Here is a 46,679-nt window from a genome sequence, read left to right as displayed (position 1 = left end):
CCACCTCTGCGCTCCACCCTCGTTCCCTCCCCACGCTGTGCCCGCGCTGCACCCCCCCTGCCCGCGTCCGGCCCCGTAGCGCGTCGCTGGGGGGGTCCCCCCGCCGGGCGAGCTTAGCGCGCCGGGCTGCTCTGCCGCGCCGACGTCGGCTGCGCCGCGAGGAGCTCCGCCCGAGCCGCCGCTAAGGCCGGCGAAAGCGCCGCTCGGCGCGGAGCGGCCGAGCACGTCGGGCAGCAGCTCGTCGAATCCGCGCTCCGGATACTGATGGAGCGTATTGAGCAGGTCCATGAAGTCGCGCACGACTTCGCGGGTCGTCAGCAGCGCGTCGGCGCCCATCCGGCCCAGCTCGGATTCCATAAAACGCATCAGCTGGCGCTGATCCAGCGCCGCTTCGTAGCCGTAATGCGAAGCGTGCAGATCGCGCAGCTTCTCCAGCAGCACGAGAATCTCCGCGTGCGACAGCATTTCGAGCCGGAGAATCGGACCCGCATAATGCAGCATGCCCGCGCCTTCGCCGAAACGCCCCGCGACCAGACGCGAACGCAGCGCGTCGTAGCTGAACAGCCCCCGGCGCTGGTCTTCCACGAACTGCGGCGTGCCGCCGAGGAAGATGCCGAGATGCTGCGCTTTGCCCTGCATCGTGTCGTTGAAGATCGTCAGCAGCTTCTCGTAGTTGCTCTGCCGCGATACGGTATTCGTGATCTTGTACAGATTCACGCCTTCGTCGATAAAGAGCAGCAGCCCTTTATAACCGATCCGCGACATGAATTCCGCCCACAGCTTCATATAATCGTACCAGTTGTCGTCGTCGATGATGACCCCGACGCCCAGCTCGCGGCGCGCTTCCGTCTTGGTCGGGAACTCGCCCCGCAGCCAGCGCAGCGCGTTCTGCTTCTGCTCGTCGTCGGACGACTTATAGCCGTTCCAATACGCCGACAGCACCCGCGCGAAATCGAAGCCGTGCACCATATGTTCCATGTTGCCCGTCACTTCGAAGATCCGCCGCTCCACTTCGACCTGAAGCTGCTCGTCGTCGGGACGCAGTCCCAACTCCGCCATCGCCTGCTGCTGAAGCGAAGCGAACCACTTTTGCAGCAGCGCTTCCAGCGCTCCGCCGTCCGGACGCGTGCGCGTGGACAGATGGGTCATCAGCTCGCGGTACGTCGCGAGGCCCTGCCCTTTCGTGCCGACCAGCCGCCGCTCCGGCGACAGATCCGCGTCGGCCACGACGAAGTCGCGATCCATCGCGTAGTTGCGCAGAATCTGGATCAGGAAGCTTTTGCCGCTGCCGTACCGGCCCGTAATCAGCTTGAACGCCGCGCCGCCTTCGGCCACGTTGCCCAGCTCCCGCAGCACCGATTCGATCTCCGGTTTGCGTCCGACCGCTATATATTCAAGCCCGATCCGCGGCACCACGCCCGCACTCAGCGAGTTTACCAACGCCGAAGAGATCCGCTTGGGAATTTTCGTTTGATTCACGTTCAGTCACCTCCGAATGTTGCTTGCCTTCTCCTGCTGCCCGATTCCCTGCTGCCTTTTCTTCATTTACTTCGCGATTGCCGCCACGCAGCCGAACCTCCCTTTCTTTTGCCCGGGAAAAGGTACGGAAGACGCTTCGGCGATACGGGCGCGGAGCGAACGAAGAGTTCTGCCGCCTCGTTGCGATGCGGCGGAGGGAAACGGGGACGACCGGAAAATACCGGAAGATAAAAGGCAGGACCGCCGCTTCTGCGAACCGTCCCGCCCACACTATACCACAGACTGCCGATCTCGGGCTGCGGTCCGTTCTTATTTTTCGCGCGGCAAACCGCTTCGCGAACATCGCTCTCGCCGTCCGAATCAGACACCGGCTCTGCGACGTCCGATCGCGATCGGCTTTCGAGCAAACGGATCGGCTTGCTTCCCGTTTATCGGCCGTTTTTCGATTTTTTTAATGTCCCGTTCCCGTTAAGCGAAAATTCGGACTCGGCAAATTTTCTTCTTGCTTCGGGCCGCCGGTAAATGTTTAGCTCTCGCTCACATTTTTCGAACAATCACCTTTTTTCGCTGAAAATGCTGACGTTTCGTCCACTTTTTCTGCTCAATCCAGCGATTTCGGCACTTTAGCGATCAAAATGTTGACGTTTTGCTCGCTTTTTTCGATTAATTGCCGTTTTTCGCTCAAAATGCTGACTTTTGGTCAACATTTTAAGCGGCCGGGTTCGCTTAGCCTGAACAGACGGAAAGTTCGAGCAAGAACTCAAAGTTCCGGCTTGAAGTGATCTTCCGTTCAGAGCGAAGGAGGAATACAGCGTTCCAACTCAGGCACGTATTCGTCCAACACTTCGCCGCCGTCGATCAGCAGGTCGCCGATCGTCTCCATCGCGATCTCGTTGATCCGATCGATCATCGTCTCCGGCAGTTCGCCGATTGATGCAGCGATCCTCATCTGCTCGGCACCGCTCGACCGGAGCAGCACCGCACGGATCATGCCGCGATCGGCCGGTCCGAGCCGCCGAACCAGTTCCCGCCAGTCTTCGTCCAGCTCCGACGTATCCCACTCGTCTCCGGCAGGAGCGGCCGATGTCTCGAGCACAGACGTCTCCGCTGTTTCGGCGGTTTCGCTCGAAGCGGATTGATGCTGCTTCGATTCCGTTCCGTTCGAGCTTGCAACGGCGTCATCCCGCCGAAGTTCCGCTTCGCGGCTTCCGTCGGCCGCTTCCGGTTCGAACGACAGCGCGCCCGGCACGATCTCGCCCGGCCAGCCGTCTTCCGGATCTGGCGGAAGCTCCATCGTCTCGAAGCCGTCGTATTCGGCGGCCGCTTCTTCGGTTCCGGCGGCCGTCCGCCCAGCTCCCGAAGCGTTCCCGGCGGAAGTATCCGCTCGGTGCGGCGGCGAGGCCGACTGTCCGTCGCCTTGCGGCGGACGATCGGTCTCTCGCTCCTCGTCTGCCGTCCGATCCGCTTCGGCAGCCGCTTCGTTATTCGAGCCGGACGCCTCGCCCGACGTCTCTGCCGAAGCTTGACCCGCCGTCCTATCTGCGGATCGCTTATCCGTGTCCGTGTCCGAGCGTTCTCCTGCTCCGTCCGAAGAAATTCCCCACGTCCCGCTGGTCATCAGCTCGGCGGTCAGCATCCGCATGACCTCTTCCGAATCGCGGCGCAGCTTTTCCAACTCTTCGAGATCGAACTTGACCTCCGGCGGCTTCGGCGGTTCGGGCAGCACTCGCTGTTCCGGCGGGACGAATTCCCGCTCTACGGCGGCCGCGATCACTTCCGCGATCTCCGCGTCCAAGCGAATGCCGCGCAGCCGTCCGCCGAACTTGAACCGGGCGCGCAGTTCGTTCTCCGTCTGCCGCGTCAGCTGCGTCATAAAATCGCGCAGCGGCGCATGCAGACCCAGCTTCGGCGCGCGGACGAGGAACGTCCGGCCGTAAGCTTCCGGATCGTAGACCGCGCTGCGGAACAAATACCGTTCCGTGATCCGGTCGTCCGCCTGACGGAACAAGCCGAGCAGCCGGATTCCGCGAGCGCGGGTCAGATGCTCGTCGATCGACGCGACGATATGAGGCAGCACGCGCAGCATCGCCTTTTTGCCCGCGTCTTTGTAGAAACGGCTTGTCGTCATATCGTAATCGGACAGCCGCGCGATCAATTCCGAAGTCAGGTCGGCAGGCTGCCGTTCGAAACGCCGGGCCAGTTCCAGATCGAGCAGTTCGCCTTTGAGCTGGCCGGCCGTCTGCTCCAGCGCGGGCGAGTCCGGCAGATCGAGCGCGTTGACCATCGCGAACTCGCGCACCCAATCGGCCATATAGCCGTCAAGACGGCGGAAGCGGGCGCGGTAGCTTTCCCAGACCGCGATCATCGCCGCCAGTCCTTCGCCCGGATGTTCCCAGCCTACGCCGTTGATCAGCTCGTACACATAGATGAACAGATACGACAGATCCGTCTCGATTTTCTCTCCTGCCCGGAACCGGCTTCTCCAATAGAAATACCAGCGTTCCTGTTCGGGCTTCATCGCCGCATACGTCGGCCAATAGCTGGAGAACGGAACGAACGGCACTTCCGGTTCGGTCCGCTCCGCATTCGCCCGCGCGGCGGCCACGAATTCTTTCTCCGCCGACTGCTGCTGCACGGGACGCACCGGCCGGGCTTCGCTGCCGTACGTCGGCGGCCGGCGCTTGGCCGGAAGCTCCGATTCGGCGCGCCGCTCCGGCTGCGGCTTCGCGATCTGCGTATCTCGGGGGTCGGGCGTCGGCCATCCTCCGTTCGCCTTGTTCGCCGAAGCTCCGTTACCCAAGCGCGAGTCCGATCCGCCGGCGCGCGGCGGAATCGCCATGCCTCCGCGGATCGGAGCTTGCGGCTGCGGAACGGCTTCGTCGACGAACAGTTCGGCCATGCCGCCTTCTTTGCGCCAAGAAGGCAGCGGCATCGGAGCCGGAAGATCGCGCAGCGGCGGCCGCGCGCCCACGGACGAAGTCCCCCGGGCCGGGTCCAGCAGCAGAAAGCTGCGCGTCAGCGAATCGTACAGCTTCAGCAGCCGAATCTGCACGGCGCGCACGCGCGCGTCGTTCATATGGCCTTCGTCCGAATAAACGGCGATCCGCACCCGGGCATCCGCTCCGTCCAGCTTGCTGAACAATCTCGTTTCGTCCGAACGGACCGAAGCGTCGGGTTCGAGCAGCAGCAGAATATCCGCCTGAAGCCGATCTTCGAAATCCGCGCGCTGAAGCAGCGATACCGGAACGAGAATCAAACCGCCTTCCGACTCGCTTGAGCCGGTCGAGCGGGTCGGCTGTTCGACCGAAGCGTTTGCCGGCGGATCATTCCGCAAACGCTCGGGCGCTTCTCCCCTGAATCCGGCCGACGGATTGTTCTGCAAACCTTCGGAGGTTTCGAACTCGTATCGTGCCGAAGGATTCTTCCGTTCGCTTTCCGAGGCGTCGGCCCCGCTGATCGCGCTTGCGGGCGCGCCCAGACCGGACGCTTCCGCCAGCGCGATCAGCAGTTCGCGCCGGCCGACGACAAGCAGCCGGCAATCCGGCGAAGCGTCGATCGTCTCCGCCGCCCAAGCGGCAATCTCGTCCAGCCGAGATTCGGCTCCGCCGTGCAGGCCGCCGTTCATGCCCCATCCGGCCAGATAGCGCAGATGCGCGAGCGCCGGCCGTTCTTCGCCGGCCTCCGCGGGCCGCGGTCCTTCGAGTTCGAGCGGCAGCTCGCCCGCTACCGATTCTCCCGGCAGCCCGATGCGCTGCCGGTAAGAGAAGCCGGCCGAGATCAGGCCGGCGGACCCTCCGCCCGCGCCGTGCTCGCGCAGGCTTCGGGCGAACGCCGGCGCCTCGAGGTCGATCCATCCGTCCTCGAGGCGCAGATATCGACGCCCCTGCGTCCAGGCGTCGGTCAGCTCGGCGGCCGTGAAGCGCCGCCCGCCAGCGGTCAAGACCGGCTCGGCGCGCACGACGCCCGCGCCGCGCTCGAGAACCGGGCCTCCGCGGAGCGACCAGCTCCAATCGGCCGCGTCGTAGAGCCGGTGCAGATCGCGGAACTTCGCCGCGCCTTCCCCTGTTATCAGAGCGCCCCATTCGCGCTCGGCCAAACGCGCGAACTCCGCCAGCGCTTCGCCGCGCACCGTTCCGCCTTCGGCAGCGCCCAGCAGCCGCGAGGCCGCTTCGGCGTCGATCGCCGGTCGCATGAAGAACGCCGCTTCTTCCGCTCCCGGCGAAGCCGCTTCGGGAAGTCCGGATACAAGCCGTACCTCTTCGGACGCTGCCGCGAAGTCTTCCGGCGATCTTTCGTTCATGCCGACAATTTCGGCGGCCCGTGCAGCGTCGCCGTCGCGGACCGAAGCTCCGACCGGCTGGATCACATAGCCTTCCAGCCCTTCCAGCCGCAGCGCGGACTCGCCCGCCGATACGCGCACGCTCGCGTAATCTTCGCCGCAATCCGCGATCTCGATCCGGCCCGCGGGCTTCGGCGAATATTCGATCTCGCTGCGAACCGATAAGCCGCGTTCGCGCATCGCCGGAATCGCGGCGGTCAGCAGTTCTTCCCATTCGTCCGCGCCGATTCGTCGACCGATCCAATCCAGATCGTCTTCTTCGAAGCCCGGAAGATCGATCAGTTCGTAACCGGCGTCGCCGAAACGTCCCAACCATCCCGGCTCGAGATAATTCGCCTGATCCGGCAGCCTGCCGATCAACGAAGAGCGTTCTCCGTCGAGGAAGAACGTCAATTCGATCCCTTCCGGATCGGCCGACATCGCCAGTTCCACTTCGTCTCCCATATGCAGGTGCAGCCCGGGCGCGTCGCCCCGTTCGATCGCTTTGAGCAGCGTATCGCGCACGACAAGCAGCCGCGAAGCGCGCACCGGCGTCTCTTCCCGGTTAAGCCGATATTCCGGCAGCATATAGCGCGGCAGCGGCGTCAGGGCGTCGCGCAGCAGCACGGGACCTTCGCCGTCCGTCGCGCTGAGCCAGAACTTGCCGCTGCCGTCCGCACTCAAATAGAGGTGATACGAATAAGTCGCGGATCTTGCAAAAAAGTCGCCCATGTTCGCCTCTAACGCCCCTTTTCCGACAGACGGCCCGATCCTGCGCGCGAGGCCTGCCTGACTTTTCGATTCGTTCATTATACCATCGTTTGCGTGCCAATAAACCTTCTTTGCAGGTAAAAGGGGAACCTGTTTTCGCTTTTCGGGACCGGCAAGCAAGGAAAGCGGCCCCGCAAAACCGCTCCCGGAAATCGCCCGATGCCTGACCGAAGCGGCTCCGCTAACGGAACGTAGATCCCTTAGAGCCGCCAAATAACCCGGTTCGAAATTCTAACGGATCGTCGATTCCTTAGCCGTCCGATTCGACGCTTTTCAGGCCGAAAATCTGCCTTTTTTCATTCTAAGCGTCACCTCGTTCCGTTAGAATTTCAGAACCGCTCCGAATGCCCGCTAAGCGTCACCTCGATCCGTTAGAGACTGCATTGTACTTGCTCGACGCCAAAAAGATCCGATCCCCTTATTCGGAGATCGGATCTTCGCATTCCGGTCTAAGCCGTTCGGCCCAGGCAGCTTATTTCGCTTCCAGTTTTACTTTCACCGCATCGCCCGCTTTGCCGCCGAATACGATCATGCCGCCTTCCGGCAGTTCTGCCGCATTCGTTCGCATCGCCGTCGAGAGGTGGACCGGCGCGCCGTTCTTGTCGTAGACGGCGAAGCCTGCGCCCTGCGGAAGTTCGGCGGTCAGCTTCTTGCCGGACGCTTGGGCCGGAATCTTGAACCAGCGCACGCTTCCGGAAGCCGGGATCGTCACGACCGCCGATTTTCCGGCATAGATCGGGCTGATCGCGTCTTCGGAGACGTAAGTCCGGCCGTCGGCTTGCAGATATTCGGCGCCGTTTTGACGGGAGAACGTCAGATCGAACGCGTCGCGGCCGTTCATGACCGGAATCTCGGCGACGTTGACCGCATGATCGGCATCGACGATCCGGGTGCCGTTGGCGTATTGGCCTTCGGCGTCCAGCGCGATCTTCTTCATCAATACGGCAGGCGCGATGTAGAAGAACGAATTGATCTTCTCGTCCAGCGCGTAATACGTTTTGCCTGCGCGCTGTTTCCATGCGGACGCCGTCGAAGCCGTCAGCGGATTGGCGTCCAGCTTCTGCACTTCGTAGAACGCCATATGCGCGCTGCCGATGCCCGGAAGCTCCATATCGCTGCGAACGCGCATGTACGTGTGTCCGTTGGTCTGTTCGTCGAAGCCCAATACGCTGCGTCCGTCCGCGCTCGTGAATTCGTTGTTGCCCGTATACACGTAAGTTTGAGCCGGAATCAAGGCGCTCATCAGCGCGGGCATTTCGATCTCGCCGTTCTCGATCTTGACTTCCCACGTCTCGCCGACCGTTCCGTACAGCCCCGCGTATTTCTTCAACGTCTCCGGCATGGTTTGTTTGACCGGTTTCGCATGCGTCGCTTCCGGCAGAATGTTCGTGATCTTCCCGGTCTGTTTCAGATATTCCAGCAAAACGTTCGTCGCCGCGGTCGTGTTGAACACCGACGATCCGCCGGCGGTCACGAACGCGATCGACAGATCGTCGTCCGGCAGCGTGATCAACGCGGAATGGTACATGATCGTGTCGCCGCCTTTGGTCGCCGCGCGGATGTTATAATCGCCGAACGGTTCCAGATCGACCGAATCCCAACCGAGCCCGTAGCCGAACGCATTTTTCGTATCCGGTACCCAGACGCCTTTGCGGTATTCCTTCTCGAGCATCGCGTCGACCGACTTCTTCGACAGCAGATCCGGATGTTTGCCGCTCAACACTTCCGAGAAAGACGTCAGTTCTTCGGCCGTCGAATAGACGCCGCCGGTCCCGAGGATATTCGCGTTTTCCGGCGGCAGCGCCTGCGGAATGCCCGGCAGACGGACCGGTTCGAGTCTTGTTCGGTCGAACTCGTCGAGCGGCGTCTTGGTCGAGGTCAGCTTCAGCGGATCTTCGAAACGTTGAGCCAGAAACTCGCTGTATTCCGTCCCGCTTACGCGTTCGACCAGCAGCTCCAGCAGTTGGAACCCGTCGTTGGCGTACACGGAATATTCGCCGGGATCGGACTTCAGAGGTTCTTTGCTCATATTGTCCAGCAGGCTGTCGATATTCTGCGTATCGTTGTCGTTCATCAGGATCGTATTCTTGTAATGGGAGCCGTAGAGGCCGGCCGAATGGTTCATCAGCATGCGTACGGTAATCTTCTTGTAACGCTCGTCGGCCATTTTGAAATCGGGCAGATAAGTCGTCAGCGGCTGATCGAGTTCGACTTTTCCGTCGTCCACCAGCGCCATCGCCGCGGCGGTCACGTACATTTTGCTGACCGAACCGATTCCGAACATGCTGTTTGCGCTGATCGGCTGCTTCTTGCCTTGATCGTCGAGCGTCATGCCCCCCGACAGCACGATCTTGCCTTTGTCGCGAATCGCGTACTGCGCGCCGGTCACGCCGTAATTCGCCATCAGCGCTTCGACCATCTCCTGCGCCGTCAGCTTGGCTTGATCTTTAACGGATGCTTCGGGAGCTTTCGCCGCAGCCGAAGCGTTCGACGTTTCCGCCGCAGACGCGCTGCCTTGATCCGCCAACGCCGGGAATGCCAGCATCATGGCCGCCAAAGCGGCCGCGCTCGTTTTTTTCCAACTTTTTGTCGTGGGTGTCATCTCTGTCCCCGTCCTCTCCGAATCGTAATGACGGCTTTCTTTTTCATGTCCTCAGCATAATCCGTTCCGCCGCCCTAAAACGCGAAACGTCCCGAAACGCAAAAAAAGACCCCCGAACGGCAAATTCGGAGGGCCAAGTCTATTGAGGAAAAGGCAGCATGACCAGATTGTCGAAAGACGTGCCTTCGGTCTCGATCGCCATATGCCCGCCGTATTTGTCGCAAATCCGCTCGATATTGGTCAATCCGAAGCCGTGATTGCCGGGGTCGGATTTGCGGCTGCGCAGGTCGGTCACTTCGCGGTCGGTTCGATTGCGCACCCGAACGAACAGCGCGGCTTCGCTCGAACGGATCTGGATGCGGATATGCCGGTCTTCGGCGATTTTGACCGCTTTGGACGCTTCGACGGCGTTGTCCAGCATATTGCCGAGCACGACGCACAGATCGTACCGTTCGATCGGCAGTTCCGGCTCTCGCAGACGCAGCTCGGTATCCATGCGGATGCCGCTGGCGTGTCCTACGTTCAGCGCGTTCGTGACCAGCGCGTCGACCACCAGATTGCCGGTATTCACCCGACGATACGCGTGATCGATCTCGCTTAACGTCGTGCGGATATGTTCGCGCGCGTCTTCGCTCCGTCCCCGCTCGATATATTCCGCCACCAGCAGAAGCTGCTTGTTCGTGTCGTGAATGATGCGTTTGATCTCTTTGAAACTGTGCACCGTCTTCTCGTAATTGGCGTCCTGATAGTCCATCTGGCTCTGAAGCCGTTCGTTCTGAAGCGTCAGTTGAAACCTTGCGCTCATCGCGTCCAGCACGTAGACGACCAGCACGTTCAGCACGATGAATCCGAATACGGACAAGAAATAGTGAATGTTCTTCTCGCTGTACAACGTAAACACGTTCACCAGATAGATGCTGATGATCGGCACGCACAGAAAAGCGAGCGCATAACGGGACTCGAGCGGGAATCGCCGTCTTTTGACGACCAAACGAATGACTTGAATGACCGCGAACATCGCCATGCACCCGACCAGCAGCGTAATCGCCATCATCGCGCGCTCGGGTACCGTTCCGCTTTCTTGGCTCGCCGAATAGAGAGCCGGATTCAGCAGATACACCATGATCAGGTTCACCAAGGTCAGCAGCACGGTATACAATATAGCGAACATCACCTTCAACTTCTGCGGCACGCCGTATCCTTGAGCGAAGACGAGCATGATCGTCAGCGCGAGCACCGAAGACCATACATCCGTGAAATCGAACGTCAGGTACGCGAAAGTCAGCAGCACGAAAACCGCGATCCAATAAGGCTTGCCCGGCCTGCTTTTGCCTTGTCCGAATACGGAATTGAAATAAAAGTTGGCCTGAACGGCCATGACCGACGTGACGCCCAGATTAAGCAAAGACAGCCGCAGCCATTCGCTCATGCGTCTTCCCTCGTTACCATGAAGCGCGTGCAGGCGTCTTTGACTTCTTTGACTTTCGAGCGTCCGATCGGCAGTTCCATCCCGTTGGACATCACCACCCGATTGCCCGCGAAACGATGCACATGCGGCAGATTGATCAGGATCGAGCGATGGATTTGCAGGAACCGGCCTTCTTTGAGCGCTTCGGCGTAGCTCGAGATCAAGCCTCTGGCTTCATGCACGTCCCGTTCGGTCGTAATCTTCAGTTTGTTTTTCACCGTAAGGCTCTTGGCGGCTTCGATCGCGATAATCTCGTCTTGATGCAGCACCAACTCGCCTTCCGGCGACTTCACGATCAGAATCTCCCGTTCTTTCTCCTCGAAGTACCGACAGACCTTAAGCACCTTCTCTTCGAAAACGTCCGGGCCGACCGGCTTGAGCAGGTACTGGAACGTGATGACGTCGAAGCTCTCCAGCATATATTCCGCGTAACTCGTCAGGAACAAGATCTGTTCGCTCAGACGCTTCTTTTCCCGAAGGCGGCGGGCCGTCTCGATTCCGGTCAACCCGTCCATCTCGATATCCAGCACCCAGATATGAAAAGGCTCTCCGCCGCGCTCGTAATGAGCCAGCAGTTCTTCGCCCGAAGCGAATAAAGTCGTCTCGAAATCGATGCCCGATTTGACCGACAGATCGATCAGCATGCGGCGAACTTCTTCGCGGCGCGGCGGCTCGTCGTCGCAAACGGCGATACGGTACATAACGGCGGTCCTCCTCTGCTTTTTTCTTCCTATTATAAACGGAAGAACGCTCGGAGAACACGAAGCCGATTCGATCTAAATCTTGAACTGACGGATCATGCGGTTCAGACGGTCGGCGCTGTCATTCGTTTTCTGCGCTTCTTCGGCGATTCCGCTTGCTTTGTTCACCACGGTAACCGCCTTGTCCGCGATCTCTTCCGTGCCTTCCGCCGACTCGTTGTTGGAGACCGAAATCTCTTGAATCGCTTCGGCCAAATTCTTGACGGATGCCCGAAGCTGTTCGCTGGTCGAGCTGAAGTCCGCGACCATTCGGTCCATATAAGTCGCGTCTTGCAGATAAGATTCGCTCGTTCGGTCCATCATCTCGTAATCCGGCAGGACGCTGACCGTGATCAGATCCATCAACTGTTGGGTGAGCTCCTGCAAACGGCCGACGGAATCGGTTACGCTGCCGGTGATCGTCTGAATCTCGCCGGCCGCATTCTTGGACGCGTCCGCCAATTTGCGGATTTCGTCCGCGACGACGGCGAAACCTCGGCCCGCTTCTCCCGCTCTGGCGGCTTCGATCGAAGCATTCAGCGCGAGCAGATTCGTCTGCTGCGTGATTTGCAGAATGGATTCGCTGAGCGCTTGAATCGCATCGACGGATTTGGAGTTCTCCAGAGCCGTTTCCAAGCCGGATTGAATATCTCCGTAGACGGTCTTGGTCTGCGTGACGGAGCGCTGCAGAGCCGTTTTCAATTCGCCCGCGCGCCGGCTGATGACCGCCGCTTCCGCCGAACCGTCTTCCGCGCCTTTGGCGATCGATTCGATCGCTTTCTCGAATTCGTTCGTCGATGCGTTGATCTGCTGCGTGGACGCCGCCGTTTCTTCCAAGCCCGCGGACATGTTCTGCGTCGTCGCGGAGACGTCTTGCAGCTCCCGGTCCATTTCTCGGAACATCGTATGGACGATGCCCGACACTTCTTTGAGATCGACGACTTCGTGATCGACGGCCTGAATGACCTGCTTCATATTTTCCTGCATCTGAATCATCGAACGGATCAATACGCCGGTTTCGCCTTTATGATTCGCGTGCTTTTCCGAAAGGGTCTGCGAAAAATCGTATTCGGACATCAGCGCCAATTGACCGGATGCCAGTTGAATCGGCCGAACGATGCCCCGCACGATAAAGAACAGTACCGCGATCGCCAGCAGCAGAGCGGCAACCGTGATTCCCGCCATCGTCAGCAAGATGCCGTACAATCCGTTCATATAACTGCTTACCGGCTGGTAAGTGATCACGTTCATCTTGAGCACGTCGTCTTTGACGAACGCCGCCAGATAACGGGAACCGTCAAGGGTGACGTAGCCGTTTCCGCTGTTCGAGACGGCGAGCTGTTTCATACCTTTTTCGTTATTCAGCTTGGAAAAGTCCACTTTCAGCACTTGATCGGCATTTTGCGAAGCGATCACTTGTCCTTTTTCGTCCGTGACCACCGTTACGATCGTTTGATCGCCCGTCTGTTGGGTGATCTGCTTCAACAGGACATTAACATTGATCGGCAGCGCAAACACGCTGAGCACCTTGCCGGACGACGGATCCAAGACCGGAGCAGCCACGGCTATGGCCGGCAGTCCGGTAACGGGCGACAGCTGAAGATCGCCTACCAGAGATTTGCCGCTGTCCAGCACGGGCTTATACCACGGCGAAGTCGAGAGCATGTCCGTTCCTTGCGATACGCCGTTCAAGCCGTCGACGTACACTTTGTCCCGATACGTGAAGAAGATATTTTCATAAAGACCGCCGGACTGTTCGAGCTTGGCTTTGAGACTCTGCTGAAGCCGAGCGAAGTCCGCGGGCGCGGATTGTCCGGTTTTGTTCAATTTCTCGAAATAATCGACGTTAAACAATTCGTCGGCGATCTGGTCCGTAATCTTCTGCTGCGAAGCGATCGTCATTTCCAATCCTTTCGTTTTCTCTTCGGCTGCCTGCGTCAGCAGTTCCCGATGCACGTTTTCGTAAGAACTCATCATCATATAGCCGACCGTTATCATCGAAACAACCATGCACAACACGATGCATAAAGCCGTAATAGAGAGAATTCGGGCAAACAAACTCTCGGTTAAACGTCGAAAGACTTTCATGGGGCAACCGTCTCCTCTGAACTCGATTTTCCGTTTTGCTTTTGGCAGGCCGTCGCCTTTCCGTTTTTTTCGGTTTTTCGACCTTGAGTTTGTAGGTTTTTGTCGTTAAAAAAAGAAAACCCCGCAGCGAGTGCGGAGTTTTCGTCAAACGGCCGAAGCCGGTTTTTAATATACTTTTTGTACGCTGTATTGGCTGGCGTCTTTGACGAACGAGATCGATTTGCCGGCTTGTTTGTAAGCAGCGTCAACCGTCGTATCGACGATCGACCATTTGCCGTCCAGATAGATTTCGTTCCAAGCGTGATATTCTTTGACGTAAGTCGTATTTCCCATGACCAGTTTGGTCGGGATGCCTTGGCTTCTGAGCATGACGCCCATCAGGGAAGCGTAATCGTAGCAGATGCCTTTTTTGGAAACCAGCGTGGCGTCTGCCGAAGGCAGGTACACCGTGCCGACCGTTTTCGCCAGATCGAAATCGTATTTCACGTTCGATACGACATAGTTATAGATCGCTTGCGCTTTTTCTTTATCGGTCTTTTTGCCTGCCGTCAGTTTGGCTGCCAGCGCGGTGGCGTTTTTAGCGTCTTTCCAGTTCACGTTTTGTACCGAGTTCAGGAAGACGTTGTTCTCGCTGCCGCTGTCCAGTTCGACGGAACCGGAACCGATTTTTTTGTAGCTGGTACCGCTTGTATTTTCGAGCAGCGTCACTTCGTACGAACCGGCGCCGGATTGCAGCGGGAAGGTCTCGCTTTTCTTCGAAGTGTTCAAGTCGTAGGTGTATACGGTGCTTGCTTTGGCGATCATGACTTTGACGCGTTTCGTCGTGTTCGCGCTGTAGCTGACGGCGATCGCGCCTTGGGACAAGTAAGAAGTATCCAACCACGCAGCGTCTGCGGAAGCGGCGGAAGCCGGTGCGGCGACCGTAGGAAGAAGTCCGGCAGTCAAACTCATGGCGAGGGTTAATTTGAGAATCCATTTGCGCATGGATAAAACTCCTTTCGGCGGCTGGCTGCCAACCCTTGCGGGTAAGGCCCTGTAGCTTTGCGTCCCTGTCTTTCGAGCAGGTTTGCCATTTATCGTTTTAGTCTTATCGGTCTTACTGTTGTTATCGGCGTATTGGGCAAAAAATGGACATAAGAAAAAAGCCCTATCTTTCGGCAGCTGGCTGCCAACCCTCGACGGGTAAGGCCCTATAGCTTTGCGTCCCTGTCTTTCGAGCAGGTTTGCCGTTTATCGCGAAAAGCTTTTACTAGTTATATAGTATCACCAAAATCCGATTTAACAAGACGTTTTTTGCCTATTTAATAAAATTCGGTTCTTAAGTCCGCTTTCTATTTCAAAAGACAGGTTCTGAGCCGTGTAACTTGTTTCTTCTATTATATAGGCCGAATCGGCGTCTCGATCAAACGGAATGTTGCGAGAATCCATCATTTCGAAGGATAAATGCGTTTCGACTGCGGAAATATTGCGAGAATCCATCATTTTTCGAATGAACGCTTCATTTGGCTGGCATAGAGCTGAAAATGATGGATGATTGCAACAATTCGAAGTTTGAGCGCTGATTTCGGCAAAAATGCTGGATTTCTACAACATTTCGTGAAGGCAGGACCTATTCGTCGCACAAAACGAGCCAATCGTAAAAAAAGCACGCGCCCGTCTAAAACCCGGCCGGGGGCGTGCTTGGCATACCGTTCTTTTTCTTTGGATACAAGGAGTTTCCGAGCGGCTACGAGTAGCGAGGGCCGTATTCGTTCCGAGCGTTATTGGCGTGCCGCGCGTCTGAGCAATCCTGCGCCGAGCGCGATCACGGCCATGCCCAGCATGTAGATCGGCGTCCGGGATTCTTCGCCGGTCTTCGGAAGAAGTCCGTTCGACGGCGTCTCGTCTTCCGGAACTTCGATCGACGGATTGCCGCAAAAAAATAAGCCGCCGAGAAAGCCCGGCAGCTTGAACGCTTTATTCGATCAGCTTTTTAGAACGGCATGCACGATCAGACGATGCGTCGGGTTAATGATCGGATCGCAAGTGATCAGCGTCAAAGCCGTCATCCCTTCGGTCGGATTCAGCACCCAAACGTCGGTCGGTTCCACGACATGGATCTTGTCCACTTCGTATTCGTAAGTCTTGCCGCCCTGCTCGACTTGGATCGAGTCGCCGACGGCGGCCTCTCCCAAACGGTTGAACAAACGTCCCGTTTTGTGCGCCCGATGGGCCGCCACCGCCATATTGCCGTTTTCCATGCCGGCAAGCTGGGTTCCGGTCACATGGACCGCGGCGCTTTTCATGTTCTGCTTGGTCGCTCCTTCGACGATCGGAAGCTCGATATCCAACTTGGCATACCGGATGATCCCCAGCAGCTGCCCGTCCTTTAACGCGTCGGCATCCAGCGGGGTCTCTTCCTCGGTTTCGTCGTCTCCTTCGTCCAGCAGATTCGAGATCTTCTGGTAGTCCGGCACAGCGGCAGTCTCGGCTACCCGCTTCAAGTCGAGCGGTTTTTGGCTTTCGACTTCGGCTTCTTTGAGAAGTTGAGCTTGCGCGCGATCGTCAAGCCAATTATTCACGGAAGGATAGAGAATGATGCATAGGCCGACCAGCATGATCAGATAAGACCACTTCTTCAAGGCCGTTCCTCCTTTGTTACGTAAGATCGCAAGAACTTGCGGACGAAACGAATTTTATAAGTTGTTCAAAGTATGGCACAAAGCGCGAACGGCGTTCAAGTCCCGATTGAACGCTCCTGCTTATTTCAACCGCATTCGGGATCGAACGCACAAAAAAACGCCGCGAATATCGCTATTCGCGGCGGTCGGAACGTATCGGCGAGGGCTCGCCGCAGAATCCGGACTTCGCGCTTCCGGTTTCGGGCCGGTTCGCGTTTCGGGAGGATAACAATCCGATCTGTTGAGGAGATACGGGGGAAAGACGCTCCGAACAAGAATGGAGCCCATGAACGCAAAAAACCGCCGCATGCTGCATGCGGCGGTCGGACGGTCATGACGAGCGGGTGCTCGTTGTAGACTCCGGACTTTGCGTCCCAGCCTTTCGACTGGTTTGCGTTTCTCATTGGGTCGGTTATTTGGTTAAGGCGAGTATAGTTTATTTGCCGTTTTTTTGTCAATATTTTTTTGTTCGATAGGTTGGATTTACTTGACGATCCGTTCGAAAGCTTGGTCGGCCGTCATCGTTTCTTTGTCCGACGCGGATCTGGATTTGAACTCGACCCGACCTTCGCCCGCTTCGCGGCCGACTACGATCCGATAAGGCAGACCCAGCAGATCGGCGTCTTTGAACTTGACGCCGGCCCGTTCGTCGCGATCGTCCAGCAGCGCTTCGATGCCCGCCGCGCGGAAACGTTCGTACAGCTCGACGGCCAGCTTCATCTGCGCTTCGTCTTTGGCGGAAGCCGGGATGATGTGCACGGCCGCAGGCGCGATCTCTTCCGGCCATACGATGCCGTTCTCGTCGTAATGCTGCTCGACGACGGCGGAGAGAATCCGGGAGATGCCGATGCCGTAACAGCCCATGATCGCCGTGCGGCGGCGTCCTTCTTCGTCCAGATAATCCGCTCCGAGCTTCTCGCTGTATTTGGTGCCAAGCTTGAACACGTGCCCGACTTCGATGCCCCGATAGAATTTCAGCGCCCCGCTGCCGTCCGGACTGAGATCGCCTTCCGCCGCATTGCGGTAATCGCCGACGAGGTCCGCTTCGAAATCGCGGCCCGGCTTCGCGTTCTCGACATGGAAGTCCGTCTCGTTCGCTCCGGCGATCGCCGATTCCATCGCTTGCACTTCGCGGTCGATCAGCAGCTTCGCGCCGTTCAGGCCGGCCGGTCCGGCGAAGCCGACCGCGGCGCCGGTCAGACGTTCGACGTCGGCTCCGTCCGCAAGCTCGATGATTTCGCCGCCGAGCGCGTTCAGCACCTTCGTCTCGTTGACTTCGCGATCTCCCCGAACGGCGACCGCCACCGCTTGGCCGTCGACCCGGTACAAGATCGTTTTGACGAAGACGGAAGCTTCGCAACCGAAGAATTCGCAGAGCTGCTCGATCGTATGCGCGCCCGGCGTGTGAACCCGGGTCATCGCCGGAATTTCCGCGTTCGAAACCGCCGGCCGCTCCCAGAACATCTCCGCTTTTTCCAGATTGGCGGCGTATGTCCCGTTCTCGCTGACTACGATCGTATCTTCCCCGATGTCCGCAAGCGCCATGAATTCATGCGTTTCGCCTTCGCCGCCGATCGCTCCGGCGTCCGCCTGCACCGCTCGGAAATTCAAGCCGACGCGGGTAAAGATGCGCGTGTACGCCTCGTACATCGCCCGATACGTCTCGTCGAGTTCTTCCCAGCTCCGCCCGAACGAATAGGCGTCTTTCATCAGGAACTCGCGGCCGCGCAGGAGCCCGAAACGCGGACGGCGTTCGTCGCGGTATTTGGTCTGAATCTGATATAACGTCATCGGAAGCTGCCGGTAAGAGTTGACCTCGCCCGCGACCAAAGACGTGATGACTTCTTCGTGGGTCGGACCGAGCGCGAATTCGCGGTCATGGCGATCCTTCAGCCGGATCAATTCCGGTCCGTATACGTCGTAACGGCCGGATTCGCGCCACAGCTCGGCAGGCTGCATCGCCGGCATCAACAGCTCCTGCGCGCCGGCGCGATCCATCTCTTCGCGCACGATCTCTTGGACTTTCTTGAGCACGCGGAAGCCGAACGGCAGATACGTATACACGCCGGAGGCCAGCTGCCGGATCAATCCGGCGCGCAGCATGAGTTTGTGGCTGACCGCTTCGGCATCCGCCGGCGCTTCGCGCAGCGTCGGAATCAAGAGTTGACTTTGTTTCATGGAAATCTCTCCTTCAAAATTAGGGGATAAGCGAACGATCCGAGTACGGGACATGAACCGGGCCGATGCGGCAAACGCAAAAAAGCCTCATTCGTATAGGGACGAATGAGGCTCGCGGTACCACCCTGGTTCCCTTCTCGCATGCGGAGGCCGAAGCCGAAAAAAGCCGCGCGAAAAGGCTCGAAGTCCGGTAACGAGGACGACCGGCGGCGTATGGAGCGCCGCAGCTCGCGGGGAAGGACTTTCGCGTTTCTGCCGGGAATCCTCGCAGCACCAGTACCCTTTCAGGGACTGGGGATTCTTCTCTGACGGCAGTCTGACCCGCCGCATAAACGGCGGCGTTCGCGAAGCATGATCCCGGTCGTTGCTGTTCAAGTTCGAATGATCGAAAGATTCGAAATGAGTATGAGAACGTTTTAACATTCCGTCCGTCTTGTCGTCAAGCGAATTCGCGAATTCGATGAAGATCGAACGCGGCTGCCGGCGAACGATCGCAAGCCGGACGCCGTTACGGGTTAGGCACGACCGTTCCCGGAACGCTCGGCGATTCCGGCTCAGGGTCCACGGTTCCCGGAACGACCGGCTCCTCGCCGGGCTGCGGATCGACCGTTCCCGGAACCGCCGGTTCGTTCGTCGGAACCGGCGGTTCGGCAGGCTTGTTGACCGGGGTCGTCGGCACGGCCGGAACGGTCGGCTTCGCCGTTACGATCGCCGGACTCTTGACGGAGACCGCCCCGCTCTCCGCCTGCACGGTCAGAGACGCTCCCGTCGCTTGACTGATCAACCGAACCGGAACGTAGAGCGCGCCTTCGTACAGGCGCGGAGCCGCGGTCAACGCGATCGGCTTGCCGTCGGCCGAAGCTTCTTTCTTACCCAGCGCGAATTGCAGCGTTCCGCGCGCGCCGGTCGCCGTAACCGATTTGGTCGCCGCATCCCAGACCGGCACGTAACCCAATCCGGTCAGCAGCGGCTTGTAGGCCGCGTAAGTGGTGCCGTCTTCGTTGAAAGCGGCCGGAGCGCCTTCGATCCGCCTGCCGTCGAGGAACAGCGAGACCGGTTTGACCGTCGTTTTGTGCTTCGCGGCCCAAAGGGCGTACCCTTCCTGCGCGATCCACAAGCCGATCTTCTTGTTGCGGCGCCATTCTTCCGAGAATGCCGACACCGACAGATTTGTTTCCCCGTTCTTGATCCCGATCTCCGGCGTGAACGCCGGACGGCCGAGCTTCTGGATAAACCAGTCGGTATACCCGCCTCCGCCGTTGGAGTTATAGCTCGGACTGACGAGGCTGTAACCGGTGAACGAACGGAAGATATCCGCCAAGCGCTTATCGCGCTTGTAGTTAACGGCCGGCGTACGGAAATTCCAATACAGAATGCGCCCCGCCGAATGATACGACACCGCGATCTCCGGGTCGATCTCGTACGTGAACGCGATCATCGCTTTGTTTTCCTTCGCCGTCATCGGAGCCGTACCTTTATGGCCCATCCAATGCGGATACGCGTAATTGTTCAGCAGTTCTTTCCAGTTCGCGTCGTATTGCCGGTTCGGATCGACGCCCTGCGCGTTCGCTTTCCAACGTTTGAAGTTGCGGCTGCCGTCGTTCATGGCGATCAGCGCTTTGTGCACGCTGGCCGGAAACGACTGCAATCCCGTCTGCTGAAGCGTCACGCCGTCCGGATTGACCATCGGGACGAACCAGATTTTCGTTTTGCCCAGAATATCGTGCACGTCGTATCCTTCGAACTTCCGTCCTTCCGAATACGCTTTGGCGTACTGTTCGATCATGTACATATTGAGCGTCGTCGTCAGCCATTCGCGCGCGTGGTGCGAGCCGTTGAAGAATACCGTCGCGCTGCCGCTGCCCAAGCCGACCGCCCAGATGTCGCGCCCGTACAGCGTCTTGCCGATCGACTTGTATTCGATCAGATCCGGATACTTGGCGGCCAATTCCCGGATGTCCTGCGTCAATACTCCGTATGTATACGTAACCGACGGATCGACGATGTTCGCCTCCGCCGCACGCGATTGTCCCGCGGGCGCCAGCGTAAGCACCGCGAGAACCAGCGCCATCAGCGCCAAAAACAACTTTTTCATTACAACCCCCTGTTTGTTTCGATCATGATCCGTTTCGAAGCTCCGGCATGCTTGTTCGGCCTCTTCCTTCGCTTCCGGCCCGGTCGGCCGTTTCTCTGCCTTTACCTTTTTCGCCTCGCCTTCTGCCGATTCCTGCATTTTTCCCTTTTTGACGTCAAACTTGACACAATAACTAGCCTAGATTTACGATACATAGTAATTCTATGTATCAAACGAAGGAGGAATTCCGGCCATGAAAGTAAGCAAAGAACTGCTCAAAGGATCGACCGGAACGCTGGTGCTGACCGTGCTGTCGCAGCGAAGCATGTACGGGTACGAGCTGATCAAAGAACTGGACGGACGCTCCGGCGGCGTGTTCGCGCTCAAAGAAGGGACGCTGTATCCGATCTTGCACGCGATGGAAGCGGAACGTTGGGTACGGTCGCATTGGGAAGAAAGCGGCGGAAGAAAACGCAAATATTATACGGTGACCGAAGACGGAATCAAGCAGCTTAAGCTCAAGACCGAAGAATGGCGGATCTTCAGCGGCGCGGTCGACGCGGTGCTCGGGGAGGGACGGGCATGAACAAGGCGACTTCGGAAAAAGAACCGGCGCGCCGCGAAGCGGACCGGATGATCGAGGCTTATCTGGACCGCATGTGCGCGAAAATAAAAGCCAAAGAACTCCACCCCGAACTGCGGGAAGAGATGCGCGGACATATCGAGGAATTAATCGCGGATCGGGAAGAGGAAGAACGCTCCCCGCAACAAGCCGCGGCTTGGGCGTTGGAGCAAATGGGAGACGCGGACGAGGTGGGCAGCACGCTCGGACGTGTACATAAGCCGAAGTTCGATTGGCGGCTGCTGCTGCCGATCGCGGTGATGGCGGGACTGGGACTGCTGGCGTTGTTCTCGTTGTCGGCGGCGGGCGAGGGAGCCGCGCAGCGTTTCGACTTCGGTCTTAACCAGATTTTTTATTACGTCCTGGGCGCGATCGCGCTAGCGATCTTCGTTTTTGCCGATTATCGGCTGCTGCGCAAATACGCGGTGCAGCTCTACGCGGTTACGGCCGTTCTGACGGTGTTGTTTTTCTCGTTCCGATCGGTCTCCATGAACGGAACCCAAAGTTGGATCATAATCGGTCCGCTCACGCTCAACTGGACGCTCTGCATGTTCATCTTGTTTCTGTCGACGCTGCCCGGGCTGTTCGAACGCCTCCGCGTGAAAGAAGCCGAGTGGAACGGAATTTCGAATCTGCTGGCGATCGGAGCGATTCTGCTGCCCGTGGTTCTCTACGTTTATTTCGATCTGATCGCTTGGCTGCCGCTGCTCGCTTACGGGATCGCCGCTTTCGCGATGTATGCTCGCTGCGGCGGTTCACGCCTCTACCTGATTGCGGCACCGGTTGCCGCGATCGGTTGGGCGGGCAGTCTGTACCTGCGCAGCCCGGTTTGGCGCGACCGCGTCGGTTCCGTCTTCGCTCCGCAGCATCAGTCGCCGGATAATTTGTATTTGAACGAGAATATGGCAGCGGCTATTCGCGAAGGCGGTTGGTTGGGACAGGGCTTCGGAGCTTCCGGCTCGTCCGTCGTTTATCCTTACAACGATGCGATTCTCCCTTATTTGACCTACAGCTTCGGATGGACCGCGGCGGCTCTGTTGATCGGCTCGATCGTCTGGCTGATCGCCCTGCTTCTGCGTTCCGCCAAGCTTATTTCGGATAAAAACGGCAGTTTGCTCGTTATGGGCCTTTCCGTTTTCTTGGCCGGACAGTGGGTTTACGGCGTCGGCGCTTCTTTCGGATGGCTGCCGTTCACGACGCTGGCTATGCCTTTTATCGGTTACGGAGGCACTTCCACGATCGTGTACTGCGCGGTGATCGGCTTGATCCTCGGCATCTATCGTCGCAAAGATACGATCCCGGCTTCGGGAGAAAAATTCGCGGTCAAACCGTCGGAGGAGAAAAAGCTGCTGCTTTGAATCGACAAGATCGAGATCTATGTCGGCTCCGACGAACGTCCGCAAGAACGCCGCTTCGCGGAGAGCCGTAAAGATTGACGACCTACAGCTGTTGGATTTCGTCTGACGATCGAAAGAAGCCGAACCTGTTAAGAGGTTCGGCTTCTTTCGGCGTGCGGCTGTATTTTTCCCGCTTGCGTGCTGCTTGCTCACGCGTGAAAAGCGATCTTTATTTCTTGATGCCCAGCAGAGATCCTGTCGTCGTTTTGCCTGCCGTGCTCGACGTCGTCGTCGTTGCCGAAGTCGTTGTTGCGGATGCAGAAGACGCGGAAGTCGTCGCGGCAGCCGTGGCCGCTCCGGCGCTGTAAGCCGCTGCCGCCGTGGTCGGCGTCGTGGTCGTCGTCGTACCGCTCGACGCTCCGGTCAAGCTGCCTACCGTGGTCGTGGTGTTAGCGGTCGTCGTGTTGACGGTATTGACGACGGTTGTGAGCAAATCCGGCGTCGACGTGGTTGCCGTCGGCGTAGTTGTTGTTGGCGTCGACGGGGTTGCCGTCGACGTAGTTGGTGTTGGCGTCGACGTGGTTGCCGTCGACGTAGTTGGTGTTGGCGTCGACGTGGTTGCCGTCGGCGTAGTTGTTGTTGGCGTCGACGGGGTTGCCGTCGGCGTAGTTGTTGTTGGCGTCGACGTGGTTGCTGTCGGCGCGGTTGGTGTTGGCGTCGACGTGCTTGCCGTCGGCGTAGTTGTTGTTGGCGTCGACACGCTTGCCGTTGGAGCGCTGGCCGTCGATGTCGTCTCGGTCACTTGCGTCTGCGATCCGGAAGACGATGCCGTCGTAGTCGTTTGCGTCTGCGAATTAGACGACGATGCCGTCGCGGTCGTTTGCGCCTGCGAATTAGACGCCGATGCCGTCTCAGTCGTTTGCGCCTGCGATCCCGACGCCGATGCCGCCGCGGTCGTTTGCGTCTGCGATCCCGACGCCGATGCCGCCGCGGTCGCTTGCGCCTGCGAATTAGACGCCGATGCCGTCGCGCCGGACGAAGCGGAAGCCGAGGAAGCGCCGGAAGGCATTACTACGGTTCTTATCGAGCCGCCGACCGGAGTCCGGTCCGTCGAAGCACCCGAAGCCGCGGCTGCGGTTCCGGCTGCCGCTGCCGAAGCTTCGCTTTGCGCTTTCGGAGCTTGATTATCGTTGTACATCCGGTACGAAGTCGTGCTGATATCCAGGCGCAGTTGATGCATTTGGGATTTCCAACTGGCACCGCTTTTCGAGACTTTCTGCTCGATGGCCCGATCCGCCAGATTCTTCAAGTTGCTTTTGAAATCTTCTTTGTTTAGCGTAAAGCCGTTCTGGGAATAGATTGCTTGCAGCAGCTCGTACTGCTTTTTTTGGTTTTGTTCGATTCTGGAGTAGAACTCCGTTTTATCTTTTTTGATCTCGGCGTTCGTACGGGTGTCTTTGGTTGACAGGTCTTTATTGTCGGACGATTGGACCCGCGAAGCGTTTTTGTTGGCGTATGACGAATTGTCCGAATAATCGTATTTGTTTGTCCGGTCCGTGGCAGAAGCGGAGGAGTAAGACGACAGTGTGCTCATGCTTTAGCCCCCTCTATCGGTTTCGAAATGGATATCGTAGGCATAGTGTACTATCTTCTGGAAAAGAAAGGGAATGGGATGGTGTTCCCCACTCTTTTCTGCCCTATTTTTCCATATAAACAGGAGACATCTCCGGGTTTTTTAGCAAGCAAGGCTGGTTTTTTAATCCTGCTTTCGAGCTATTTTGAGTTATTCGTTTTTTACCGACTTTTTTCTACATGGTTCTCTTTTGGTTGCTTAAAACAAGATTTCGAGCCAAGAAAACAAAAAAGAAGCCGCCGAAGCGACTTCCTATTTCTCGGGTCCCGGATTTGCGTTTGCGGACAAAAAAAATCGCCCCCTGTGCCAGGAGGCAATCATTGCGAGCGCGGTACGTGTCGTTCAGGCTTTGACGGTCTCGACCAAGTTCTTGTCTTGTTCGTTCTGATCATGCTGCTCGCTCAACTTATCATAGGCTTCCACGCTGATCTCCAAACTGATCTTATGCAGTTCGGATTTCCACTCCATCTTCAAGGACGTGCCTTCGCGGCTCATCAGCTGTTCGATCGAACGTTCCGCCAACGCTTTCATCGAATCCTTGAATTTGTCCGGCGACATGTCGATTCTCAGTTTTTCCGAGTAAAAGGTCTGCAGCAGCTTTTGCTGGGCCTGCTTCTCTTCTTCCTGCTTTTTCGCCTGTTCGACGTCCTGCTTTTTCCGTTCCGCCGCGCTGACGGCTTGTTTTTCTCCGACGGAATCGGTCGCTTTGTCGTCCTTCTCCGTTTTCGGATCGGATTTCGGCTTTTCGGTCGTCGACGTCTTGGCGGTCTGATCCGGATTGACGGTGTTCGGATTTCTGTAATCGGACGCCCAACTTGCCGAGCTTCCTCCGCTAAAAGATACTTTTTCCATTCCAACACCCCTGTACCCAAAAATCTTGCTAACTTGCTAATTAATTATGTTCATACTACTACGCAATAAGGCCTAAAGATATAAGACTCTTTTCCTGTTTCGCTTGCTTTTCGTCGTATTTACACACCTCCTTCTTTCTTTTTCGGTTTTTAATTCGATTTTTGTTCTGCTTTTTGCAAAAATGCCTGCTGGCTGATTTCATGACAAAAATGTTACGGGTAGATGAATGAGCAAATGTTGTTCGCCGCCGCGAAAGCAGGTATAGTCGGACATGTGCGCAAAAAAGAACCGAATCCGGCATTCAAGCCGGCTATCGAAAGGAAACTGCCTACTTATGCTGCGAAACTGGAAAAAGCTTGCCGTCTTCTCTCTCGCCGTCCTGCTGATTCTGGGAATCACGGGTCTGCTCTTCTATCGCCATCTCGAACACAAACGGCTCGTCAACCACGGCATTACCGAAGATCCGATTCCCGTCGCCTCGACCGAAAAGGTCGGAGACCGTTACGACGTGATCGTCGCGGGCACGGACCCGGAAGGTCTGACCGCCGCGATCTCTTCCGCCCGGAACGGATTGAAAGTTCTGCTCGTGGACGGACACGACCGCAAAATGCTCGGCGGGTTGATGACCGTCGGCTGGCTGAACATGATCGACCTGAACTACTCGACGGAGCAGCCGTTTTTCTTCCGACGCTTCCGCGAGCCGGATTATCTGAACAAAGGCATTTTTCAAGAATGGTACGACAAGTTCGACGGCACTTCGTTCGACGTGAACGTCGCGGCCAACTTATTCTATAAAATGGTCAAAGCCGAACCCAATATCGATCTCGTGATGGAAACGAAAGCCATGGCTCCGCTCACCGATACGCAAAAAGGACGGACGACCCTGACCGGCATGACGTTGACGCTCGCAAACGGCAGCGAACGCCGCGTGCTTGCGCCCGTCGTCATCGACGCGACGCAAAACGCGGACGTGGCCGCCGAAGCCGGCGCTTCGTTCACGTTGGGACGTCAGGACATCGGCGACACGCACAGCGTTATGGCTTCCACGCTCGTCTTTCGCATGAAAGGCATGACCCAGAAGATCTGGGAAGAGATGGGCAAGCACGACGACACGGGCATCGACCGGACCAGCATCTGGGGTTATAAGGAAGCGGCCGAATATCCGTCGAGCGATCCCGCCAAAGTCCGCATGCGCGGTTTGAACATCGGGCGGCAGAACGACGGCACGATTCTGATCAATTCCATGCAGCTGCTCGGCGTCAATCCGCTCGATCCCGCATCGATCAAGAAAGGCATCGAGGTCGGAACGGCCGAAGCGCCGAAGATCGTCGATTTTCTCAAAAAGCGCTTCCCGGAAATGGAGCCGCTGCAATACGACGGCGTCGCCGAAGAATTGTATCTTCGCGAATCGCGCCATCTGGAATCCGAATACCGGCTCACGCTGGCCGACGTCATGGAGAACCGCCAGCATTGGGACGATATCGCCTACGGCTCGTATCCGGTCGATATCCAGACCACCAGCGACGGCCGGATCGGAACCGTCTTGATGAAGCCGAGCCAGTACGGCGTGCCGTTCCGCACGCTCGTGCCGAAGAACGTGGACGGGCTGCTGGTCGTCGGCCGATCGGCCGGCTTCGACACCGTCCCGCACGGCAGCGCGCGCACGATTCCGGTCGGCATGGCGACCGGCCAAGCGGCCGGCGCTGCGGTCAAGATCGCGCGGGACTCGAATATGACGCTGCGCGAGTTCTCCGAGTCCCGCGAGCAAATCGAGGCGCTCAAAGTCCTGCTCCGCAAACAAGGCGTCGATCTGTCCCGGCCGAAGATCCCGGAGCCGGAATACATGAAAAGCAAAGACTATCCGGGCATGCTGGTCGCCGCGAACATGTATCTGACTTCGGGCGGCTACGACAACGATCAATGGGGCGTCGGCGACAAAGCCAACGTGCAGCGCTTCTTCAACGCGATGCGCACCGTCCGCGCGCTGCATCCGGATTTCTTCGCCGGAGACATGCAGGGAGCGCTCGCGGCCGTGGCCGATCCGTCCAAAGTCGATCTCTCGCTCGAACAAGCCGCCAAGCTGATCGCGAGCTCGATGAATCTGGAGAACGCTCCGGAAGGCAAAGCGGCGGACACGCTGGTACAAGAAGGCTGGCTGCAGCAGCAAACGCTGGACGGCATCGAAGACAAAAAGAAATTGACGAACGGCGACTATTTCATGTTGATCCGCGATCTAAGCAAACATTTCCTGCCGGCCGAAAACGTGGATACCGCAGGGCAATAAGCACGAACGGCGCGGTTCTCGTCCTTACCCGACCGAGCGATCGACATGCGCATTCCGACGACCGAAAGCCCGGACCTCAGAGTCCGGGCTTTTTGCCGATCGTTTTCCGAATCGTATGATGCGATTAGGGACTTCCGCTCCCTACTTCTCCAACGCCCGACGAAGATCCGCCAGCAGCTTATCCGCTTCCGCGATCTCGGCATCGATATTGTTATCGAATACGGACACCCGCACGCCGTCTTGAGCCAGACGCGGCAGAATCTTGTCCATGAACGCCAACAGATCGAGCGGACGGCCGGAGCAGCCCGACCAATCGCCCCGCGCGCAGTGCAGGGCGAACTCGCTTTTGGGCCATAACGGCAGGACCGGCGATCCGTCGCGATCCGTCGTCATCGCCCAACCTTCGTCGTACAATCCCCAGATAATCTCCGTATCGGCCGCTTTTTTCACGAAATAGTCGTATCGCAGCGCGGCCGATCGGCCGACGATCGCATTGAATGCTTTCAAATCCATGTGGCTCCCCGCTTCCGTATACCGAATGATCGGAGACGAACGGCGGTCAAGACCGCCGTTCGTTCTTCTTCATCCTTTACCCATCCTGCGAAGGAGTCGACCGCTTTGCCGAATCGATTACGCTTCTCTCGTCTTCAAGAACCGCTCGCCTCGCGCGCGCTTCCTTCGCCCGGATCGCCGATCTCGAACTGCCTCTGCACGAGCTTGCGGTAAAAAGCGTGCGAAGCCAGCAGTTCTTCATGCGTGCCCTGTCCGGTGGCGCGGCCGTTTTCGATCACGATCAGCTTGTCCGCTCCGCGCACCGTGGATAACCGGTGGGCGATAACGAGCGTCGTCCGTCCGCGCATCAACGCGTCGAGCGCTTCCTGCACCCGCGCTTCCGACGCGCTGTCCAGATGCGCCGTCGCTTCGTCGAGCAGCAGAATATCGGGATCGCGCAGGATGGCCCTCGCGATCGCCAGGCGCTGGCGCTGACCGCCCGAGAGCAGAACGCCGCGTTCGCCGGCCTGCGTCTCCAAGCCTTGCGGCAGCGAAGCGACGAATTCCGTCAGATTCGCCTGCCGGACGGCTTCGTCCACCGCGCGGTCGGACGCCGCTCCTTCGAGCCCGTAAGTCAAGTTCTCGCGGATCGTTCCGGACATGACCGGACTCTCCTGCGAGACGTACGCGATCCGGCCTCGCCATTGTCTGAGCGGAATCTCCGCAGCCGGCTCGCCGCCGTACAGCAGCCGTCCTTCGCTCGGCTCGTAGAAACGTTCGATCAACGAGAAGATCGTCGTCTTGCCCGCTCCGCTCGGACCGACGAACGCGGTGGTCTGACCGGCTTCGGCGGTAAAGTTCAACCCTTGCAGAATCGGCTTGTCTTCGGAATAACGGAATGCCACGTTCTCGAACGTCAGCGGAAGCTGAATCGAATGTTTGGGCGGCGTCGATTCGTCGGCAGCACGTTCCTCGGCCGCCGGCAGCTCCCGTTCTTCCGGTTCCAACTCCATGATCTCCCGAATCCGCTCGGTCGCGCCGAGCGCTTTCTGAAACTGCGTGAAGAAGGTCGCGAGCTGCGTGAACGGCACGACGATCTGGAACATGTACAGAATGATCGCGACCAGCGCGCCGGCCGTCAACGCGCCGCGCGCCACCTGTGCTCCGCCGTAGCCGATCAAAGCGACCAGAATCAGCAGCATGACGGTCATCATCAGCGGCGACACGATCGCTTGAATCCGCGCTTCGCGCAGGCCGAACCGGAACAGTCCGGAGATGCGCTTCTCGCCTTGAACGCGTTCGGAAGGTTCGGCCAGCGAAGCTTTGACCAGACGGATATCGGACAGCACGCGGCCCAGATCGCCTTGGAATTCCGCGATCTCCTGCTGCGTGTCGCGCGAGATCGCATACATGCGGCGGCCGACCGGCCAGAGCAGCAGCATCGCCGCCGGAATCGCGAGCAGCGCGAACAGCGTCATTTTCCAATCGATGGTCAGCAGGATCACGACCGAGCCGACGATCGACACGATGCCGGACAAGAACGAAATCACTTGTCCCGTAATGAAGTCCTGCACGATGTTCGTATCGTTCGTCACCCGGCTCATCGTCTCGCCGGACGTGTTGCGGTCGAAGAACGAGACCGGCAGCTTCAGTACCCGCCGCCACAGATCGCGCCGCAGCCCCGATACGATAAACTGTCCGACGTACGACATCGTATAGATCGCGAGGCCCGACATCAGCGCCTGCGCCACGAACGCCGCCGCCAGCAGCGCGATCGTTCCGCCGGTCAGGTTCTCCATCGAAAATCCGTCCACCAGACGGCTGGTCAGCAGCGGAATCGCCAACGTGAATACCGTTTCGAACAGTCCGAGCACGATCGCCGCCGCCATCATCCAGCCTTTCGGCAGGTATTTCGCGACCAATTTCCAGAACGAACCCCAACCGCGAGCGGGTTGGGCCGGATCGGCTTCGGCGCGCGCGGCTCCGTTTTCCGCTTCCGATCGTCTTTCTTCAACTTCCGAATGCTCAAGGTCCTTTTCGTTTGTTCGAATAGGAATCTCCTCCGTTCTTGTTCGTTTTCGCGGTTTTCTTTTCTTCGATTTCGATCGCCGCGTCCCACATCCGTTCGATATACCTTTCTTCTTCGGCCGTGAACAGGATCGGGACCCCGAACGAATACGGCGGTTCCAGCTTGCCGAACGCCTCCAAGCCTTGAATCTCTTCTTTCGAGAGAGGTTGGCCCATTCGGCTCAGCAGTCCTTCGAGCCGCTTGGAGAGCTCGGCTGTAAAGCGCTGCGCTTCCGGTCCGTCGGGCGGCTTTCCTTCGCGCATCAGCTTCTTGAGCCGCGAGACCCAGCCGATCGCTTCCTGCTCGACCGCCCGCCAACTGCCTGTTAGGTCGCCGTCCGGCCATAACCTTTTCGTCAGCGAAGGCGGCATTTTCTCCTCGATCCAGCGCCGCTGCTCTTTCTCGGTCGCGATCGAGCGGATCAACAGCAGCAGCACGCTCGGTTCCAGACCTCCTTTGTCTCCGTCGGCCAACTCGAGCGTGTAATCGAGCGTATACAGCATGCGGTCGAGCTGCTCTTTCTTCTCCCGCAGCAGTTTCGCCTGACGTTCCAGCGAACGCCGAAGTTCGCCTTCGTCGGCTTCCAATTCCTGCGCGATCCGCTCCAACGGATAATCCAGAAATTTAAGCGTCAGGATCTGCTGCAGCCGAATCAGATCGCGATCCGTATACAGCCGGTGTCCGAGCTCGTTGTAGCCCGACGGTTCCAGCAGCCCCTTTTTGTGATAGAAACGCAGCGTGCGTTCGGTAACGCCTGTCAGCTTGGCAAAAGCGCCGACGGTATAGGTTCGGGTATCGATGTCCCCCGCCTCCTTTCCTTTGCTGGTTCCAGTATAGGGGTTGACGTTACGTCATAGGCAAGCGGCAATCGAAGATCGGGCGATTTTTAAAAATTTCTGCGCTTCGGCCCCGTTTTGCTCGATCGGTCGCATCCGCGAAGGTTAAAGAATAACGTTTCCAACAATCCATCGAGGAGGCGTAAGCAGACCATGACGATGAACTACAGAACGCTCGGCAAAACGGGATTGAAGGTATCGGAGATCGGTTACGGGGCATGGGGTATCGGCAATACGGGCTGGCGCGGCGCGGAAGACGAAGAATCGCTGCGGGCGCTGAACCGTTCGATCGACCTCGGACTTAATTTTATCGACACGGCGCTCGGATACGGAGACGGCCACAGCGAGAAGCTGGTCGGACAGGTCGTGCGCGAGCGCTCGGAGACGATCTACGTCGCGTCCAAGATTCCGCCGAAAAACGGGCAGTGGCCCGCAAGAGCAGGCGTGCCGTCCGGCGAGACGTTCACCGCCGAGCACGTGATCGCTTCGACCGAGACCAGCCTGCGGAATCTGGGACTGGAGACGATCGACGTGCAGCAGTTCCATGTCTGGTCGGACGAGTGGGTCGGTCAGGGCGATTGGCTGGAAGGCGTGCGGAAGTTGAAAGAGCAGGGCAAGATCCGCCACTTCGGCGTCTCGATTAACGATTACCAGCCGGCCAACGCGATCAAGCTGATCGAGACCGGCGTCGTGGACACGGTGCAGGTGATCTACAACATTTTCGAACAAGCGCCGGAAGACGAGCTGTTCCCCGCCTGCCTGAAGCATGACGTCGGCGTCATCGTGCGCGTGGCGCTCGACGAAGGCGGCCTGACGGGCAGCATCAAGCCGGATACGGAGTTTGCCGAAGACGATTTCCGCAGCCGTTATTTCCGAGGCGAGCGCAAGCGCGAGGTGTACGAGCGGGTACGGAAGATCACGGAGGATCTCGGAATCGGCGATGGCGAAATCGCGGAAACGGCGCTGCGCTACGTGCTGAGCCATCCGGCCGTCTCCACCGTCATTCCCGGCATGCGTTCCGTCCGCAACGTCGAGCGCAACATGCCGATCGGCGACGGACAAGGACTGCCGAAAGAACAGGTCGAGAAGCTGAAGGCGCATCGGTGGGAACGGAATTTCTACGCGTAAACGGGAAAAGGCGTCCGGTCATCGACCGGGCGTCTTTTTTTGCCGCGCCGATTCGGCTTCCCTTCTCCCGCATACTCCGGTAAGATGGACAGCATAATCCCGAGAGGACTGATGACGATGAAAAACGCGAATATGAACATTAACACGGCACACGAGGTGATCCAACACTAAACTTAACGAAAAGAGGAATACGATGATTTCGGATCAAGAACTGACGATTCGCCCGCTCGAAGAACGCGACCTGCCCCGACTGTGGGAATTGATCTACAAAGACGAGCAGCCCGAATGGAAAAAATGGGACGCGCCTTATTATCCGCACGAAGCGATGACTTACGAGAAGTTCCTGCCGACCGGACAGAAATGAGTCGGCGACGACGATTTCTGGGTGATCGAGGTGCAGGGAACGGTGCGCGGGATCGTTTCTTACTATTGGGAGCATGAACCTTCGCGCTGGCTGGAGATCGGCATCGTGCTGCACGAAGCCGGAAGCTGGGGACGGGGGATCGGGACGCGCGCTTTGCGATTATGGATCGACCGGCTGTTTACGACGCTGCCGCTGGTGCGGATCGGTTACAGCACGTGGTCGGGCAACGCGCGCATGATCCGCGTCGGCGATAAGCTCGGCATGCAGACGGAAGCGAGAATTCGGAAAGCGCGTTATTACGACGGGCAGTATTACGATTCCGTCCGTATGGGCATGCTGCGGGAAGAGTGGGAAGCGAATCGGCAGGATTCAGACGTACGGTCATAAAAAGAACGATACCGAGCGAAATCCGTTTCCGTAGAATCAGAAGCGGCTTCGCTAACGGATCGTCAATCCGTTAGAAGCGCCGAATAACCCTTTTCGAAACCCTAACGGATCGTAGATTCCTTAGCCGTCCGATTGTTCGATTTTCAGGCTGAAAACCGGCTATTTTTTATTCTAAGCGTCATCTCGATCCGTTAGAATTTGAAAACCGCTTCAAATGCCCGCTAAGCGTCATCTCGATCCGTTAGAAACCGGAGGGCGGTTCGCGTCGATTCGATTGGGTTCGGGTCGATGCGAACGAAATCGCAGCGGCTGCGTGCAGCGAATCGGAATTTCCGGACACATAGAAGCGCCCCCGCGCATACGCGCGGAGTCGCTTTTTTGCCGAGACGCCGATAGGATGGAAGATTACCGCGCCGCCTATCCTAATCCGGCTCCTTTCGCTCGGCTATGTCCGATTCATGCCTGCGGCTTGCCCGACACGAAGCCGCGGGCGCTTCGGTTCGCCCGTCCGATCAGTCGTGCTGCTCCGAGATCGTCTCGTACATGACCGGCAGCAGGCTCTCTTCGCGATCCATCTCGTTCCAGAACCAGACGACCGCGCCGAGCGGCAGATGCAGCGTCTCGTCTTTGCCGCTGACTTGGTCGATCAGCGGTCCGCGGCCGCCGGAGTCCAGACTGAGCTTGAACTCGAAATCGCGGTCCAACCGTTCGATCAGATACGAGCAGGCCATGCAGATATCGTCTTCGTTCGGCAGTTCGCTCTGTTTGCGTTTCTCGCGCAGCCAGTTCTCCAACCGCCGAATCGCTTCGCGCGTATCCGGCTCGCCGTCGTCGATGTTCGTCTGTTCCCGCAGCTTGTCCGCGCATTCCCGGTATTCGTTCAGAATCTTCTCGCTCAATGCTTCGCTCGGCTGATAATACGGCCGCTGCGCTTCTTCTTCCATCTTCGGCAGCAGCTCTTGGTCGAGTTTCTCCACAAAACGGTCCAAGATCTCTTCCAATTCGTCTTCGCTGTCGAACCGTACGAACTCGATGCCCGGCTTGCCCGGATAATAGCCTTCCACGTAAGCCTGCATGCCGATCAGATGCTCGTCCTGCAGGCCTTGCGAGATCTCGATCGACCGGCTGCGCGGTTTGCCTTCCTTCAGAAACGGCCAAGCATCGTTCAGGTCCTTCTTCTGCGGTTCGTAACCGTGCTCGCGCAGGTAAGGGATCAGGCGTTTGTTCATGGCATCCTGAATCATGGAATCAGACCTCCTTGGGGTTTCGCTCCGTATTCGGTTTCGATACACGTCTCGATCAGTTTTACCGCGATTTCGACCGAAGAAGCCGCCGACTCCCGGCCCAGCCAGTCGAGCGCGGCCGTTCGAATCTTCCGACAGTTGCCGACATTCACGACTTCCCGCAAACCGTTTCCGGCCATGCAGCGCGAACTTAGGTCGGGCAGCTCGAGGCCGTTCAACAGTTCGTTCAAATACGTTTCCCGGCCGAACTTGTACAGCACTTCCGCCCAAGCCAGCCTTCCCCATGACGAGCGTTCGCGAAGCAGACGGCTTTCCAGAAAAACGGCCGCTTCTTCCCGCGATCGGCCGAGCGCCTGTACGACATCGCCGTAAACGGACACCGCATAAGCGCGCACCATGACCGAACGGTCTCGCCGAATTTTCCGCTCCAGCACGCGCAGCACCTTTTCCGATTCGTACCAGGCGAGCGACTCGCAAGCCTCGGTCCGCACCAGATGATTCGGATCGTCGGTCAAACGAATCAGAATCCGTTCCCCTTCGCCGCATCTGTCGATGCCCAGCGCCGCGGCCGCTTCGCACCGAATCAGCGACTCCGAATCGTGCGAGCAGCGCTCGACGAAGGCGAAATCGAACGCTTCTTCGCATTTTTGCATGCGCAGCAGCCGTTCGAACGCGGCCTGCGCTTCCGGCGAGAACCGATCCGATGCTTCTTCCATCCTGCCGACTCCTTTCCGAACGACCAGTACCTCTCTCTCCATCCCTTCTCTATTTTCCGTAATATGGGACGTTATAGAAAAGATACACAGTTGTCGCGCAAGCGACGCGCCGAGATGCAAGAATTGACCGGGCGTTTACGAATCTTTAAGCAAAAAACCGAAAACCGGCTCCGACCACTGATCGGAGAACGGTCTTCGGCGGTTCGGTAATGCCCGCTTTCTCGAACAGCACTTTGCCGTCGGAAGAACTCGTATTGGAGCGCACGGCGTTCGTCAGATCGGCGCTGTAATCGGCGTGCACGATTTCGAGGTTGATCGTGACGTTCGGCTTAACCTTCTTGTATTCTTCGATATAGGCGTTAAAAGCATCCGTGCATTCCGGCGAAGCCGTAAACAGGTTGATCGTCGCCGGTTGATCGGACGAAGCTTCCTGCTTGGTGCCGGAATCGCTTCCGCTCGCGGCGGAATCTTTGGCTGCGCCTCTGAAACTATTTCGCGGACGCGCTCGACTATTACGTTGACCACGATATTTTTACCCCTAGAACGACAAAAGGAGGTTGGGCGGTTGAACGAGCTGCGCCTCATCAAACGGATTCGAAGAAGCGGCGATCGGGCCGCGGCCGACCGTCTGGTGCGGCTTTATTACGACGAGATCTACCGTTTTATACGCAAACAGGTTCCCGACGACGAGATCGCGCTCGATCTGACGCAGGAAGTCTTCATCTCCGTGCTGCGCTCGATCGGGCATTACGACGCGCGAGGCGGCGCGAGCTTCCGCACTTGGTTATACCGTATCGCGTCCAATAAACTGATCGACTGGTATCGTTCGCGGTCTTACCGCAACCGATCGCTCACGATGACGCTGGACGAACTCGAGCCGATCGACGACACGGACTTCACCCGATTGCTCGAAAACAACGAGTTCGTCGAAGAAGTCTTCGCGTTCGTGGGCGGACTGCCGCCGGACACTCAGAAGATCTTCCGGCTGCATCTGTTCGGCGGGTATACGTTCCGCGAGATCGCCGAGATGGTCGATCTCGCGGAAAGCAGCGTCAAATCGCGATATTACCGACTGATCCACAAACTCGGAAAGGAGTTCGAAGACCATGAATGAACGACAAAAAAACGCCAGCATCGAAGCCATTCTCGATCAAGGACTGATCCGGCCGGTCACGGCAGGGCGGCACGCCTACAACATGCTGCGGGAATTGGGATTGCGTTTTATTTTCTGGGACACGGGATACGGTTTGTTTTTCGCGGCGCTTTCTCTGGGGTTCGCATCGGCTTTGTTTATCTTGGCCCCTGCGGAATACCGCGCTTCGGCCGCGGTGACGATCGCTCCGCTGCTGCTGCTGTTTGCCGTGTCTTTCGCGGAGACGGCCGAACGGTTCGGCGGTCTATACGAGATCAAGCAGACCTGCCGCTACACGATCCGTCAGATCGCCGCGCTGCGCATGATGGCTTATTCCGCCGCAGGCACGGTGTTCACCGCGCTGATCGCTTATGTCGGCACGCAGGGCGAATTCGGGTTTTTGTCGCTGTTCTCGCTCTGCCTGGCCGCTTTGTTCGCCTGTGCCGCGCTCTCGATCTCGCTGCTGCGCCGTACGCGAAACGGCTGGATTCCGGCTTCGCTGACCGCGGTCTGGCTGCTCGGCAATATCGCCTTGATGTTCGCCGCAGGCTCGGGATGGGAGCGGCTGCTTCGGAACATTCCGGCCGGAGCCGCGCTCGCGTTCGCCGTCGTCTGCGCCGCGTTATTCGCGTGGCAGCTCTCAAAAATGCTCCGGGAGGTCAAATCTTATGCTATCGCTTAACCGGGTGACCAAACAATACGGAAGCTTCGCCGCGCTGGAAGAGATCGATCTGGAATTCGCGCAAGGCGTCTATGCCCTGCTCGCCCCCAACGGCGCGGGCAAAACGACGCTGATCAAGATGCTCGCCACGCTGATCTTCCCCACCAAAGGGGAGATTCTCTGGAACGGCGACGACATTGTCGCGCTCGACGCGAGCTATCGCGACATCATCGGCTATCTGCCGCAGGATTTCGGTTATTACCGCAATCATACGCCGCGCGAATTTCTGCGCTATATGGCCGCGGTCAAATGCCTAAAGCGCGATCAGGTCGCGGGGCGGATCGACGAACTGATCGAACAAGTCGGCCTCTCGGACGTACGGGACAAAAAGATGCGCAAATTCTCCGGCGGCATGATCCAGCGGGTCGGGATCGCGCAGGCCATGCTGAACGATCCGCGCATCCTGATTCTCGACGAGCCGACGGCCGGACTCGATCCGAAAGAACGCGTGCGTTTCCGCAATCTGATCTCTTCGCTGTCCAAAGACCGGATCGTCATCCTCTCGACCCATATCGTGTCGGATATCGAGACGATCGCCGGCAGCGTGATCTTGATCAAAGACCGTCGTCTGTTCGCGCAGGATTCGCCGGCCGCGATCTGCCGAACGCTGTCGGGCAAAGTGTTCGAAACGGACGCCATCGAGCAGATCAAGACGCCGCGTCTGCTGCTGACCGAAAGGCAGGAGAACGGACGGACGATCACGCGATTCGCCAGCGAACGCGGCATCGGAGATTCCGGATCGGTACGAAGCGTCGAACCGAATCTCGAAGACGTGTTTCTGTACGTCTATCGGGACGAAGAAGAGTGAAGGCCTATGATCTATCTGCACGAGCTGAAAAAGCTGCTGCTGTCCCCCGTTCTGCTCGCTCTGGCCGCGATGTGCGTCATAGCCAATCTGACGTTTCTGCTCGTCGAACGCGATAGTCTTGCGCCTTACGATCAGCTCGGGCATCCTTCCGATGCGGTCGCCGCTCAGGCGGTTTCGATTTTCGAAGGCTACCGAACGGCGGACATCGCCGAAGGTTACGTGCGCTGGTATCGTCTCGAAGGAGACAACGCCGAGCGGGTACGCGCGAAATACGAAGCGCTTCAGCCCGTCGTCGATCGCAAAGCGGCCTCCGCCGAGAAGCCTCCGGTCTACTTCAGCGGCCGGATGACCGATCTCGAAGTGCTGCTGTTCGGCAAATTGTTGAAGCATGTCAGTCAAGAGATCGGTCTGTTGGCGCTGCTGTGCGCTCTGCTGGCTGCCGTCTACGAGCAGATGCGCGGCACCGAACGCTTGATTTACGTTTCGAAGATCGGGCGGAAAATTCAGCTCGCGAAGCTCTGGGCGGCGCTGAGCACGTCGGCGGCGCTGAGTCTGTTTGTGATCGGATTAAGCCTGCTGACGTTTTTCGTGTTGTTCGATTTTCCGATTCCGTGGCGGGCGGACGTCTCCAGCGTTTTCGACCATGCGCTCGGCGAAAGCAAACCTTTTATCACGTGGCATGATCTGACGGTCGCGGAGTATCTGGGAGCGGCGCTCGCGATCAGCTTCGGGCTTGCGCTCTGCTGCGGCCTGATCGGCTTCGCCGCCGGGACCGGGATTCGCAGCGCTTACGCCGCTTTCGGCGCATGCGTGCTGCTGCTCGCCGCGTTCGATCTGATCGCGCGTTCTCCTCTGCTGCCGGTCGGCTCGATCTTCAAGAGCGTTTGGAGCCTCAATCCGATGTGGATGTGGAGAAACAGCGGCACTTGGTTCACCGACGGCCGGGCGGAGGTGTTATGGGCGAACTTCGAGACGCTGGGGCTGTTCGCGTATTCCGCCGTGTTTGCCGCTGCCGCCTGGTTGGCTTACCGTCTGCTGAGAAGGAGGGAGATCCATTGAGGCTGTTTCTGTACGAGTTGAAAAAGATCTGGAATTGGCGCGTGCTGATCTTGATCGCCGGGTTCGCGGTATTGATCTGGTTCTCGATTCTGAAAGGAAACATGGAGACTTATCGGACGGTGAGCGATTACGGCGGCAATTTCGGTCCTTATCAGCGCGAGATGTTCGAGAAATACGGGCCGACGCTGGAACCGGAAGAATTGGCCGATTACGATATTGCGGGGAAAATGGCGGCGCTGGAAAACGAGTTGGATGCTTGGATCGCCAAAGATCCGCTGTTCGTGCAGAACGGCATCTCCACTTATGCGGGGTACGAAAATTTTCGGGATCAAAACAGGGACAGCATGGACGAGAAAGAACGGGCCGCGTTTGATGAAATCACTATGCAAATGGATATCAAGTTGTCGCTGGACGATCTTTGGAACGATCCGAAAAAACGGTTCGCTTCGCCTTATATCCGAATGACGATGCTGGGGAATTTAAACGCTACGTATACGGATTACGAACGCAACATCGGGTATTACCTCATGTACGAAAAACATCCGGTGCTTATAGAAGCTGCCCGGCAAGTTCTTGCCAAACATAATAACAGTTTGGTCCCCGATAACTTGGGCGGAGTTGTATCCGGGCATTTTACCGTAGTCGGCGTATCCGTCATTCTCGCGACGCTGCTGCTCGTCTCGCCTTCGCTGAATCGCGACCGGGCGCGCGGCATCCACCTGCTGCAGTATTCGTCCGCGGCAGGCCGCCGGATCTTATGGATGCAGTGGGCGGCTGTCTGGGTCAGCGCCTGCGTGTTTTCGCTGATCGCGGTTGCCGTGAGCGCCGTTCCGCTGCTGACGGCGGACATAAGCGACTATGCCGGCGTTTCGATGCTTTTTATGGTGAACGGCAGCATCGCGATCCCCTACGAAATCACGTTCGCGCAGTATGCCCTGCTGCTCGTCGGCATGAGTATGCTGCTAAGCATAGCCGCCGCCTGCTTCGCGTTCGTGCTGGCGAAGTTCAGTTCGAATATCATGGCGGCGGTCCTTAAGATCGTTCCGTTAGGACTGGCGTTCTGGGCGCTCTACTTATTCGCAATCAGCGGAGCGCTCGAATACTACAACCCTTTGTTCGACCGCATTCTGCACGGCCGCGTCGCCATGCCGGAAGTCATGCTGTGCGGCGCTTTGGCGGCGGTCGGAATGCTGACGGCGGGGATTGTCGTGAAGCGGGAGAAGAGAGCGGATATTTTGTAAAAAAGAGATAGACGATCGTACGAAAAGGAGCACGACGCATTGAACCTATTCCGGCACGAACTCAAAAAAATCTGGAACCCGCGCATTCTGCTCCTGATCGCCGCTCTCGCGGTTCTGGTCTGGTTCACCATGCTGCGCGGTTTGCTGAACAGCTACGAAAGTCTCGGAACGCACGGCGGCTACGGATCGCATCAGCGCGAGCTGTTCGAACGTTACGGCGATACGCTGGAACCGGAAGAATGGGCGGCGTACGACGTTCCGGGCCGAAAAGCGGCGCTCGAATCGGAGATGAACGCGCTGATTGCTGACGACCCACGTTTTGCCGAATACGGCGTCCGCGATTACCGCGAGTATCGGGCGTTCGCGGAACGCAGCACCGAAGGAATGAACGATCGACAAACCGCGCAATTTCTTGAAGCGGCCGGGGATATGCAGGACCGGCTATCGCTTCGCCGAGACGGGCAAACGTTGGACGAATTCTACGCTTCGCCGCAGATTCAAATGCAGACGCTTGAAGCGCTGGAAAGCGCCTATGCGGAATACGGGCCGACCCTGCAAACGATCATCGCCCGCGACGAACGCCCGGTTGTCGTCGAAGCCGCCGAGCAGATTCTGAAACGGCATAACGACAGCCTGATCCGCGTCGATCTGTGCGAGACCGTCTCGATGTACGCGGCGACGATCGGGGTCTTCGCGATCGCGGCGACGCTCCTGCTGACGGGAGTTCCGCTCGCTCGGGACCGGGCGCGGAATATCTATCTGATTCAGTATTCATCGCAAACCGGCCGCCGCATTCTGTTCGTTCAAGGAGCGGCGATGCTGGCCAGCGGCTGCGCCGTCTCGCTGCTGTCGATCGTGATCGGCAGCCTTCCGTTAATCGCGGCAGGCATGGGCGATTACGCGCACGCGTCGATCCAATCGTTCACCTATTTCGAGATGGGGCTGTACGATATGACGTTCGGCCGATATGCGCTCGTGTTGGCCGGCATGATCGTGCTGATGTGCGCGGCCTCGGCCGGATTGGCGTTTATTCTCGCGAAGTTCAGCGCCAATCTGATCACCATGCTGATCAAGCTCGTCCCGACCGGTATCGCGCTGTCCGGCTTGGCCGTGCTGGCGATCAGCCGAGCTTTTTCGTTCCACAACATTCTGTTCTCGGGCGTGCTGCGAGGGCGGGTGGCGATGCCCGAGCCGATCCTGTGCGCCGCCCTCGCCGCGATCGGACTGGCGGGAGCGCTATGGGTCGCTTTGCGCGAGAAGAAGGCTGATGTCAGTTAGGAGGGTCGGCAAATTATCGAGTACGCGTTATTCGCCGGACGCCAACAGCCGGATCGCCAGACACGCGGATCGCCGTTCTTCGCGAGATAATGACGGCTAATACGCGGCTCGTCGCCCTATAGGGGAGACTTGGTGCAAACAGACCGGCCTCTTTTCGATGTCCCTTTTCAAAATGTTGTCGTCAGGTCAGCATTTCGGCTCGAATTCTGCTTTTTTTGCGGAATTGTTGACTTTATGCGCACATTTCCCCGCACAAATCGCATTTTTTCGCTAAAACAGCCAAAATTGTTGACGTAACGACTGCATTTTCCGAAAATACGTTCTTTTCGGGCAAAAAAGTGAGCAAAAAGTCAACATTCATCTGCGGAAGGGAAAATATCGGGCTATCGATCACGTTCACGCTTCTTGCTACGCTTGATTTTCCGCGATAAATCGGACGCCGTATTCCTCGGATAACGCTTTCAGCTGCTCGGCCGTTTCCCGGTCTCCGATCTTTTTGCTCCATCCGTCCGAAGCATCCGGGTTCGCGCCGACGAGGACGAGATCGAAAGGAGGCACGAGAGCGGGTTCGCAGCACAGCAAATCGTCCAGACTTAGCGCGTTCCAACCGTAATACCCGCAGGGGCCGACGACCGCTTCGCCCAACGCGAGGAAAAAGTTCTCAGCGCTGCTCACCCCGGTCTGATCCAACCGAAAAGGCGGAGCCGTCTGTCCGATGCCCGACGTGCCGCGATTAACCCGATACCGCACCGCGTCCAGCCAGCCTTTTTGCAAATTTTCGTCCAAAAACACCCATTCGTTGGTTCGGATCGGCAGCGATTCCCGCCACAATCCCCAGACCTTCAGCACCTCTTCCGATACAGGCTCCGCGAAAGTCCCGACCAGATCGAGACGGACCGGACCGTTCTCCGCTTCCGCTTGATTCCAATCGATTTTACCGTGCGAAGCGAAATACAGTTCGTGCAGAATCTGTCCGGCTCGGTTGGCGACGACGATGTTCAAGCCCTCTAAGGCCACCCGCGTTCGATTGCGATATTTGCGAAAATTCGGATCGAGTTCGAAATTGATCAACGGGGTCGGTCCTCCTTCATCTCTTTTTTTATCGTATTCGGATCCGATTTCCTATTTTTTGCCGAACGTTCGGCTTGATCGCGTTTTCGATACATCGAGTTTTACAGCAGGCTTCGAATCTCTTCGACTTCTCTCCGGATCAGCGGTTCGGGATCTTCGGACAAAAAGTCCAGCGATTCGTTCAGATCAGGCGAATCATGTTCGTTCAAGATCCGCAAAGACACCAATCTCAACATGAAATCTTCGTCTTTGATTTTCTCGAGCGCATATTCGTCGGCTAACGAAGGAAGCTTCTCGGCCATCGCCAACAAAGCTCTTCTTTGAACGTATTTATCGTCGTCTTTCAGCAGCGTCTCCAGAACCCCGTTCCATTCTGCCTGATCGCTGCGGCGAATCCATTCGGCGATCTGCCATCTTGTCTCGTAAGCATGGAAGACGGCGCCTCGCCGGATGACCTGCCAAGCCGCTTCTCCATGAAGCCCTTCTTCGCATCGATCGAGAATGTCTTGGTCTTCGTTGTTCAGAGCCATCACCAACAGCACGGCTTGGATCTTCGCTTCGGAATCCGGATTTGTCGCCAGTTCGGCGATGATTACTCCGGTCAGATGCAGGATCTTGTCCCATTCGGAATATAAGCAGACATCCTCAATCAAAGACGAACTCGAATCTCGCTCGTACGCTTCGCGAGTCGTTTCCGCCCAAGACCAGAACTCGTCGAGTTCGCGATTCAGTTCCTGCAAAAAGTCCATCTGCGCGCGCCTCCTTCCTATCTCGATCGATATAGCCCTAACAAACAAATTCCCGCGTCGGACAATTTAACTCCTGACATACTGCTGTCAGTAGAGGGAGTCTATCCTAAGACTATAGAAACGTTAAGCACATTCAGCACCTACATCTAAGGAGGATTTATCTTGCCAACCATCGGACCCGACTTCATCTCGCTTCAAGTCAGCAATCTGGAAAGCTCCGCCGAATTTTATCAGAACCATCTCGGACTCGTCCGTTCGCAATCGGGACCGCCGCATGCCGTAGTCTTCGACACCCGACCGATCGCTTTCGCTCTTCGCGATCTGCTGCCGGGCACCGAACTCGGTTCGGGCAGCTTGCCGGGACTCGGCGTCGCGCTGTGGTTGTATGCTCCCGACGCGCAGGAGATTCACGACAAACTTGCCGCGGCAGGCGTCGAGATCGTCTCCGCCCCGATCGACGGGCCGTTCGGAAGAACGTTTACGTTTGTCGATCCGGACGGTTACCGCATCACGCTTCACGACAAAGGCTGATCCGCTTGCGTTAGCGGCGTCTTGGTCCACACCTTACGCTCCCTTTAAAGCAGCAGGCGATTTCCCGACCTGTTTGCTTCGAAGGGATTTTTTTGCGAAGCTTTATTCGCTTTCCGGCGGGATCAGCGCAGGCCGCAGTTTCGCCAGCAGATCCGGCAGACTCAAGTCTTCGTTGTGGTCGCCAGACGTATAAGGCACGCTTTCCCATTCACCTTGCGCGTCGGTCCATACCGTCGTTCCGGTGTCGCCGCTGTAGATCCAGAGGCGGCCCCGCTCGTCCCACAGCACGAAATTATTGTCTCTCGCACGCAGCCCGTCTTCGAGCACGATCCGGTTTCCTGTTGCCGGCTCCGTGACCGCTACCTCGAATCGTCTAACCACGGGATCGTCGATCGGCGTCATCGAAGCCCGGAATTTGCCGCGAGGCGAATCGACAGGATGATCCGGCATCACGAGCGCTTCTCGTTCATCCGGAGTCAGCTCGTCGATCGAGGCGCTCCGCCGGTCGCGGCCCGGAGGATCATCCCTATGAGCCTGCCCGTTCTTCAGATCGACAGCGAAATTCCAATCGGCTTCCGGCACCTCGTCCGTCGGAGACAACACGAAGCCATATGCTCCTTCCCCGGCGACCAACCGCCCCCAATCGGAACCGCTGTAAACCATGTCGTGCATCTCCTGCGCCGACATTTCCAGCCGAATCCGTTGTTCCCATCCGCCTTCCCTTTTCTCCACGAACAGCCGCGCGGAACGGTTGCGCTGCGCAAGGTTCGCCACTTCCACTTGATACACGTAACGTCCGTCTTCGGTAATCTTGAGCGTATCCGATTGTACGTACGGCTCCAACCACCCGACGCGCTCGATCGTGCGCGCATCGTTCCAAGCGAAGATTCCCATAAGAATGGTCGCGCCTAACAAAGCAAGATGCAGCGGCAAACGCAGTTGGATCTTCGGCGTCCTGACCGACAGCAAACAGAGCAGCGACAGCAGAAACAGCGGCAGCGCGATCATAAACAGCTTCACCGTAGCGATCAGATCGGGCGTCCTCTGAAAATTCGCGGTATATCCCAGCAGCAGCCATGCGACGAGCGCGATGCCGCAGACGCCGAGCGTGCTTAGACTTATTTTCAGCCACAGCCGCAAACGATTGCCTCCTTCCTCGATCTCTATAGCGCGTGTCTCCTAGGGCACGTCTTCAAACCTGCTAATGTGCATCTTTTACCGCCTTTTCGCGCTCTACCGCGTCACTTCCCTTTGACGTGCCCCGGCACGCCTGCAGGAAAGTTCCTTGTTTAGCACGAAAATTCGGCAAAATCTGCTTCCATCGAGGTTTGAAGACACGCCCTAGCGTGGGTCGAACAGCGAGAGCGCTCCGTTCAATAATCCCAATTTATCCGCGATTCGCGTTCGATAAGCTTCCCGCTCGCTTTCGGTAAACGTCGACGAGATCTTCTCCAGCAGCGTATACGCCTGCGCGCTCGCCTCGTAACCGCCTCCGACCAACTGCTCGATCAAGACTTTATGATGCCGGGCATAATCCAGCGGTTCCAGCGCATATAACAGCGTTCCGCGATACCCTTGCGTTCTGCGCTGCTGCACCAGTTCGATCAAGACGTCGACCGCCTGCTCCTCGCCCAGATCGGATAAGGCCAGCGCAAGCTCGTTTCGCAGCCGGGGATCGTCCGTCTCGGCCAACTCCCGAAGCAGAATATCGTTTTCGATCGTGCTGCCGCTCGCCGCCAATTCGCCTACCGCCCGCATTCGCTCCTGCACGAACGCTTCTTGTTGTCGGCGCCAATCCGTTTCGGCCAGCTTCAACCCGTACCGGGCCAGAATCGGCAGCAGCTCCTGTCCCAGTTCCCGGCCGAAGCGTTCGAACGCTTCGAATTCGACGGTCATCTGAAGCTCCATCTCCACGCCTTGAATCGCTCCGTACGTGCGAATCGCTTCGATCGTCCGAATCGAGAAAGCGATCCGGTCGTTTTCCGATTCGTGTTCGAAGGTCAGTTTGTAGAGCAAATCGGAAGAAGCGATCTCCGTTCGGCCGAACGATCCGCTCTCCCTCTTCTCTTGCAGGATTCGCCGGAACGACGCGAACATGAACGAGATCTCCTGCACGCTGAGACAAGCTTTCTCTTCCGGACTTACCGTATACGACCGACCGCAGATCTTCGTCTCGTAAACGATCGGAATCCAGTTGTTGTAATCCTCTTCGTATCCCGACACCAACCCTTCCCCAGCGTGAAAAGATAAATTGAAGCTCGACGTGCCGAACGTATCCGTTAATTCCGCCATTCGTTCGCCTCCGTCCATTCCCAAAAAACGCCGAAGATCTCGGTCAAATTAAGCGCTCCGCCCACGCCTTCGTAGAAGTTGTTTTCCACCTTGGCATAGATCCAGTCCTCTTCCGTGCGGTCGATCTGAAGCTTCGTGAAAGTCTTCCCTTCCAGCTCCGTGTCTTCCAAATGAATGCTCACCCTCCAGCCGGGATTGTCCAGCGTCGTTACCCGCACGCCCCAACTGTGCTCCCAATCGCCGTCGCACTGCCGGGCGTACCAATCTTGCAGCCATTGCAGATCGTTCATCGCTTTTCCTCCCCGCTCAGTTGAATAACAAGAAGATCCCAAGAACCACGCCCAAAACGCCCAACCCTCTGGCAATCTTCAAAGAAAGTCCTTCCGCGTGTTTCCAAGGAGAAACGCTTGTTTTGATTCCGAATATCAGAAACAGTCCGATGCCCAAGATCAGAATCGTGCCGAAGATCGTCATGGTGAATCTCCTTTCGTATCGATCGAGATTTCTTTCAATTTCTCCGCCGCTTCGCGGTCGTCCGGATTCGATTCCAACAGCTGCTTCAGCAGTTCCCGGCTCTCGTTCAGATGATTCATGTCCAGATGCAGCAAAGCCATATTATAGAGCGCGTCGCCGCAACCCGGATTGACCCGAAGCGCCTGTCGGAACTGCTCCATGCTGCGGTCCCATTGACGTTCTTCCCAATACAGGCCGCCGAGATTGATATACGGTTCTTCTTGTTCGGGTTCGAGCAGCAGCGATTTTTTGTAACATTTTTTCGCCGCGGCCTTCTTGCCTTGTTTCTCGAAAATCAGGCCCAGATAATACCACGCGTCTTCGGAATCTTCGTCGATCTTCACCGCTCGTCGGGCCCACCACTCGGCTTCATCCTTACGCCCTTGTTTAAGCCGTACGAAAGCCTTGTTAAAATACGGCCGTTCCCACTCCGGCTGCGACCGGATCGCCTCATCGAAAATCGCGGCGGCTTCATCCCATTCGCCCAGTTCCGTCAAGCAGCGTCCGATATAATTGAGCCGTTCCGTATCATTCCCCGATAAAGCCGACAGCGCGCGAAAACTTTCCAAAGCTTCGGCGAAATCCCCGTTTTCGTATTGTTCGATCGCATGCTCATGGTCGTTCATATCGGCTCCTCTCCTTCCGGGCCTGCCGCTTCGTTTCCGTTCTCTATCGTTCTCAGCAGTCTGCGAGCCGGCCCGTAAGACGGATGCCGCGCCAACAGCTTTTGCAGGATCTGCGCCGCTTCCGCCAAACGCTGTTCGCGGATCAGAACCTCCGAGAATTTGCAGGCGACTTGAGCGTTCGCTGGATTCAGCGCAAAAGCTCGGCCGATCCATACGTCCGCACGCGCTTCGTCGCCGATCGCAGAATACGCATCGAATAGGCGCTCGCACGTCTTAAAATGCTCCCGAAGATCGGCCGAATTCAGCAGCTCGCGAAT

Annotated in this window: 38 protein-coding genes, 2 pseudogenes and 3 riboswitches (1 of these 43 running past the window's edge); of the genes and pseudogenes, 13 read left to right on the top strand and 27 right to left on the bottom strand. The window is 57.8% G+C overall.

Annotated features, from left to right (window positions below):
- The 11 genes from CDO73_RS08740 to CDO73_RS08680 form a co-directional block, all read right to left on the bottom strand.
- On the bottom strand, positions 1-1,479 hold a 1,479-nt coding region (locus tag CDO73_RS08740), incomplete at its 3' end, for an ATP-binding protein (protein ID WP_088488135.1).
- A gap of 790 nt (positions 1,480-2,269) precedes the next feature.
- Complete coding sequence (locus CDO73_RS08730; protein WP_179218637.1) at positions 2,270-6,529, bottom strand: TerB N-terminal domain-containing protein; 4,260 nt, start codon at positions 6,527-6,529, stop codon at positions 2,270-2,272.
- A gap of 511 nt (positions 6,530-7,040) precedes the next feature.
- The gene (locus CDO73_RS08725) at positions 7,041-9,170 is read right to left on the bottom strand and encodes a serine hydrolase domain-containing protein (protein ID WP_179218636.1); all 2,130 of its coding nucleotides are present in this window, start codon (positions 9,168-9,170) and stop codon (positions 7,041-7,043) included.
- Between the two features lie 139 nt (positions 9,171-9,309).
- Positions 9,310-10,599: a sensor histidine kinase gene (locus tag CDO73_RS08720; protein WP_088488132.1), complete on the bottom strand. Its 1,290-nt coding sequence runs from the start codon at positions 10,597-10,599 to the stop codon at positions 9,310-9,312.
- Entirely contained in the window at positions 10,596-11,339 is a 744-nt protein-coding gene (locus tag CDO73_RS08715) for a LytR/AlgR family response regulator transcription factor (RefSeq protein WP_088488131.1), read from the bottom strand. Before CDO73_RS08715 ends, CDO73_RS08720 begins: the two co-directional genes overlap by 4 nt.
- A 75-nt stretch (positions 11,340-11,414) precedes the next feature.
- A complete protein-coding gene (locus CDO73_RS08710) occupies positions 11,415-13,466 on the bottom strand; it encodes a methyl-accepting chemotaxis protein (RefSeq protein ID WP_256972621.1) in 2,052 nt (683 codons plus the stop codon).
- A gap of 165 nt (positions 13,467-13,631) precedes the next feature.
- Entirely contained in the window at positions 13,632-14,450 is an 819-nt protein-coding gene (locus CDO73_RS08705) for a transglutaminase family protein (RefSeq protein WP_088488130.1), read from the bottom strand.
- A gap of 13 nt (positions 14,451-14,463) precedes the next feature.
- Positions 14,464-14,547, bottom strand: a riboswitch (cyclic di-GMP riboswitch).
- Between the two features lie 72 nt (positions 14,548-14,619).
- A riboswitch (cyclic di-GMP riboswitch) is annotated at positions 14,620-14,704 on the bottom strand.
- Between the two features lie 522 nt (positions 14,705-15,226).
- Positions 15,227-15,367: an LPXTG cell wall anchor domain-containing protein gene (locus CDO73_RS27435; protein WP_373446976.1), complete on the bottom strand. Its 141-nt coding sequence runs from the start codon at positions 15,365-15,367 to the stop codon at positions 15,227-15,229.
- A 63-nt stretch (positions 15,368-15,430) separates the two neighbouring features.
- Positions 15,431-16,087 (bottom strand): class D sortase, encoded by a 657-nt coding sequence (locus CDO73_RS08695; protein WP_088488129.1) that lies wholly within the window; start codon positions 16,085-16,087, stop codon positions 15,431-15,433.
- Between the two features lie 354 nt (positions 16,088-16,441).
- A riboswitch (cyclic di-GMP riboswitch) is annotated at positions 16,442-16,532 on the bottom strand.
- Positions 16,533-16,609: 77 nt separating this feature from the next.
- Positions 16,610-18,304: a proline--tRNA ligase gene (locus CDO73_RS08685; RefSeq protein ID WP_088488127.1), complete on the bottom strand. Its 1,695-nt coding sequence runs from the start codon at positions 18,302-18,304 to the stop codon at positions 16,610-16,612.
- 508 nt (positions 18,305-18,812) lie between these two features.
- The gene (locus CDO73_RS08680) at positions 18,813-20,399 is read right to left on the bottom strand and encodes a M14 family zinc carboxypeptidase (protein ID WP_088488144.1); all 1,587 of its coding nucleotides are present in this window, start codon (positions 20,397-20,399) and stop codon (positions 18,813-18,815) included.
- Between the two features lie 232 nt (positions 20,400-20,631).
- On the opposite strand from CDO73_RS08680, the gene CDO73_RS08675 reads away from it, so the two are divergent.
- Together CDO73_RS08675 and CDO73_RS08670 are read left to right on the top strand one after the other, a co-directional pair.
- On the top strand, positions 20,632-20,964 hold the full coding sequence (locus tag CDO73_RS08675; RefSeq protein ID WP_088488126.1) for a PadR family transcriptional regulator: 333 nt from the start codon (positions 20,632-20,634) through the stop codon (positions 20,962-20,964).
- A complete protein-coding gene (locus CDO73_RS08670; protein ID WP_179218635.1) occupies positions 20,961-22,358 on the top strand; it encodes an FtsW/RodA/SpoVE family cell cycle protein in 1,398 nt (465 codons plus the stop codon). The genes CDO73_RS08675 and CDO73_RS08670 overlap by 4 nt, the downstream gene beginning before the upstream one ends.
- A gap of 208 nt (positions 22,359-22,566) precedes the next feature.
- On the opposite strand, the gene CDO73_RS26960 is transcribed toward CDO73_RS08670, so the two are convergent.
- On the bottom strand, positions 22,567-22,830 hold the full coding sequence (locus CDO73_RS26960) for a hypothetical protein (protein ID WP_143536099.1): 264 nt from the start codon (positions 22,828-22,830) through the stop codon (positions 22,567-22,569).
- Here CDO73_RS26960 and CDO73_RS08660 point away from each other — a divergent pair.
- Complete coding sequence (locus CDO73_RS08660; RefSeq protein ID WP_143536098.1) at positions 22,802-23,521, top strand: hypothetical protein; 720 nt, start codon at positions 22,802-22,804, stop codon at positions 23,519-23,521. The two genes, CDO73_RS26960 and CDO73_RS08660, sit on opposite strands and share 29 nt — an antisense overlap.
- A gap of 791 nt (positions 23,522-24,312) precedes the next feature.
- Here CDO73_RS08660 and CDO73_RS08655 read toward each other — a convergent pair.
- On the bottom strand, positions 24,313-24,822 hold the full coding sequence (locus CDO73_RS08655; RefSeq protein WP_088488122.1) for a hypothetical protein: 510 nt from the start codon (positions 24,820-24,822) through the stop codon (positions 24,313-24,315).
- Between the two features lie 334 nt (positions 24,823-25,156).
- On the opposite strand from CDO73_RS08655, the gene CDO73_RS08650 reads away from it, so the two are divergent.
- Entirely contained in the window at positions 25,157-27,106 is a 1,950-nt protein-coding gene (locus CDO73_RS08650; protein ID WP_256972620.1) for an FAD-dependent oxidoreductase, read from the top strand.
- 141 nt (positions 27,107-27,247) lie between these two features.
- Here the strand turns inward: CDO73_RS08650 and CDO73_RS08645 are convergent, their stop codons facing one another.
- The 3 genes from CDO73_RS08645 to CDO73_RS08635 all read right to left on the bottom strand — a co-directional run bounded on the left by CDO73_RS08645 (position 27,248) and on the right by CDO73_RS08635 (position 30,466).
- Entirely contained in the window at positions 27,248-27,613 is a 366-nt protein-coding gene (locus tag CDO73_RS08645; protein WP_179218634.1) for a DUF2750 domain-containing protein, read from the bottom strand.
- A 140-nt stretch (positions 27,614-27,753) separates the two neighbouring features.
- Positions 27,754-29,520 (bottom strand): ABC transporter ATP-binding protein, encoded by a 1,767-nt coding sequence (locus tag CDO73_RS08640; protein ID WP_256972619.1) that lies wholly within the window; start codon positions 29,518-29,520, stop codon positions 27,754-27,756.
- 103 nt (positions 29,521-29,623) lie between these two features.
- On the bottom strand, positions 29,624-30,466 hold the full coding sequence (locus tag CDO73_RS08635) for a MerR family transcriptional regulator (RefSeq protein WP_088488119.1): 843 nt from the start codon (positions 30,464-30,466) through the stop codon (positions 29,624-29,626).
- Between the two features lie 189 nt (positions 30,467-30,655).
- Between CDO73_RS08635 and CDO73_RS08630 the strand changes: the two genes are divergently transcribed.
- Together CDO73_RS08630 and CDO73_RS08625 are read left to right on the top strand one after the other, a co-directional pair.
- Entirely contained in the window at positions 30,656-31,630 is a 975-nt protein-coding gene (locus CDO73_RS08630; protein WP_088488118.1) for an aldo/keto reductase, read from the top strand.
- Between the two features lie 193 nt (positions 31,631-31,823).
- Positions 31,824-32,381 (top strand): annotated as a pseudogene (locus CDO73_RS08625) (GNAT family N-acetyltransferase).
- A 512-nt stretch (positions 32,382-32,893) separates the two neighbouring features.
- On the opposite strand, the gene CDO73_RS08620 reads toward CDO73_RS08625, so the two are convergent.
- The 3 genes and pseudogenes from CDO73_RS08620 to CDO73_RS27430 all read right to left on the bottom strand — a co-directional run.
- Entirely contained in the window at positions 32,894-33,625 is a 732-nt protein-coding gene (locus CDO73_RS08620; protein ID WP_088488117.1) for a hypothetical protein, read from the bottom strand.
- On the bottom strand, positions 33,622-34,341 hold the full coding sequence (locus CDO73_RS08615) for a HEAT repeat domain-containing protein (protein ID WP_179218633.1): 720 nt from the start codon (positions 34,339-34,341) through the stop codon (positions 33,622-33,624). The genes CDO73_RS08620 and CDO73_RS08615 overlap by 4 nt, the downstream gene beginning before the upstream one ends.
- 187 nt (positions 34,342-34,528) lie before the next feature.
- Positions 34,529-34,822, bottom strand: a pseudogene (locus CDO73_RS27430) (sugar ABC transporter substrate-binding protein); the annotation flags it as partial.
- A gap of 84 nt (positions 34,823-34,906) precedes the next feature.
- Between CDO73_RS27430 and CDO73_RS08605 the strand changes: the two are divergent.
- Genes CDO73_RS08605 through CDO73_RS08580 form a run of 6 tightly spaced genes read left to right on the top strand, consistent with a single transcriptional unit; the run spans position 34,907 to position 40,580 of the window.
- On the top strand, positions 34,907-35,455 hold the full coding sequence (locus tag CDO73_RS08605; protein WP_179218632.1) for an RNA polymerase sigma factor: 549 nt from the start codon (positions 34,907-34,909) through the stop codon (positions 35,453-35,455).
- The gene (locus CDO73_RS08600) at positions 35,448-36,155 is read left to right on the top strand and encodes a hypothetical protein (RefSeq protein WP_088488114.1); all 708 of its coding nucleotides are present in this window, start codon (positions 35,448-35,450) and stop codon (positions 36,153-36,155) included. Before CDO73_RS08605 ends, CDO73_RS08600 begins: the two co-directional genes overlap by 8 nt.
- Positions 36,142-37,002 (top strand): ABC transporter ATP-binding protein, encoded by an 861-nt coding sequence (locus CDO73_RS08595; protein ID WP_088488113.1) that lies wholly within the window; start codon positions 36,142-36,144, stop codon positions 37,000-37,002. Before CDO73_RS08600 ends, CDO73_RS08595 begins: the two co-directional genes overlap by 14 nt.
- 6 nt (positions 37,003-37,008) lie before the next feature.
- Positions 37,009-38,061, top strand: coding sequence for a hypothetical protein (locus tag CDO73_RS08590; RefSeq protein WP_088488112.1), 1,053 nt, complete (start codon positions 37,009-37,011; stop codon positions 38,059-38,061).
- Positions 38,058-39,302, top strand: coding sequence for a hypothetical protein (locus CDO73_RS08585; protein ID WP_088488111.1), 1,245 nt, complete (start codon positions 38,058-38,060; stop codon positions 39,300-39,302). Before CDO73_RS08590 ends, CDO73_RS08585 begins: the two co-directional genes overlap by 4 nt.
- 39 nt (positions 39,303-39,341) lie before the next feature.
- Positions 39,342-40,580, top strand: coding sequence for a hypothetical protein (locus tag CDO73_RS08580; RefSeq protein WP_088488110.1), 1,239 nt, complete (start codon positions 39,342-39,344; stop codon positions 40,578-40,580).
- Between the two features lie 408 nt (positions 40,581-40,988).
- Here the strand turns inward: CDO73_RS08580 and CDO73_RS08575 are convergent, their stop codons facing one another.
- Positions 40,989-41,651 (bottom strand): barstar family protein, encoded by a 663-nt coding sequence (locus tag CDO73_RS08575; protein ID WP_088488109.1) that lies wholly within the window; start codon positions 41,649-41,651, stop codon positions 40,989-40,991.
- 101 nt (positions 41,652-41,752) lie between these two features.
- On the bottom strand, positions 41,753-42,400 hold the full coding sequence (locus tag CDO73_RS08570; RefSeq protein ID WP_088488108.1) for a HEAT repeat domain-containing protein: 648 nt from the start codon (positions 42,398-42,400) through the stop codon (positions 41,753-41,755).
- 162 nt (positions 42,401-42,562) lie between these two features.
- Here CDO73_RS08570 and CDO73_RS08565 point away from each other — a divergent pair, with 162 nt between their 5' ends.
- On the top strand, positions 42,563-42,931 hold the full coding sequence (locus tag CDO73_RS08565; protein WP_088488107.1) for a VOC family protein: 369 nt from the start codon (positions 42,563-42,565) through the stop codon (positions 42,929-42,931).
- Positions 42,932-43,033: 102 nt separating this feature from the next.
- Here the strand turns inward: CDO73_RS08565 and CDO73_RS08560 are convergent, their stop codons facing one another.
- The 6 genes from CDO73_RS08560 to CDO73_RS26710 form a co-directional block, all read right to left on the bottom strand.
- Positions 43,034-44,071, bottom strand: a complete 1,038-nt coding sequence (locus CDO73_RS08560; RefSeq protein ID WP_088488106.1) for a hypothetical protein — start codon at positions 44,069-44,071, stop codon at positions 43,034-43,036.
- Positions 44,072-44,272: 201 nt separating this feature from the next.
- Entirely contained in the window at positions 44,273-45,223 is a 951-nt protein-coding gene (locus tag CDO73_RS08555; protein WP_088488105.1) for a HEAT repeat domain-containing protein, read from the bottom strand.
- Positions 45,211-45,513, bottom strand: coding sequence for an immunity 53 family protein (locus CDO73_RS08550; protein ID WP_088488104.1), 303 nt, complete (start codon positions 45,511-45,513; stop codon positions 45,211-45,213). The genes CDO73_RS08555 and CDO73_RS08550 overlap by 13 nt, the downstream gene beginning before the upstream one ends.
- A 16-nt stretch (positions 45,514-45,529) precedes the next feature.
- Positions 45,530-45,697 (bottom strand): hypothetical protein, encoded by a 168-nt coding sequence (locus tag CDO73_RS26715; RefSeq protein ID WP_179218631.1) that lies wholly within the window; start codon positions 45,695-45,697, stop codon positions 45,530-45,532.
- On the bottom strand, positions 45,694-46,362 hold the full coding sequence (locus CDO73_RS08545) for a tetratricopeptide repeat protein (protein ID WP_179218630.1): 669 nt from the start codon (positions 46,360-46,362) through the stop codon (positions 45,694-45,696). The genes CDO73_RS26715 and CDO73_RS08545 overlap by 4 nt, the downstream gene beginning before the upstream one ends.
- Positions 46,359-46,679: the 3' portion of a hypothetical protein gene (locus tag CDO73_RS26710; RefSeq protein ID WP_179218629.1), read on the bottom strand. 72 nt of this gene lie beyond the right edge of the window; 321 of the gene's 393 nt are visible here — the last part of the coding sequence; the start codon falls outside the window, past its right edge; its stop codon occupies positions 46,359-46,361. The genes CDO73_RS08545 and CDO73_RS26710 overlap by 4 nt, the downstream gene beginning before the upstream one ends.

This window comes from Saccharibacillus sp. O23 (assembly GCF_002205895.1).
GTDB lineage: Bacteria > Bacillota > Bacilli > Paenibacillales > Paenibacillaceae > Saccharibacillus.
Note: the sequence above shows the minus strand (reverse complement) of the source record. Positions and strands in the feature narration are given on the sequence as shown.

What these genes read in the sequence shown, in the direction of transcription:
- CDO73_RS08730 (WP_179218637.1), bottom strand. Translation starts at nt 6,529, where the DNA reads ATGGGCGACTTTTTTGCAAGATCCGCGACTTATTCGTATCACCTCTAT.
- CDO73_RS08725 (WP_179218636.1), bottom strand. Translation starts at nt 9,170, where the DNA reads ATGACACCCACGACAAAAAGTTGGAAAAAAACGAGCGCGGCCGCTTTG.
- CDO73_RS08720 (WP_088488132.1), bottom strand. Translation starts at nt 10,599, where the DNA reads ATGAGCGAATGGCTGCGGCTGTCTTTGCTTAATCTGGGCGTCACGTCG.
- CDO73_RS08715 (WP_088488131.1), bottom strand. Translation starts at nt 11,339, where the DNA reads ATGTACCGTATCGCCGTTTGCGACGACGAGCCGCCGCGCCGCGAAGAA.
- CDO73_RS08710 (WP_256972621.1), bottom strand. Translation starts at nt 13,466, where the DNA reads ATGAAAGTCTTTCGACGTTTAACCGAGAGTTTGTTTGCCCGAATTCTC.
- CDO73_RS08705 (WP_088488130.1), bottom strand. Translation starts at nt 14,450, where the DNA reads ATGCGCAAATGGATTCTCAAATTAACCCTCGCCATGAGTTTGACTGCC.
- CDO73_RS08685 (WP_088488127.1), bottom strand. Translation starts at nt 18,304, where the DNA reads ATGAAACAAAGTCAACTCTTGATTCCGACGCTGCGCGAAGCGCCGGCG.
- CDO73_RS08680 (WP_088488144.1), bottom strand. Translation starts at nt 20,399, where the DNA reads ATGAAAAAGTTGTTTTTGGCGCTGATGGCGCTGGTTCTCGCGGTGCTT.
- CDO73_RS08675 (WP_088488126.1), top strand. Translation starts at nt 20,632, where the DNA reads ATGAAAGTAAGCAAAGAACTGCTCAAAGGATCGACCGGAACGCTGGTG.
- CDO73_RS08670 (WP_179218635.1), top strand. Translation starts at nt 20,961, where the DNA reads ATGAACAAGGCGACTTCGGAAAAAGAACCGGCGCGCCGCGAAGCGGAC.
- CDO73_RS08655 (WP_088488122.1), bottom strand. Translation starts at nt 24,822, where the DNA reads ATGGAAAAAGTATCTTTTAGCGGAGGAAGCTCGGCAAGTTGGGCGTCC.
- CDO73_RS08650 (WP_256972620.1), top strand. Translation starts at nt 25,157, where the DNA reads ATGCTGCGAAACTGGAAAAAGCTTGCCGTCTTCTCTCTCGCCGTCCTG.
- CDO73_RS08630 (WP_088488118.1), top strand. Translation starts at nt 30,656, where the DNA reads ATGACGATGAACTACAGAACGCTCGGCAAAACGGGATTGAAGGTATCG.
- CDO73_RS08620 (WP_088488117.1), bottom strand. Translation starts at nt 33,625, where the DNA reads ATGATTCAGGATGCCATGAACAAACGCCTGATCCCTTACCTGCGCGAG.
- CDO73_RS08615 (WP_179218633.1), bottom strand. Translation starts at nt 34,341, where the DNA reads ATGGAAGAAGCATCGGATCGGTTCTCGCCGGAAGCGCAGGCCGCGTTC.
- CDO73_RS08600 (WP_088488114.1), top strand. Translation starts at nt 35,448, where the DNA reads ATGAATGAACGACAAAAAAACGCCAGCATCGAAGCCATTCTCGATCAA.
- CDO73_RS08595 (WP_088488113.1), top strand. Translation starts at nt 36,142, where the DNA reads ATGCTATCGCTTAACCGGGTGACCAAACAATACGGAAGCTTCGCCGCG.
- CDO73_RS08590 (WP_088488112.1), top strand. Translation starts at nt 37,009, where the DNA reads ATGATCTATCTGCACGAGCTGAAAAAGCTGCTGCTGTCCCCCGTTCTG.
- CDO73_RS08570 (WP_088488108.1), bottom strand. Translation starts at nt 42,400, where the DNA reads ATGGACTTTTTGCAGGAACTGAATCGCGAACTCGACGAGTTCTGGTCT.
- CDO73_RS08555 (WP_088488105.1), bottom strand. Translation starts at nt 45,223, where the DNA reads ATGGCGGAATTAACGGATACGTTCGGCACGTCGAGCTTCAATTTATCT.
- CDO73_RS08550 (WP_088488104.1), bottom strand. Translation starts at nt 45,513, where the DNA reads ATGAACGATCTGCAATGGCTGCAAGATTGGTACGCCCGGCAGTGCGAC.
- CDO73_RS26715 (WP_179218631.1), bottom strand. Translation starts at nt 45,697, where the DNA reads ATGACGATCTTCGGCACGATTCTGATCTTGGGCATCGGACTGTTTCTG.
- CDO73_RS08545 (WP_179218630.1), bottom strand. Translation starts at nt 46,362, where the DNA reads ATGAACGACCATGAGCATGCGATCGAACAATACGAAAACGGGGATTTC.